50 protein-coding genes (2 of these 50 cut by a window edge) are annotated in these 56,881 nt (G+C 72.0%); 18 read left to right on the plus strand and 32 right to left on the minus strand.

Features of this window, described 5'->3' with window-relative positions; genetic code table 11:
• Positions 1–588, minus strand: partial view of a macrolide family glycosyltransferase gene (locus tag ACQEU6_RS09720; RefSeq protein WP_499330795.1) — the start only. 654 nt of this gene lie to the left of the window's left edge; only the first 588 of its 1,242 coding nucleotides appear in the window; it begins with the start codon at positions 586–588; its stop codon lies beyond the left edge, outside the window.
• 250 nt (positions 589–838) lie between these two features.
• Here ACQEU6_RS09720 and ACQEU6_RS09725 point away from each other — a divergent pair, with 250 nt between their 5' ends.
• Positions 839–1,900 carry an ATP-binding cassette domain-containing protein gene (locus ACQEU6_RS09725; RefSeq protein ID WP_499330797.1) on the plus strand — a complete coding sequence of 354 codons (1,062 nt, stop codon included), beginning with the start codon at positions 839–841 and terminating at the stop codon, positions 1,898–1,900.
• A gap of 13 nt (positions 1,901–1,913) precedes the next feature.
• A complete protein-coding gene (locus ACQEU6_RS09730; RefSeq protein WP_499330799.1) occupies positions 1,914–2,741 on the plus strand; it encodes an ABC transporter permease in 828 nt (275 codons plus the stop codon).
• 6 nt (positions 2,742–2,747) lie between these two features.
• Here the strand turns inward: ACQEU6_RS09730 and ACQEU6_RS09735 are convergent, their stop codons facing one another.
• Positions 2,748–4,175: an NDP-hexose 2,3-dehydratase family protein gene (locus tag ACQEU6_RS09735; RefSeq protein WP_499330801.1), complete on the minus strand. Its 1,428-nt coding sequence runs from the start codon at positions 4,173–4,175 to the stop codon at positions 2,748–2,750.
• A gap of 102 nt (positions 4,176–4,277) precedes the next feature.
• On the opposite strand from ACQEU6_RS09735, the gene ACQEU6_RS09740 reads away from it, so the two are divergent.
• On the plus strand, positions 4,278–5,015 hold the full coding sequence (locus ACQEU6_RS09740; RefSeq protein WP_499330804.1) for a class I SAM-dependent DNA methyltransferase: 738 nt from the start codon (positions 4,278–4,280) through the stop codon (positions 5,013–5,015).
• Positions 5,016–5,036: 21 nt separating this feature from the next.
• Here ACQEU6_RS09740 and ACQEU6_RS09745 read toward each other — a convergent pair whose 3' ends face one another.
• Positions 5,037–5,810, minus strand: coding sequence for a class I SAM-dependent methyltransferase (locus tag ACQEU6_RS09745; RefSeq protein ID WP_499330806.1), 774 nt, complete (start codon positions 5,808–5,810; stop codon positions 5,037–5,039).
• 41 nt (positions 5,811–5,851) lie between these two features.
• Complete coding sequence (locus tag ACQEU6_RS09750) at positions 5,852–6,853, minus strand: aldo/keto reductase (protein WP_499330808.1); 1,002 nt, start codon at positions 6,851–6,853, stop codon at positions 5,852–5,854.
• A 494-nt stretch (positions 6,854–7,347) separates the two neighbouring features.
• On the opposite strand from ACQEU6_RS09750, the gene ACQEU6_RS09755 reads away from it, so the two are divergent.
• Positions 7,348–8,688, plus strand: coding sequence for an acyltransferase family protein (locus ACQEU6_RS09755; protein ID WP_499330809.1), 1,341 nt, complete (start codon positions 7,348–7,350; stop codon positions 8,686–8,688).
• A gap of 90 nt (positions 8,689–8,778) precedes the next feature.
• The gene (rfbB, locus tag ACQEU6_RS09760) at positions 8,779–9,792 is read left to right on the plus strand and encodes a dTDP-glucose 4,6-dehydratase (protein WP_499330811.1); all 1,014 of its coding nucleotides are present in this window, start codon (positions 8,779–8,781) and stop codon (positions 9,790–9,792) included.
• Here the strand turns inward: rfbB and ACQEU6_RS09765 are convergent.
• Both ACQEU6_RS09765 and ACQEU6_RS09770 read right to left on the minus strand, forming a co-directional pair.
• Positions 9,776–11,131: a metallopeptidase TldD-related protein gene (locus ACQEU6_RS09765; protein WP_499330813.1), complete on the minus strand. Its 1,356-nt coding sequence runs from the start codon at positions 11,129–11,131 to the stop codon at positions 9,776–9,778. The genes rfbB and ACQEU6_RS09765 overlap by 17 nt on opposite strands.
• Positions 11,132–11,263: 132 nt before the next feature.
• Positions 11,264–12,772: a TldD/PmbA family protein gene (locus tag ACQEU6_RS09770; protein WP_499330815.1), complete on the minus strand. Its 1,509-nt coding sequence runs from the start codon at positions 12,770–12,772 to the stop codon at positions 11,264–11,266.
• Positions 12,773–13,000: 228 nt separating this feature from the next.
• Between ACQEU6_RS09770 and ACQEU6_RS09775 the strand changes: the two genes are divergently transcribed.
• The 3 genes from ACQEU6_RS09775 to ACQEU6_RS09785 all read left to right on the plus strand — a co-directional run bounded on the left by ACQEU6_RS09775 (position 13,001) and on the right by ACQEU6_RS09785 (position 17,004).
• Complete coding sequence (locus tag ACQEU6_RS09775; RefSeq protein WP_499330817.1) at positions 13,001–14,590, plus strand: CoA-transferase; 1,590 nt, start codon at positions 13,001–13,003, stop codon at positions 14,588–14,590.
• A gap of 19 nt (positions 14,591–14,609) precedes the next feature.
• On the plus strand, positions 14,610–15,695 hold the full coding sequence (locus tag ACQEU6_RS09780) for a methyltransferase (RefSeq protein ID WP_499330819.1): 1,086 nt from the start codon (positions 14,610–14,612) through the stop codon (positions 15,693–15,695).
• Between the two features lie 85 nt (positions 15,696–15,780).
• The gene (locus tag ACQEU6_RS09785) at positions 15,781–17,004 is read left to right on the plus strand and encodes a cytochrome P450 (protein ID WP_499330820.1); all 1,224 of its coding nucleotides are present in this window, start codon (positions 15,781–15,783) and stop codon (positions 17,002–17,004) included.
• A 36-nt stretch (positions 17,005–17,040) separates the two neighbouring features.
• Here ACQEU6_RS09785 and ACQEU6_RS09790 read toward each other — a convergent pair whose 3' ends face one another.
• The 13 genes from ACQEU6_RS09790 to ACQEU6_RS09850 all read right to left on the minus strand — a co-directional run bounded on the left by ACQEU6_RS09790 (position 17,041) and on the right by ACQEU6_RS09850 (position 34,811).
• A complete protein-coding gene (locus ACQEU6_RS09790; RefSeq protein WP_499330822.1) occupies positions 17,041–17,727 on the minus strand; it encodes an NADPH-dependent F420 reductase in 687 nt (228 codons plus the stop codon).
• Entirely contained in the window at positions 17,724–18,194 is a 471-nt protein-coding gene (locus ACQEU6_RS09795) for an acyl-CoA thioesterase (RefSeq protein ID WP_499330824.1), read from the minus strand. The genes ACQEU6_RS09790 and ACQEU6_RS09795 overlap by 4 nt, the downstream gene beginning before the upstream one ends.
• Positions 18,191–20,992 carry an SDR family NAD(P)-dependent oxidoreductase gene (locus tag ACQEU6_RS09800; protein ID WP_499330826.1) on the minus strand — a complete coding sequence of 934 codons (2,802 nt, stop codon included), beginning with the start codon at positions 20,990–20,992 and terminating at the stop codon, positions 18,191–18,193. Before ACQEU6_RS09800 ends, ACQEU6_RS09795 begins: the two co-directional genes overlap by 4 nt.
• On the minus strand, positions 20,935–23,838 hold the full coding sequence (locus tag ACQEU6_RS09805; protein ID WP_499330828.1) for a beta-ketoacyl synthase N-terminal-like domain-containing protein: 2,904 nt from the start codon (positions 23,836–23,838) through the stop codon (positions 20,935–20,937). Before ACQEU6_RS09805 ends, ACQEU6_RS09800 begins: the two co-directional genes overlap by 58 nt.
• Complete coding sequence (locus tag ACQEU6_RS09810) at positions 23,835–24,845, minus strand: enediyne biosynthesis protein UnbU (RefSeq protein ID WP_499330830.1); 1,011 nt, start codon at positions 24,843–24,845, stop codon at positions 23,835–23,837. The genes ACQEU6_RS09805 and ACQEU6_RS09810 overlap by 4 nt, the downstream gene beginning before the upstream one ends.
• A 20-nt stretch (positions 24,846–24,865) precedes the next feature.
• Positions 24,866–26,809 carry an FG-GAP repeat domain-containing protein gene (locus tag ACQEU6_RS09815; RefSeq protein ID WP_499330832.1) on the minus strand — a complete coding sequence of 648 codons (1,944 nt, stop codon included), beginning with the start codon at positions 26,807–26,809 and terminating at the stop codon, positions 24,866–24,868.
• 4 nt (positions 26,810–26,813) lie between these two features.
• Positions 26,814–27,770 (minus strand): DUF1702 family protein, encoded by a 957-nt coding sequence (locus tag ACQEU6_RS09820; RefSeq protein ID WP_499330833.1) that lies wholly within the window; start codon positions 27,768–27,770, stop codon positions 26,814–26,816.
• Between the two features lie 205 nt (positions 27,771–27,975).
• The gene (locus ACQEU6_RS09825) at positions 27,976–28,560 is read right to left on the minus strand and encodes an LmbU family transcriptional regulator (protein ID WP_499330835.1); all 585 of its coding nucleotides are present in this window, start codon (positions 28,558–28,560) and stop codon (positions 27,976–27,978) included.
• 580 nt (positions 28,561–29,140) lie between these two features.
• Positions 29,141–29,512 (minus strand): transposase, encoded by a 372-nt coding sequence (locus ACQEU6_RS09830; protein WP_499330837.1) that lies wholly within the window; start codon positions 29,510–29,512, stop codon positions 29,141–29,143.
• A gap of 602 nt (positions 29,513–30,114) precedes the next feature.
• On the minus strand, positions 30,115–31,341 hold the full coding sequence (locus ACQEU6_RS09835; RefSeq protein WP_499330839.1) for an ABC1 kinase family protein: 1,227 nt from the start codon (positions 31,339–31,341) through the stop codon (positions 30,115–30,117).
• Positions 31,342–31,399: 58 nt separating this feature from the next.
• Positions 31,400–32,131, minus strand: coding sequence for a hypothetical protein (locus ACQEU6_RS09840; protein WP_499330842.1), 732 nt, complete (start codon positions 32,129–32,131; stop codon positions 31,400–31,402).
• Positions 32,132–32,509: 378 nt separating this feature from the next.
• Positions 32,510–33,160, minus strand: coding sequence for a winged helix-turn-helix transcriptional regulator (locus ACQEU6_RS09845; protein ID WP_499330844.1), 651 nt, complete (start codon positions 33,158–33,160; stop codon positions 32,510–32,512).
• A gap of 148 nt (positions 33,161–33,308) precedes the next feature.
• On the minus strand, positions 33,309–34,811 hold the full coding sequence (locus tag ACQEU6_RS09850; RefSeq protein ID WP_499330846.1) for a B12-binding domain-containing radical SAM protein: 1,503 nt from the start codon (positions 34,809–34,811) through the stop codon (positions 33,309–33,311).
• Positions 34,812–34,996: 185 nt separating this feature from the next.
• Here ACQEU6_RS09850 and ACQEU6_RS09855 point away from each other — a divergent pair, with 185 nt between their 5' ends.
• From ACQEU6_RS09855 to ACQEU6_RS09865, 3 genes are read left to right on the plus strand one after another with little or no spacing between them, the layout of a single operon-like run.
• Entirely contained in the window at positions 34,997–35,731 is a 735-nt protein-coding gene (locus tag ACQEU6_RS09855) for an FkbM family methyltransferase (protein ID WP_499330848.1), read from the plus strand.
• A gap of 36 nt (positions 35,732–35,767) precedes the next feature.
• The gene (locus ACQEU6_RS09860) at positions 35,768–36,376 is read left to right on the plus strand and encodes a dTDP-4-dehydrorhamnose 3,5-epimerase family protein (protein ID WP_499330849.1); all 609 of its coding nucleotides are present in this window, start codon (positions 35,768–35,770) and stop codon (positions 36,374–36,376) included.
• Positions 36,373–37,428, plus strand: a complete 1,056-nt coding sequence (locus ACQEU6_RS09865) for a glucose-1-phosphate thymidylyltransferase (RefSeq protein ID WP_499330852.1) — start codon at positions 36,373–36,375, stop codon at positions 37,426–37,428. The genes ACQEU6_RS09860 and ACQEU6_RS09865 overlap by 4 nt, the downstream gene beginning before the upstream one ends.
• Before the next feature lie 30 nt (positions 37,429–37,458).
• On the opposite strand, the gene ACQEU6_RS09870 is transcribed toward ACQEU6_RS09865, so the two are convergent.
• From ACQEU6_RS09870 to ACQEU6_RS09890, 5 genes are all read right to left on the minus strand, one after another.
• Positions 37,459–38,358, minus strand: coding sequence for a transposase (locus ACQEU6_RS09870; protein WP_499328793.1), 900 nt, complete (start codon positions 38,356–38,358; stop codon positions 37,459–37,461).
• Positions 38,359–38,436: 78 nt separating this feature from the next.
• Positions 38,437–39,357 carry an arylamine N-acetyltransferase family protein gene (locus ACQEU6_RS09875; RefSeq protein ID WP_499330854.1) on the minus strand — a complete coding sequence of 307 codons (921 nt, stop codon included), beginning with the start codon at positions 39,355–39,357 and terminating at the stop codon, positions 38,437–38,439.
• A gap of 108 nt (positions 39,358–39,465) precedes the next feature.
• A complete protein-coding gene (locus ACQEU6_RS09880; protein WP_499330856.1) occupies positions 39,466–40,302 on the minus strand; it encodes an ABC transporter permease in 837 nt (278 codons plus the stop codon).
• 136 nt (positions 40,303–40,438) lie between these two features.
• Positions 40,439–40,918, minus strand: a complete 480-nt coding sequence (locus tag ACQEU6_RS09885; RefSeq protein WP_499330858.1) for an EF-hand domain-containing protein — start codon at positions 40,916–40,918, stop codon at positions 40,439–40,441.
• Positions 40,919–40,967: 49 nt separating this feature from the next.
• On the minus strand, positions 40,968–41,447 hold the full coding sequence (locus tag ACQEU6_RS09890) for an SRPBCC family protein (RefSeq protein WP_499330860.1): 480 nt from the start codon (positions 41,445–41,447) through the stop codon (positions 40,968–40,970).
• Positions 41,448–41,534: 87 nt separating this feature from the next.
• Between ACQEU6_RS09890 and ACQEU6_RS09895 the strand changes: the two genes are divergently transcribed.
• On the plus strand, positions 41,535–42,686 hold the full coding sequence (locus ACQEU6_RS09895; protein WP_499330861.1) for a nucleotide disphospho-sugar-binding domain-containing protein: 1,152 nt from the start codon (positions 41,535–41,537) through the stop codon (positions 42,684–42,686).
• A 51-nt stretch (positions 42,687–42,737) separates the two neighbouring features.
• Here ACQEU6_RS09895 and ACQEU6_RS09900 read toward each other — a convergent pair whose 3' ends face one another.
• From ACQEU6_RS09900 to ACQEU6_RS09920, 5 genes are all read right to left on the minus strand, one after another.
• Positions 42,738–43,100: an ArsR/SmtB family transcription factor gene (locus tag ACQEU6_RS09900; RefSeq protein ID WP_499330863.1), complete on the minus strand. Its 363-nt coding sequence runs from the start codon at positions 43,098–43,100 to the stop codon at positions 42,738–42,740.
• Between the two features lie 72 nt (positions 43,101–43,172).
• Positions 43,173–44,507 (minus strand): ABC1 kinase family protein, encoded by a 1,335-nt coding sequence (locus ACQEU6_RS09905; protein WP_499330865.1) that lies wholly within the window; start codon positions 44,505–44,507, stop codon positions 43,173–43,175.
• Positions 44,488–45,156 (minus strand): NHL repeat-containing protein, encoded by a 669-nt coding sequence (locus tag ACQEU6_RS09910; protein WP_499330867.1) that lies wholly within the window; start codon positions 45,154–45,156, stop codon positions 44,488–44,490. The genes ACQEU6_RS09905 and ACQEU6_RS09910 overlap by 20 nt, the downstream gene beginning before the upstream one ends.
• Positions 45,156–46,040 (minus strand): class I SAM-dependent methyltransferase, encoded by an 885-nt coding sequence (locus ACQEU6_RS09915; RefSeq protein ID WP_499330869.1) that lies wholly within the window; start codon positions 46,038–46,040, stop codon positions 45,156–45,158. Before ACQEU6_RS09915 ends, ACQEU6_RS09910 begins: the two co-directional genes overlap by 1 nt.
• 132 nt (positions 46,041–46,172) lie before the next feature.
• Positions 46,173–47,375 (minus strand): DUF6004 family protein, encoded by a 1,203-nt coding sequence (locus ACQEU6_RS09920; protein WP_499330872.1) that lies wholly within the window; start codon positions 47,373–47,375, stop codon positions 46,173–46,175.
• 291 nt (positions 47,376–47,666) lie between these two features.
• Between ACQEU6_RS09920 and ACQEU6_RS09925 the strand changes: the two genes are divergently transcribed.
• The 3 genes from ACQEU6_RS09925 (at position 47,667) to ACQEU6_RS09935 (ending at position 51,926) form a co-directional block, all read left to right on the plus strand.
• Positions 47,667–48,368, plus strand: coding sequence for an O-methyltransferase (locus ACQEU6_RS09925; RefSeq protein WP_499330874.1), 702 nt, complete (start codon positions 47,667–47,669; stop codon positions 48,366–48,368).
• A gap of 349 nt (positions 48,369–48,717) precedes the next feature.
• A complete protein-coding gene (locus ACQEU6_RS09930; RefSeq protein WP_499330877.1) occupies positions 48,718–51,237 on the plus strand; it encodes an ATP-dependent Clp protease ATP-binding subunit in 2,520 nt (839 codons plus the stop codon).
• Between the two features lie 8 nt (positions 51,238–51,245).
• A complete protein-coding gene (locus tag ACQEU6_RS09935) occupies positions 51,246–51,926 on the plus strand; it encodes an SDR family NAD(P)-dependent oxidoreductase (RefSeq protein ID WP_499330878.1) in 681 nt (226 codons plus the stop codon).
• Between the two features lie 13 nt (positions 51,927–51,939).
• Here ACQEU6_RS09935 and ACQEU6_RS09940 read toward each other — a convergent pair whose 3' ends face one another.
• Entirely contained in the window at positions 51,940–53,214 is a 1,275-nt protein-coding gene (locus ACQEU6_RS09940) for an RNA-guided endonuclease InsQ/TnpB family protein (protein ID WP_499330879.1), read from the minus strand.
• Between ACQEU6_RS09940 and tnpA the strand changes: the two genes are divergently transcribed.
• Entirely contained in the window at positions 53,195–53,611 is a 417-nt protein-coding gene (gene tnpA, locus ACQEU6_RS09945) for an IS200/IS605 family transposase (protein ID WP_499330881.1), read from the plus strand. The two genes, ACQEU6_RS09940 and tnpA, sit on opposite strands and share 20 nt — an antisense overlap.
• Positions 53,612–53,699: 88 nt before the next feature.
• Here the strand turns inward: tnpA and ACQEU6_RS09950 are convergent, their stop codons facing one another.
• Positions 53,700–54,011 carry an ArsR/SmtB family transcription factor gene (locus ACQEU6_RS09950; RefSeq protein WP_499330883.1) on the minus strand — a complete coding sequence of 104 codons (312 nt, stop codon included), beginning with the start codon at positions 54,009–54,011 and terminating at the stop codon, positions 53,700–53,702.
• Between the two features lie 281 nt (positions 54,012–54,292).
• Here ACQEU6_RS09950 and ACQEU6_RS09955 point away from each other — a divergent pair, with 281 nt between their 5' ends.
• A complete protein-coding gene (locus ACQEU6_RS09955; RefSeq protein WP_499330885.1) occupies positions 54,293–55,918 on the plus strand; it encodes an AMP-binding protein in 1,626 nt (541 codons plus the stop codon).
• 110 nt (positions 55,919–56,028) lie between these two features.
• A complete protein-coding gene (locus tag ACQEU6_RS09960; RefSeq protein ID WP_499330887.1) occupies positions 56,029–56,355 on the plus strand; it encodes a hypothetical protein in 327 nt (108 codons plus the stop codon).
• A 64-nt stretch (positions 56,356–56,419) separates the two neighbouring features.
• On the opposite strand, the gene ACQEU6_RS09965 is transcribed toward ACQEU6_RS09960, so the two are convergent.
• A protein-coding gene (locus ACQEU6_RS09965; RefSeq protein ID WP_499330889.1) for an ATP-binding cassette domain-containing protein crosses the window boundary here: on the minus strand, positions 56,420–56,881 show its 3' portion. Its footprint extends 285 nt past the window's final position; only the last 462 of its 747 coding nucleotides appear in the window; its start codon lies beyond the right edge, outside the window; its stop codon occupies positions 56,420–56,422.

Raw genomic sequence — 56,881 nt, forward strand, 5'->3', positions numbered from 1 at the left:
TGACCGCGGCAGGAAGATGACGTTCAGATCCTCGATCGCGTTCCAGAACTCCGTCGGGGAACGGTCGACGCGGTACGCGGGGAGAAGCTCGGACATCATCCGCTGGAACGTCTCGGTCTCGACTATCGGCCGGTGCCCGTGCACCGCGCTGAGCGCCTCCCACACCGAGTAGTGCTCGTTCGAGGCGAAGCCTCCGTTGATGCACACGGCCGGCCGCCCCCACCTCGCGGCCAGCAGCCGCCCGGCGATCATGGGGAAGATGTCGTAGACGACCAGGTCCGGCGGGTTCTCGTCCAGAGCGCTCTCCGCCGCCCTGAGCATCGCGAGGTTCTCGTTGACGAACGCGCTCACCGTCAGCGCCTCGGCGTCCTCCTGCTCGACGATCTCCGGCAGGTCGACGCCGTCCTCGAAGATCGAGCGGTGGCGGATCTGCCGGGCCCCGACCTCCGCGAGGTCGTCGACGTAGTCGCCGGAAGTCACGAAGCTGATCTCGTATCCCCGGGCGGACAGTTCGTCGAGGACGCCGAACGTCGGGCGGATGTGACCCGTCCCGCCGGTGACGGCGAAAAGAATGTGGCGTGGTCGCATCACGATTCCCCGAATCGAGCGAGATGAGCCATGAAAACGGACACTACTATGGTTTTTTCAAGTTAGCAAGAGTGATCACCGTCCACACCCGCCGCCTCCGGCATGTGCCGGAACCGCCTCGATCCGGAGAACCCCGCGGCCTCGACGACCCGGCGGGGACGCCCGCCGACACGCCTTCTTAGACGTTGACTTATATAAGCTGCTACTTTAGGATGAGCTTGATCTTCTGATGGCGACGGGAGGCACAACCGTGGGATCGAATTCGACCCTCGCTGTCGAGACGTCCGGGCTGGTGAGGACCTTCGGCGAGACCCGGGCGGTGGACGGCGTCGACCTGGCCGTCCCCGCCGGAATCGTCCACAGCCTGCTCGGGCCGAACGGCGCCGGCAAGACCACGTTCCTCCGGATCCTGACGACACTGCTGCGCCCGACCGAGGGCACGGCCAGGGTCCTCGGTCACGACGTGGTGCGGGAGGCCGACGCGGTGCGCTCCCGCGTGAGCGTCACGGGGCAGTCCACCTCGATCGACGAGGACCTCACCGGCAGGGAGAACCTCGCGATGGTGGGGCGGCTGCTCGGTCACCGGGGGGCGGCCGCGAAGGGGCGGGCCGACGAACTGGTGGACGCCTTCGACCTGAGTGAGGTGGCGGACCGGCCGGTGAAGACGTGCTCCGGCGGCGAGCGGCGCCGGATCGACATCGCCGCCAGCATCATCGTCACCCCGGACCTGCTCTTCCTGGACGAGCCGACCACCGGCCTCGACCCGCGGGCCCGCAACCAGGTGTGGGACATCATCCGCGCCCTGGTCGCCGGGGGCACGACCGTGCTGCTCACGACGCAGTACCTCGACGAGGCCGACCGGCTCTCCGACCGGGTCGCGGTCCTGGACCGCGGCAAGGTCATAGCGGAGGACTCGCCCGGGAGGCTGAAGTCCCAGATCGGCACCGGCGCGCTGAAGCTGCGCCTCCAGGATCCCGGGCAGCGCGCCCAGGCGGAGGAGATGCTCTCCCGCGATCTGACCGTGGAGCCCGGCGCGGACTCCGATCCCCACCGGCTGTCGGTGCGGGTCTCCGACACCCAGCAGGCGGCGCGGGCGGTCACCGCGCTGGCCGACGCCGGGATCGCCCTCGACGACTTCTCGATGGCCCAGTCGAGCCTGGACGACGTCTTCCTCGCCCTGACCGGCCGTCCGGTCGCGGACGACGCGGAGGCGGAGACGGCCGGGACCGAGGCCGGGACCAAGAGCGAGACCAAGGCCGAGGCCGAGACCGAGGTCGAGGTCGAGGCCGTCGACACGCAGACGGCGCAGTGAGGAGGCGGACGAGATGACGACGTCCCAGCCCGTGACGCGTCCCCGGGGGCCGCTGGCGCAGCCCGGGGAGCGCCCGCCGAGGGCGGGCGCCCTGTCGGCGTCGATGACGTTCGGGTGGCGCGCGCTGCTGAAGATCAAGCACTCGCCGAACCAGCTGGTGGACGCCCTCATGCTCCCGGTCATCTTCACGCTCTCGTTCACCTACCTGGTGGGCGGCGCGATCTCCGGGACGCCCGGCCGCTACCTGCAGTTCTTCCTGCCCGGTGTCATGGTCATGGCGGTGGCCCTGACGACGGCCTACACCGGCATCGTGCTGAACCAGGACGTCGACCAGGGGGTGTTCGACCGGGTGCGGTCGTTGCCGGTGTGGCAGTCGTCGGTGCTGGTCGGGGCGATGCTGGGGGACGTGGTCCGGTACGCGGTGGCGTCGGTGGTGCCGTTGCTGCTGGGGCTGGCGCTGGGGTTCCGGCCGGGCGGCGGCGTGGCCGGCGTGGTGCTGGCGCTGCTGTTCCTCCAGGTGTTCGCCTTCAGCCTCGCCTGGCTCGGGACCTTCGTCGGGGTCAGCGTCCGGACGCCGACCGCGGCGCAGACGCTGAGCTGGACGCTCCTGTTCGTGCTCGTCGTCGCCAGCAACGTCATGGTGCCGCAGCAGACGATGCCGGGCTGGCTGGAGGCGATGATCAAGGTCAATCCGATCAGCGTCGTGACGACCGCCATGCGCGGGCTGATGGCCGGCACCGCGACCGCGGGCCAGATGGGCTGGGCCTTCCTGGCCTGCGCGGTCCTCGTCGTGGTCTTCGCTCCGCTGACCGTCCACCGGTACGGCCGCACCCGTCACTGAGCTCGCTCACAGTGCGTGCAGGCAGAGCAGGAGGCTCCGGGCCTCGATGTTGACCTGGTAGCTCTGGCGGGTCAGCGCCATCGCCTGGGGCACGGTGAGCCAGCAGAAGTCCGGCGGCGTCCGCATGGGGAAGCCGCCGCCGACCTCGACCACGAGGTGGCGGGTCAGGGCCTGCTGGAACCGGCCGCCCTCCTCCGACTGCACCACGTCGTACCGCACCTGGACCGCCCGGGAGAGGACGAGGTCGAGGTACCGGGGGCGCAGGTCGCCCGCCGCCCCCTCGTAGTTCTCGGGAGTGCACTGCACGGTGGGGCCGAGCTCCACGGTGTCGCGGCATCCCGGACGCAGGTCGGCGCGGGCCAGGATGTGCCGGATCCCGTTGATGCGGCGGACGACGAGGGCGGCCAGCCCGACGCCGCTGGGCGCGAGCAGCGGCTGGCACCAGTCGGACACCTCCCGGTTGCCGGCGTGGACCTCCACCCCGACCACGCTGAAGTACCTGCCGTCGGGACGGCTGATCGCCTCGGCGCCCCGCTCCCATCCGTCCACGGAGTCGAGGGGGACGGCGCGCGTCGCGAGCGTGTACGCGGACTTGCGCTCGGTGAGCCAGCTCCTCACCTGCACCTGGGACAGGAACGCGTTGTCGCTGGAGGCGTTCGGCGTCTCTCCGGAGGCGGCCAGCCCATGGCCCGGCCGCGCGCCCATGGCCGGGGCCGAGGACAGCAGGCAGGCCAGGACGGTCCTGGAGTCCATGTTCACGACGTTGGGGTGGTGCAGGAGGTCGAGGATCTGGCCGAGCGTCAGCCAGGCGAAGTCGTCGTGCGGCTCCACCTCGCCGGTGACCTCCATGACCACGTTCCGGTTGCGCTTGGCGCTGAACCACGCCCCCTGCTCGGACTGCAGGACGTCGACCAGCACCCGGGCCCGCCCGGGTTCGGTGAAGTACTCGACGAACCGGGACCGGGCGCCGCGGTGCGTCCGCAGGTAGTTGCTCGACGTGGACTGGACGGTCGGCGACAGCTGGACCGTGTTCACGTTGCCGGGCTCGATCTTGGCCTGCATCAGGAAGTGCAGGACGCCGTCGATCTCCTTGGCGAGGATGCCCACGATCGCGACGTCCTGCTGGTAGATGATCGGCTGGCGCCATTCGGGGACGGCGCCGTAGTCGGTGCGGGCGTGGACGCCGCCCACGGTGAAGTAGCGGCCGCTCTCGTGGACGAGGTCGCCCGACTCCGGGGCGAACGACCATCCGGCCATGCGCTCGAACGGGATGCGCGTCACCTGGACCGGGACGCGGCGGCGGCGTTCGGCCAGCCATTCGACGATGTCCGCGGCCGGGCGGGGCCGGTGCTCGGCCGACGCGGCGAGCCGCCGGTCCAGCTCGGACTCCCCGCCCGGCGCCCTCACCCGAGAGCCCGCGTTCGCACCCGCCATGCCCGCCTCCGTCCACGGCCGCCGAAGCTGGCCGCCGTCCGCGCTCGGCTGTACCATTTACTTAAGTTACATATAGCATCTTGCGGTGAGAAGGGAGACCCCGTGTCCACCTCGGAGCGCGACGCCGCCTTCGGCCCGGAGCACGCCGAGGTGTACGAGCTGACGTACCGCCACCGCGGCAAGGACTGGGGCGAGGAGGCGGCGGAGGTCACGCGGCGCATCCGGGCGCACCGTCCCCGCGCGCGGTCCCTCCTGGACGTCGCCTGCGGCACGGGGGCCCACCTGGAGGCGTTCCGGTCGGGCTTCGACCATGTCGAGGGGCTGGAGATCTCGGGCGCGATGCGGGAGCGGGCCGTGCGGCGGCTGCCGGGGGTGGCCGTCCACGACGGCGACATGCGGGACTTCGACCTCGGCCGCGCCTTCGACGCGGTGACGTGCCTCTACACCGCGATCGCCTATCTGCCGACCGTCGCCGCCATGCGCGCGGCGGTCGGAGCGATGGCCGGCCACCTCGTCCCCGGAGGGGTGCTCGTCATCGAGCCCTGGTGGCCGCCGGAGAGGTTCATCGAGGGTTTCGTCGGAGCCGACCTGGCGCGGGAGGGCGACACGGTCGTCGCGCGGGTCTCCCACTCGACCCGGCGGGACCGGGCCGCGCACATGGACGTGCGCTGGACGGTGGGCCGTCCGACGGGCATCCGCGAGTTCCGCACCCTGGAGGCCTTCACCATGTTCACCGCGGAGGAGTTCCTGGCGGCGTTCGAGGACTCCGGATGCGACGTCGAGCACGAGGAGCCGGGTCTGAACGGCTACGGCCTGTTCGTCGGGGTCCGCCGCGGGTGAGCCGGAGCGGCCGCCGGGGCACTACTCGCCCCAGCGCAGGTACGTGACCGGGGGCTCCCGCCCGGGGAGGGTGCGCAGCCTCACCCCGTCGAGGCCGACGGCCTCGCGCAGCGCGGCCGTCTCCCCGGGCCACTTGGAGTAGGCGATCTCGTCGAAGGCGAGCACGCTGCCCTTGGTCAGATAGGGCCGGATCGCTTCCAGCGCGGCGCGCGTCGGCGCGTGGAGGTCGAGGTCGAAGTAGGCCAGCGCGATGACGGTCTCCGGGTTGTCGGCGAGATAGCGCGGCAGGGTCTCGCGGACGTCGCCCTGCACCACCGCGGTCCGCCGGACGTGCGCGAAGGGCTCCCCGGACTCGTGCGCGTCGAGCACCTCGCGCAGGTGGTCGGGGTACCCCTCGCTCACGGCGAACCGGCCGGCCACCGCGTTCGGCCCGGCCCGGTCGACGTCGGCGACGTCGGGGAAGCCGGTGAAGGTGTCGAAGCCGATGACCCGCCGCACCGAGGTGTAGGGCTCGTAGCACCCGCGGAGCGCGGTCAGCGTGGCCAGGTGCCGCCCGTGGAGCACCCCGAACTCCATGATCACGCCGGGGACGTCGAGGATCATCCGGTACAGGGCGTCCATGCACAGCAGGTCGGTCAGCTGGTGGCGCCGCAGGTAGAGGGCCAGGTTGTCGATCAGGTACTCGGGCGGGATCGGGGTGTCGCGCAGCAGCCGGGCGAGCCGCTCGCGCACGTCGCGCTCCTGGTCCGACTCGCGCGCCAGCGAGCGCGGGTCCCGGTGGTTCGTCGAGGTCACCTGTCTCGTCCTCCCTGCGGCGGAGATCGCGTAAGACGGGGTCAGCTCATCCATGCGGCGGGGGCCGGTCCGCCCCGGCCGACGGGCGGGAAGAGGGCGTCCAGCCTGACGAGCTCCTCCTCGGTCAGAGGCTTGTCCAGCGCCCTGACCGCGCCGTCGACGTGCCCGGGGGTGCGCGGGCCGATGAGCACTCCGGTCACTCCCGGCCTGGACAGCGTCCAGGCGAGGCCGACCTCCGCGGGGTCCCGCCCGATGTCCGCGCAGAACCGCTCGTATTCGGCGATGGCCGCCTCGTGCTCTCTCAGCGCGTCGACCGCGCGCCCCTGCGCGGACTTGACCGCGGTTCCCTCCGCCTTCTTGCGCAGCACGCCGCCGAGCAGGCCGCCGTGCAGGGGCGACCAGACCAGCACCCCGACCCCGAGGGCCGTCGCCGCGGGAATCACCTCCAGCTCCGCGTGCCGGGTGACGAGGTTGTAGACGCACTGCTCCGAGGCGAGCCCGGGGACGCGGCGGCGGGCGGCGGTCTCCTGGGCCAGGGCGATGTCCCAGCCGGCGAAGTTGGACGAGCCGACATGGCGGACCTTGCCCTGGCGGACCAGCAGCTCCATGGCCAGCCAGATCTCGTCCCAGGAGACCGACCGGTCCACCTGGTGCATCTGGTACAGGTCGATCCGGTCGGTGCCCAGCCGGCGCAGCGAGGCCTCGCACGCCGCGACGATGCGCCGCGCCGACAGGCCGCGGTCGCCCGGGTCGTCGCTCGTCGGGCTCCCGACCTTGGTGGCCAGGACGACCTCGTCCCGGCGGCCGGGACGGGCCGCGAGCCAGCTCCCGATCACCTCTTCGGTGTGGCCCTTGTAGACGCGCCAGCCGTAGATGTCCGCGGTGTCCACGAGATCGACGCCGTTCGCCAGCGCGTGGTCCAGGAGGCGGTGCGCGTCCGCCCCGTCGACGCGGCCGCCGAAGTTCACGGTGCCGAGGCCGAGGCGGCCGATCTCCAGATCGGTGGAACCCAGCGACGCGCGGCACTCTCCGGGATCGGGCATCGACCGCCTCCTCAGCTTCTCGATCGACTTTCACGATACTAGTTATTCAAGTCAGATTCCCCTATGTCCCCTACTATCGCGTCCTGCGACGCCGATGCTATCGTTTTATCAAGTGTAGGACCTTTGGCGGGTAAAGGTGGTCCACATGGCCCCGAGGGCGGTGCCGCATCGGTGCGGGACGGCGATCCGGTCCACGGCGGACGGCCCGCCGACCGTGTCCGGCGACAGATCCTCGGCGACCCCGCCGAGGACATCGGGGGGTGGGGATCGTCAATGACTCCGACGGCATCCCACGCGTGAACACAGCACGGTGACGGGGAGCGCGCGGCCTCTCCGGCGGCGCCGGCCTGCCGGCCGTCCCCGCCCGCCGTCGTCGGCACGCGGCCGGCATCTGCCGGGGTGAGGCCGCGGCCGACCTCGACGGACCGTCTGAACCGATCCGCTCTTCGCCTCGACCCCTCGATCCAGGGTCGCGCGAGATGGGAGAAACGCCCATGGTAACGAAGGCATCCGGCGGGGATGCTGTGGGAGCCGCCGCCGCCCCCGATCCAGCATCGGACCGGCCTCGGAAGTTCATCCCGGAACTCGAGGGACTGCGCGGCGCCGTCGTGCTGCTCGTCGTCCTCGGCCACACCGGAGTGGCGACCAGCGTGCAGGGCTGGAGCTACATGCACTCGACGGGCAACGGCATCTGGGCCATCATGCTGAACCGGGTGGCGGTCGCCTTCCCGATCTGGTTCGTGATGACCGGCTACCTGCTGTACCGCGCGTTCGCGCTGTACACGCTCACCGGCGAGCGGAAGCCGAACGTCAGGCGCTACTTCTGGCGCCGGGCGCTGAGGATCCTGCCCGCCTACTGGGTACTGACGATCACCGCTCTCCTGGTGCTCAACCGGGACAGCATCCACGGGGCCTGGGAAGTCATCCGCCCGCTGCTCCTCCTGCAGATCTGGGAGCACGGCGCCATCCCCATGGGGATGATGCACACCTGGAGCAACGCCAACGACTTCCTGTTCTACCTGGCCATGCCGGTGTTCGCATGGCTCCTGCACCGCTACGCGCGGCGCGCCGAGACCCACGAGGCCCGGATACGGCGACTGCTCGTGCCGCTGGCCGTCCCGGTGTTCGTCGGCTTCGGCTTCTTCACCTGGCTCCACTTCCCGCAGTTCAGGGACGACCCGATGAAGCTGTGGCCGACGCAGTACTTCTGGCCGATGAGCTACATGGGCTGGCTCTCCGTCGGCATGATGCTGGCCGTGCTCTCCGCCGCCGCGGAGACGCGCCCCGACGCGGTGCCGCGGCTGTACCGCCTGATCGGCCGGCATCCGGGCAAGCTCTGGCTCGGGGCACTCCTGATCTTCGTCCTGGCCTGCCTCTCCCCGCTCGCCGACTACCGCCTGGTGGACTACGTCCCGGCGCCGGCGGCGGCGGCCGACTACTGGCTCTTCCTCGCGTTCTCCGTGGCGGTCTTCGCGCCGCTGACCGTGCCGGGCGTCCGCTTCAAGGTGGCGGGCGCGATGCTGGACAACTCGCTGCTGCGGTTCTTCGGCCGCATCTCCTACAGCGTCTACCTCTGGCACATCTTCGTGTACGCCAAGTTCGTCGGTCCGCTCTTCGCACCCGAGATCGGCGGCTACTGGGAAGTCCTGGGCGTCGAACTGGCGCTGTGCGTGATGGTCGGCTACGCGAGCTACATCGTCGTGGAGAAGCCGTTCCACATGCTCCGGCCGCGCCTGGGCAAGGCGCCGGTCGAGTTGAGCGTCGCCGTCAGCACGCCCGCCGAGGCGCCCGCCAGGGCGGACGCGGTGGGCGCCCCCCGGGACGCGCAGGCCTGACCAACGCCCGCGGCGGGCGAGACGATGCCCCGGCACGTCTCGCCCGCCGCGGGCGTGGAGACCACCAGGGAACGCCGAGGAGGCGGGGCGATGAGACTCCTGGTCACCGGGGGCGCCGGTTTCATCGGCTCGGAGTTCGTCCGGGCGACGCTGCGCGGCGAGCTGCCGGGCACGGCGGGGGCGCACGTCACCGTGCTGGACGCGCTCACCTACTCGGGGAACCTGCGCAACCTCGCCGCGGTCTCCGGGCATCCCCGCTACCGGTTCGTGCACGGCGACACCTGCGATCCGGACGCGGTCGACGCGGCCGTGGCCGGGCAGGACGCGATCGTCCACCTCGCCGCCGAGTCGCACGTGGACCGCTCGATCGACACCGCCACGCCCTTCGTGCGGACCAACGTGCTGGGCACGCAGAACATGCTGGAGGCGGCCCAGCGGCACGGCGTCGGCAGGTTCGTGCACGTGTCGACCGACGAGGTCTACGGGTCGATCGCGCACGGGTCGTGGGCGGAGGACGCTCCGCTGCTGCCCAACGGGCCCTACGCGTCGGCGAAGGCCGGATCGGACCTGCTGGCGCTCGCCTGGCACCGGACCCGCGGCCTGGAGGTCATGGTCACGCGGTGCACCAACAACTACGGCCACTACCAGTTCCCGGAGAAGGTGATCCCGCTGTTCGTGACCAACCTGCTCGACGGCCGGCGGGTGCCGCTCTACGGCGACGGCCGCCACCGGCGGGGCTGGCTGCACGTGTCGGACCACTGCCGCGCGCTCGACCTCGTGCTGCGGTCCGGCCGTCCGGGCGAGGTGTACCACGTCGGCGGCGGGACGGAGCTGTCCAACGAGGACCTGACGTCCCTGCTGCTGGAGGCGTGCGGCGCCGGCTGGGAGATGGTCGACCACGTCCCCGACCGCCAGGGGCACGACCGCCGGTACGCCCTCGACACCACCAAGATCGAGGAACGGCTCGGCTTCGTCCCGCGCGTGCGCTTCGAGGACGGGCTGGAGGCGACCGTCGAGTGGTACCGCGCGAACCGCGCCTGGTGGGAGCCGCTGAAGGCCGGCCTCCGGGCGGGGCCGGGGCCGATGCTCAGATCGCCTCGCTGACCGCCGACATCGTGTAGCCGTCCACCCGGAGCGCGGGCATGGCCGTCCTGGGCGTGGAGTCGTCCCGCTCCCTGGGCAGGGCCGGTTCGGTGCGGCCGATCTCCGTCACCCGGCCCAGCAGGTCCACCGGGCTCTCGTTGAAGCGGAAGTTGTTCGCCTCCCCCACCACCTCGCCGTCCTCCACCAGGTAGACGCCGTCGCGGGTGAGCCCGGTGAGCAGCAGCGCGCGGGGGTCGACGTCGCGGACGTACCACAGCGAGGTGACCAGGAGCCCGCGCCTCGTGGCCGCGACCATCTCGGCCAGCGACCGGCCCTCGCCCCGGCCCTCCAGAACCAGGTTGCCGACCTGCGGCGTGACCGGCCGCCCGGTGAGCTCGGCGGAGTGGCGGGTCTGGACCAGGCCGGTGAGGACGCCGTCGCGTATCCAGTCCGTCGGCGAGAGCGGCAACCCGTTGTCGAACACCGAAACGGTGTCCGCGAACACCTGCGCGACGTCCGCGGAGCCCCGGGCGGCGACGAACGGCGCGCACCGCAGGCCCGGCTCGTGCGGATCGCTCCGCAGCGTGAGCGGTGCGCCGGTCAGGCGCTCGCCGAGCCGGGTCCCGCCGTCCGGGCCGCGGAACGGGGTGCGCCCGCCCGCGGCGTCCTTCGCGCCCGCCGCGCGGTACAGCCGCAGCATGAGGTCGGCGACGCACGACGGGGACAGCAGCACCTCGTACCGCCCGGCGGGGAGCTCGACACGCCTGCGCGCCCAGTCGAGGCGCTCGCTCAGCCCCGCGTACACGGCGAGCGGATCGGCATCGCCGAGGTCGGCCGCCCCGGTGCCGCTCCAGGTCGAGGCGGCGCCGTCCTCGGACCTGGCGGTCAGGTCCAGGACGCCCGCGGCCTGGACGTGGCGCAGCCGCAGGCCGGTGGAGGAGGCCAGCCAGACCGTGTGCTGCCGCTGCTCCGCGTAGCCGTACAGCAGGCGGCGCTCCGCGCGGGCCCGCTCGAACGTCGCGGCGAGGCCGGCGGCGAACCCGGCGAGGACGCCGCCCGACACCGCGGGCGCCGACTCGGCCCAGTCCGGCGAGGCGGGCGCGGCGCCGCCCGCTAGCAGGGGACGGGCGTCGGCGGCGGGCGTCGCCGTGCGCGCCGCGCGTTCGGCCGCCGCCACGACGGTGCGCACCGCGTCCTCGTTGACCGCGCCGCGGTGCGAGACGACGCCGGCCGCGGTGCCGTGCGCGTCCGTGGTCACGGCGACCACCGTCAGCCTCGTGTCGGCGGTGAGCCCGCTCGACGTCAGAGCGTTGCCCGCCCACCGCGCGTGCGCCGTGGCGGCCTCGTCGACGATCGCCACGTAGGCGTCGGCGTCCTTGCCCGCCCGGGCGGCCAGCTCCGCGAGCCGTGGTGCGCTACCGATCTCCGCTGCCCTCCTCGACCGTGTCCCGCGGACCGCGAGCCGTCCGCCGGCGGGACGCCGTCCGGGAGGTCACGACAGCCCCTCCGAACCGGTGTCGATGACCTGGATCCCCCTGAACACGGCCGCGGGGCAGCCGTGGCTGGCCGCGGCCACCTGCATCGGCTGGCCCTTGCCGCACAGGTCGGCGCCGAAGAGCCGGTAGGTGTCCTCGCCGCCGAGGGCGGTCAGCGCGGACCAGAACTCCGTCGTGGACGCCTGGTAGGCGACCCCGCTCAGCTGGCCGTCCAGCCTGCCGTTGCGGATCCGATGGCACCGCTGGGCGGTCATCTGGAAGTTCTGGCGCCGCATGTCGATGGACCAGCTGTCGGAGCCGACGAGGTAGATCCCATCCTCGACCCCCGCGATGAGGTCGCCGGTGGACGGGCCGCCGGGCGCGGGCCGCAGCCCGACGTTGGGCATCCGCGGCAGCGGCACGTGCGTCGCGGACTCGGCGAACGAGCAGCCGTTGGAGCGGCCGAGGCCCGCCAGGCCCGCCGTGCGACGGTCGTGCTGGAAGCCGGTCAGCACCCCGTCCCGCACCAGGCTCCAGGACTGCGCCGCCACGCCCTCGTCGTCGAAGCCGACCGTCGCGAGGCCGTGCTCGGCGGTGCGGTCCGCGGTGACGTTCATCAGGGGCGAGCCGTACCGGTGCGAGCCGAGCCCGCCCGGGGTGAGGAACGTCGTGCCGGTCGAGGACGCCTCGTGGCCCAGCGCCCGGTCCATCTCCGTGGTGTGCCCGACCGACTCGTGGACGGTCAGCCAGAGGTTCGACGGATCGACGACCAGGTCGTAGCGGCCCGGCCGCACCGGGCGGGCGCGGAGCTTGGCGGCGAGGTGCCCGGGCAGCTCGGCCAGCTCGCGCTCCCAGTCCCAGCCGTCGCCGGAGAGGTACTCCCAGCCCCGGGCGGCCGGGGGCCCGAGGGTGCGCAGCGTCGCCGTCGCGCCGCCGCGCGGGTCCGCTCCCTGGACGAAGAGCAGCGGGTGGACCCGAACCCGCTGCTGGGCGGTCACCGTGCCCGCGAGATCGGCGTAGTACTTGTTCTCCTGCACGAGGGTGAGGAAGGCCAGCACGTGCTCGACCTCCGGCGCGGCGAGCAGCCGCCGGCTCCAGCCGGCCAGGAGCGCGATGCGCTGCTCCTCGGGCACCGCGAACGGATCGACCCGGTACGACGAGATCCACGTCGCGTCGCGGTGGACCGGCTCGCCGACCGGCTCACCGGAGCCGCCGCCGAGGGCCGAGCACGCGCGGGCGACGGCGACCGCCTGCTCGGCGGCGCCGGCGGCGGCGCGCGGCGTCAGCTCGGGCGCGGCGGAGAAGCCGGGGACGCCCCGATGCCACAGGCGCACGGCCAGCCCGGTGTCCGTGGTGTCCTGCCCGCCGCCGAGGACGCCGTCGCGCAGCAGCAGCCGCGCCGTGCGGACGCGGTCGAGGCGGAAGGACGCGTGCTCGGCCCCGAGCTCGGCCGCGCGGCCGAGCGCCGCGCCGGCCAGGGAGTCCAGCGGGAGGGCGGAGAACGAGGCGTCCAGACCACGTCGCACGCTGCCTCGCTTTCCACGCCTCGAACACGTCCTACTAGAAAAACATATTGCCTCGCACTGGAAAAGGGCCGCCGGTGAACGCTGGAAGCTGGAACGGACAGGGAACCCGATCCGTTGATCTGGGTGATAACTATACTTTTTGATAGCATCAACATTTGACACCGTCCGGGCGAGGGAGTCAGGTCCGCGCCGGGACGACCGGGACCGGTGCGACGCCGAGGGGGCGCGATGGACGATGTCGCGGCTGCGGCCGCGGGGGGCAAGGTCTGCGACGCGGCGACCGCGGCGGCCCTCGTCGGGGACGGGCAGGCCGTCGCGAGCACCGGCGTCATCGGCTGGATCACGCCCGACGCCGTGCTGCGCGCCATCGGCGAGCGCTTCGCGCGGTGCGGCGCCCCCCGGGACCTGACCTTCTTCTTCCCCTGCGCCACCGGCGACGCCATGGACATCGCCGGCATGGACGGCGTGGCCCGCGAGGGCCTGATGCGCCGGATCGTCGCCGGTTCCTACATCAATCCGCGGCATCCGCGCACCGGCACCCGCCCGGCGCTCACCGGGCTGATCCAGAACGATCTCGTCGAGGCCTACAGCTGGCCGATCGGCGCCGCCATGCACTGGCTGCGGGAGGTCGCGCGGCGGAGCCCGGGGTACCTCACCCGCGTCGGCCTCGGCACCTTCGCCGACCCGCGGCACGGCGGCGGCCGCCTCACCGGGCGGGCCAAGGACGACCTGGTGGAGGTGGTCGAGCTCCGCGGCGAGGAGCTGCTGCTCTACCCCACCTGGCCGCTGGACGTGGGGATCATCCGGGCCAGCAGCTCCGACTCCGAGGGCAACCTGTCCTTCGAGGACCTGCCCCTCACCTCCGCCGCCCTCGCCCTCGCGCTCGCCGTCAAGGCCGGCGGCGGCACCGTGATCGCGCAGGTGTCGCGGATCGTGCCGCGCGGGTCCCGGCCCGCGCGCGAGGTGCAGGTCCCCGGCGTGCTCGTCGACCGCGTCGTCGTCGCGGCGGGCGAGCTGATCGGGACCGAGGTCCGCAACGATCCCGGCTACCTGCGGCCGGTGCCGCACCCGGTCGGGCGCCTGCCGCGCCTGCGGCCCGGTCCGGGGAAGGTCATCGCGCGCCGCGTCGCGCGGGAGATCCGCCCGGGTGAGACCACGATCCTCGGGTTCGGCGCGGCGTCGAGCGCGATCCTCGCCATGGCGGAGGACGGCGCGTTCCAGGACGACCGGCTGGGCGACTACACCTTCACCACCGAGCACGGCTCCTTCGGCGGCGTCGTCATGGGCGGCTGGCAGTTCTCGGCCAACTACTCCCCCGAGGCGCTGGTCGACGGCGCCTACCAGTTCGACTTCATCGACGGCGGCGGCTGCGCGCTCGCCGCGCTCTCCTTCGCCCAGCTCGACGCCGCCGGCAACGTCAACGTCAGCCGCTTCGCGGGCACGAGCCCGGGCGGCGGCGGATTCGTCGACATCGCGCACAACGCGCGGCGGATCGTCCTCGGCGGCACCCTCACCACCAAGGGCCTCGACGTCTCCTGCGACGGCGGAAGGCTCACCATCCTGCGGGAGGGCGAGATCCAGAAGCTCGTGCCCGAGGTCGACCACATCACCTACGGGGTCCGCGCCGGCCTGGAGCGCGGCCAGCGGGCCCTCGTCGTCACCGAGCGCGCCGTGTTCGAGGTGACCGCCGAAGGGCTCGTGCTGACGGAGGTGGCGCCCGGCGTCGACGTCCGCCGGGACGTCCTCGGGCGGATCGGCTTCCCCGTCCGTCCCGCCGCCGGCATGACCACCATGCCCGCCGACCTGTTCCGTCCGTAGCCGCGCACCGGGGAGATCGATGAACCGCATGGCCAGTCCTGACGAGCCGCACGGCCGCCGGCCCGGGGGCCCCTCGCGACCGCGCCACGACGGGGGGCTCGTGTCGGCGGCGGCGGACGAGGCCGTCCCCGCCCTGTGGGCGATGGCCCAGCTCGCGACGCCGATGGCGGTGCGGGCGGCGGCGACGCTGCGCATCGCCGACCACATCGCGTCCGGGATGCGGACCGTGCCCGAACTCGCGGAGGCCACCGGGACCGACGCCGGCGGGCTCGCCCGCCTGATGCGCTACCTCGCGGTGCGCGGGGTGCTGAGCCGCGACGGCTCCGGCCGGTACGGCCTGACCGCGCTGGGCGAGGCGCTGCGCGACGACCACCCCGGCGGCCTGCGCGCCACCCTCGACGTCGAGGAGGGCGGCCGGGCCGAGCTGTGCTACGTCGAGCTGCTGCACAGCGTGCGCACGGGCGAGCCCGCCTACCCGCGCCGCTTCGGCCGCTCCTTCTGGGACGACCTGGCCGCCGAGCCCCGTCACGAGGCCGCCTTCCGCGCCATGCTGCGTCCGGGCGGCGTCGAGCGGGCCCGCCGGATCGTGTCGGCGTACGACTGGGCGTCCCTCGGCCGCGTGGTGGACGTCGGCGGCGGGGACGGCACGCTCCTGGCCGCGCTGCTCACGGCGCACCCGGGGCTCCGGGCCGTGCTCGTCGAACGGCCCCCCGCCACCGACGCGGCGCGCAAGGCGCTGGCCGCGGCGGGCGTCGCCGACCGCGCCGACGTCGAGACGGGCGACATGTTCGGCCCGCTCCCGGCCGGGGCGGGGGGCTACGTGCTCTCCCTGATCCTCCACAACTGGCCCGACGACCCGGCGCGCGCCGTCCTGGCCCGCTGCGCGGAGGCCGCGGGCAGGGACGGCTCGGTGTTCGTCGTGGAGAACGTCGGCGCGGACGGCACCGGGCCCACCGGGTTGGACCTGCGGATGCTCGCCTACTGCGGAGGGAAGGTGCGGTCGCTGCCGGAGCTGTCCGCGCTCGCCGGGGAGGCCGGGCTCGGCGTCGCCTCCGTCCATCCCGCCGGAGCGGTCTCGATCGTCGAGCTCCGCCCCGGCGGATGACCGCCGCCGGAACGCGGCGGGCCGCGGCGGGCCGAGGAACCCCGCGCAGCGGCGGCACGAGGAATCTCGCGGAAGGGACGAGGCGATGGCCACGGGGACGATGCAGCCGCGCGAGGCGCTCGCGGCACTGGTGGGCGAGGGCCTCCGGGACCCGTACCCCCTGTACGAGGAGATACGGGCGCACGGCGACCTGGTGGACGTCAAACCGGGGGTGATGGCCGCCGTCGGGTACGACGAGTGCGACCGGGTGCTCCGGGATCCGCGGCTGCGCGTCCAGGACGCGGAGAGCTTCGACCTGTTCTACCCGGAATGGCGGGCGCACTCCTCGCTGCGCGCCTACACCGACTCCGCGCTCTACAGCAATCCGCCGGCGCACACCCGCCTGCGGCGGCTGCTGCGGGGGGAGTTCACGCCCCGGCGGGTGGCGGGCTACGAGACGGCGATCGAGCAGATCACCGACCGGCTCCTGGACTCGCTGGCGGAGGCGGGCGCGGGCGGAACGGCGGTCGACTTCATCGCCGAGTTCGCCTCACGGCTCCCGATCGCGGTGATCAGCGGGCTGCTCGGGGTGCCCGAGCGCGACCAGGCGTGGTTCCGCGCCATCGCGGCCGACGTCACGACCGCCCTGGAGGGGATCACGAACGCCTCCCGGCTCGCCCCGGCGGACGCGGCCATGGACGACCTGGCCGTGTACTTCGACGAGCTGATCGGGCGGCGCCGCCGCTGCCCCGAGGCGGACCTCGTCACCTCCCTGGTGCGGGAGCACGACGACGGCGGCGGGCTCGGCCGCGACGAGCTGGTCGGCAACATGATGCTGCTCCTGACGGCCGGGTTCGAGACGACGAACTTCTTCATGGCGCACGCGCTGCTCCTGTCGTTCGAGCACCCCGGCCTCGCCGACCGCCTCCGCGCCGACCCCGGCTTCGCCCCCGCCTACGCCGAGGAGGTGCTGCGGTTCGAGCCGCCGGTGCAGGCGACCAGCCGCTGGGCCGGGACCGACGTGGAGACGCTGGGGACGACGATCCCCGCGGGCACGAAGGTGGTGGCCATCCTGGCCGCCGGCAACCGGGACCCCCGCCGCTACCGCCGGCCCGACCGCTTCGACCCGGACCGCCCCTACACCGCGCCGCTCACCTTCGGCGCCGGAGGCCACTTCTGCCTCGGGGCGCCGCTGTCGCGGCTGGAGGCGCGGATCGCGCTTCCCCGCCTGCTGCGCCGCTTCCCCCGCATCCGGCCCGCCGGAGAGCCCGTCCGCCGCGACTCGTGGGTGGGCCGCGGCATCGACCACTTCCCGATCGCGCTCGACTAGACGCTCTTAAGAAGGCTTCCGTTCGCCTTTCCGAGGCTAGGACCTCGTCCAGGTGGCCTCGCATGCGGAGAGTCGAAGCAATCGGAAGCCTACGGCGTCGCCGAGCCCGGGCTGCTTCTCCAGGCGCATGAGCAGCTGCGCCAGGGCTTCGATCCAGCGGCTGCCGGGCAGGTCGCCCGCGTCGGCGACGTCGAGCCCGGCGGGCTCGATGATCGACCGGACCGCCTGTTTGGCGCGGGGGCTGTTCCCGGCGATCGGCACCGTCAGCGTGACGCCGCCGGTCGCGACACCGGCGAGCTGCCGCGCGGAGAGGCAGTTGAACGCCTTGACGACGGCGCCGCCGGGAAGCAGGCAGGCGATCAGCTCGGCGGCGGAGCCGTGGCCGCGGAGGTCGTGCCCGCACGGGTTGGACATGTCGATGATCGGCTTGCCGGTCACGTGGGCGCGGATGCGCGGGGCTATCTCGGCGTGGATGGCGTCCAGGGGGCTGGCCAGGGCCACGATGTCGGCCTCGCGGGCCACCCGCTCCAGGCTGCCGGCGCGGGCGCCCGGCAGCCGCTGGGCGAGGCCGGCGGCGGAGCGGCCGCCGCGGCTGGCCAGCAGCACCGTCCGCCGCTGCGCCGCGAACGTCTCCGCGAGCGCCGTGCCCATCCGTCCGCAGCCGACGATGCCGATGACCGGCGCGCGGACCCGTGCGCCGGCGGCGGGTTCGGAGAACCTCATCGCGGCGGCGTCTCCGCTCGCGGCCGGAGGGCCCCGTGCGGGTCCGGCGCGTAGGCGTCCAGCGCCGTCCGGAGCTCGTCCGGGACCTCGACGGGGGTCAGGCCGTCGTCCGCCCGCAGCGTGCAGGAGACGGTCTGCTCGCCGCGCGCCACCAGCCGCGCCGGCCCGTCGGTGACCCGGTAGTACTCGAAGCCCATGGTGATCTGGTGGAAGTCGATCCCGACGAGGGACATCCGCACGGAGACGGTGTCGAGCGCGAAGAGCTCGGAGAAGAACTCGCACGAGCACGACGAGGTGACGAGCGCGAGGTCGCCGTTCATGCGGGCCACGGTCTTCGGCGCCTTCTCCGCGAGGAACCGCTCCCGGCACGCCCCCTGCCAGGACAGGTAGTTCGTGAAGTAGACGTTCCCCACGAGATTGGTGTCGGCGAACGTGACGAGGTGCCGGTACTCGAAGTACGCCCTCACGACGCCCCCTTGACGGGGATCGCCAGCGCCACGGGCCCGGCTTCGCCCTCGACGGAAAGGACCACGGAGACGATGTCCGCTCCCCCGGCGTGGAGGACCACCCATCCGTTCTCGTAAACGCCCTGGACGGCGAGTCCCGGCGGGCCAGGCGGGCCGGACAGGCATGCGCCGACCGTCTGCAGGCGGGTCCGGACGTGCCGTTCCGGCTCACCGACGAGGCGGCCGAGCCGGTCGGCGAGACCGGTCCAGTGGGTGGGAGGTTCCGGCGCGGGGTCGGAGGTCCGCGCGCAGGCGACGGGCTCCCCCTCCACCAGGACGGCCCAGGGCCCCCCGTTCTCTCGGCGGCCGGAGGTGAGGTCGCGGTCCGGCCCGCCGGCCTCGACGGCCAACCGGATGTCGCGGTCCGGGAGCAGGGCGGTGAGGGTGCGCTGGAGGTAGGGCCCGACGAGCACCGGGTGCAGGGTCGTCACCGGCAGCGGGCCGACGTCGCGGAGACGGAGCCCGCTCCAGCTCACGACCGGCCGGCCGGAGTCGTCGCGCACGACGACGTCGTAGGTGTAGTCGGCGCCGGAGTGCTCCCGCTCGACGGCGGCGAGCGTCAGCTCGCCCTCCACCTCGCCGCCGCGGTGGACGGCGAACCGCGCGCACCCGACCGGCAGCAGCCGCCGGTGGGGGACGCACGCCTGGAGGACGTGGATCGAGGCGTCGTTGCGGGCGGGGTCACCGAACCGGAGCGCGGCCGGGAGGCCCTCCCCGAACCGCCAGGGCCTGTCGCCGTCCAGCACCGCCGTGCACGCGGTGGCCTCCAGGTGCGCGTAGCGGCGGAGCCTGCGGAAGCGCCCGCCGTGGAAGAACAGCGGCCCGTACATGTCGCCACCGGTGTGCGCCGGTATCCGCGCCGTCCCGGCCGGGTGGTCCGGAGGCTCCGCCTCCGCCGAGGTGACCGTCCCGGTGAAGTGATCGACGGCGAAGCCCGTCTCGTCGCTGCGCACCGCGATGTCCACGTCCCCGTCCTCGCGGACGAGCGCGCAGACCCGGACGGTGCGGGTCCCGTGCTCGGGGACGACCACGGGGCGGTCGAAGCGGGAGTCCACCACCCCCGCCGCGGGCCGGCCGGTCAGCGCGGCCGCCGCCTGGGCCATCGCCTCCAGCACGCACACCGCGGGCAGCACGGCCACGCCGTCGATGCGGTGGTCGTCGAGGTACGGGTCGTCCGCCAGGCTCAGCTCGGCCTCGGCCACCAGCTCGACGCCGGGGGTCCACGCGCGCACCCGCCGCAGGAAGCGGTGCCCGTCCGGGGCCGCCTCCCCCTCGCGGCCGAGCTGCGGCAGCCGCCCGCTGACCACCAGGGAGTGCGACGGCGGCGACGACTCGGCCGCCTGGGCGAGGAGCCCGGTCCCGCGGCCCGGGGGCACGGGCGCCACTCCGGCGCGGGCCAGGTCGTCCAGCACCTTGAGGCGCTCGCCCATGCCGACGCCCGACCAGACCGTCCAGTCGAGGTTGGCGACCCGGCAGTCCGGCAGGTCCCGGGCGAGGGTCCGGGCCAGCTCCCGCATGCGGCCGTTGGCCAGGGCGTAGTGCGCCTCCCCGGCAAGGCCGAAGCGGCCGATCACGGAGCCGAAGGTGAGGAGCAGCCGCAGGCCCTCCGCGTCGACGGCGTCCAGAAGCGCGCGGAGCCCGTGGTGCTTGGGCGCGGCGTGCTCGGCGTAGCCGGCGCCGATGTCGGCGAAGCGCGCCGGGCGGTTCAGGCCGCTGGCGTGGACCACTCCCCTGACCGGCCCGAACCGGTCGGCGATCGCGGCGACGCCGCGGCGGAGCGACTCCGCGTCGGTGACGTCCGCGGCCTGGTAGCAGAAGTCGACGCCGTCCTCCCGGAGCCGGGACAGGTTGGCGCGCAGCTCGGCGTCGGCGTCCGGCCCGCTGCGCCCGACCAGTCCCAGCCGCACCCCCCAGCGCCGCGCCAGGAAGTGCGCGCTCGCGAAGCCGATGCCCTTCCCGCCTCCGGTCACCAGGAGCACCTCTCCCGCGGACAGCGGGGGCGCGGCGGCGTCCGCCCTCCGTCCGGCGGGCGCGCCGGCGGCCCGGTACGCAGGGACGCCGGTGCGGCCCTCCTCGTCCACGACGATCTCGGCGTGGCCCCGCCACGACGCGGTGAGCAGGGCGCCGACCGCGTCCGCGGGAGCGCCGGCCGCGGCGCGGACCCAGCGGACCGGCAGGGAGGGGTACTCGGCGGCGATCGTGCCCACGAAGCCCGACGCCGTGTCCCCCGAGTCCACGACGGTGAAGGGCGCCTCGGCGTCCACCGCGAGACGCGCGGCTTCGATCATCGCGTCGACCGCGCGGTCGTCCGGGTTCTCGGGAAGGAACGCGACGACCGCGGGGCCCGCGTCCGCGGAGGAACCGGCCAGCCGGGGCTCGACGAGCGCGCGGAGCCGTCCGCCGCCGAAGACCTGCCAGGTGTGGGACGCGTGTCCGGCGTCCGGCTCGACCGGGCGGGTGAACTCGACCAGGACGCGATGCCATTCGCGGACGCCCTCCGGCGGTCCCTGCGAACCGGCCCCGCCCTCGGCCGCGGGCAGCTCCTCGATCGCCTGGACGAACGCGCCGACCGTGGCCTCGGCGAACAGCGGCGGGGCGGCCGGCACCGCCCGCCGGGTCCGCTCGGCGGCCTCGGCGGCGAGCTGGACGACGCGGAGGGAGTTGAGGTGGAGGTCGCCGAGGAGCCGGTCCCCGTCGCCGATCACATCGGGCGGCAGCTCCAGCGCGTCGGCGATGAGCCCGCGCACCACGGAGGGCACGTCGACGTCCGCTCCGGGCGGCGACTCCGCCGCGGGCGCCGCGGCGCCGCCCGTCGCGACGGGGGTCGCGACGGGGTCGCGACGGGCGGCGCGGCGCGGCCGGCCCGCCGGCCGCGGTCCTCGGCCGGGGCGCTCTCGCAGGGGTTGGCGAGGAACTCCGGCTCCCGCCAGAGGTCGAAGGGGCGGTGGAAGCGCTCCGCGAAGAGCACCGTGAGGTCGCGGACGGCGCCGACGGCGAACAGCGCGGCGGTGGCGTCCCCGAGGGCGGCGGCCGACCCGGCGCCCGCGTCGAGGGTGCGGACCGGAACGTCCGTGATCGACTGGGCCATCGCCGTGAGGGTGTGGCCGGGCCCGGCCTCGACGAGCAGGTCGCAGCCGGCGGCGAGGAGCTCCAGCGCCTGGCGGAACCGCACGGGCGCGGTGAGCTGCCGGGTGAGCAGCGCGCGGATGTCGTCGGCGGAGGTCAGCTCCCGGCCGGTGACCGTGGAGTACACGCGGTCGGAGAGGCCGGCCACCGCCAGGCCGGCGAGGTGGCGCGCGAGCACCGGCTCGGCGGCGGCGACCGCCGGGGAGTGGAAGGCGTGGCTGACCCGCAGCCGGCCGGCGGTGATCCCCTTCGCCCGGGCCCGCTTGACGACGCGGTCGACCTCGGTGAGGGGGCCGGCGACGACCTGGACCGCGCCGTTGTCGGCGGCGATCACCAGGTCGGCGTCGTCGATGAGCCCGGTGACCGTGCCGGCAGGCGCGGCGAGGGAGGCCATCCCGGTTCCCGCCTGGGAGGTGTCGGCCATGATGCGGCCCCGCCGGGTCACCAGGCGCAGGGCGTCCGGGCCGCCCAGCGCGCCGGCCCAGTGCAGCGCGGTGATCTCGCCGAGGCTGTGCCCGACCGCCGCGGCCGCCGCGACCCCGAGCCGGTCGAGCCAGCGCAGCGCCGCGGTGGAGGCGCGGAAGACGGCGGGCTGGGCCACGGCGGTGTCGATCGTGTCGATCGTGTCGTCGGCGAGCCCTTCCTCGAAGCACTCCCCCGCCTCGGGGAGGACCGCGCCGAGGGCTCCGGCGCGGTTCCGCACGGGCGCGCCCTGCCCCGGGAACAGCAGCCCGACGCGGCCCGGAGCGCCGCGGCCGACGTACACGCCGGGCCGGGCGGCGAACCCCTGGGCGCCGAGCCCGGCGAGCAGCTCGCCGGCCCGTCCCGCCCGCGCGGAGAACTCGGCGGGATCGCGCGCGACGATGGCCGCCCGCACCGGCGCGTCACCGTGCGCGCGTTCCGCGAGGGCGGCGGCCAGATCGGTGTGCTCGGCGAGCGACATCGTCCCCGCCCGCACCGCCACGCGGTCCAGGACGGCGGAGAGACCGGAGACCGTGTCGGCGGAGAGGGCGAAGACCTCGCAGTCGAGCGGCTCCCGCCCCGCCCGGCGGTCCCGGGCCGCCAGCCGCGGCGCGGCGCGGCGGACGCCGGCGGCCTCCAGGACGACGTGGGTGTTGATGCCGCCGAATCCCATCGCGCTGACGCCGGCCCGGAGCGGGGCGTCCGGCCAGGGCTCGGCCTCCCTGACGACCCGCAGCGGCGCGCCGGGCTCGCGCAGCAGCGGGTGCGGCTCGTCGCAGCCGGTGGTCGGCGGGATGACCTGGCGCCGCAGCGCCAGCACCGCCTTGATCAGCCCGGCGGCGCCGGCGGCGGCCTTCGTGTGCCCGATGTTGGCCTTGACGGATCCGAGCGCCGCCGGCCGCGGCCTCCGCAGCCCGTCGTGGATCTCGGTGAGGGCGTGCAGTTCGGTGCGGTCGCCGACCTCGGTCCCGGTGCCGTGGCCCTCGAACAGCGCCACGGTCTCCGGCCCGAAGCCCGCGCGCGCGTAGGCGCGCTCCAGGGCGAGCCGCTGGCCGGAGACGTCCGGCCGGGTCAGCCCGCCGTTCCCATCCGAGGACATCCCCCAGCCCCTGATCAGAGCGATCGGCCGCTGCCCCGCGGCGACCGCGTCCCCGGCGCGCATGAGGGCGACCATCGAGCAGCCCTCGCCGGGCAGGAAGCCGGTGGGCCGGGCGTCGTACACCCGCATCGCCGAGCCGGCCAGCGCGCCGAGCCGGGAGAACCCGACCAGCTCGAACGGGTCGAGGCTGAGGTCGACGCCGCCCGCGAGCGCGAAGTCGAGATCGCCGTCGCGCAGGTAGGTGCAGGCCGTGATGACGGCGAGCAGGGACGACGAGCAGGCGCCGTCGACCGTGTAGCCCGCGCCGCGGAAGTCGAGGTGGTTGCACACCCGGCCCGCGATGGCGTTGGCCAGTCCGCCGACGAGGCTCTCGTCGTTGGGTTCGGCGAACGGCTCCTTGTAGGTCTCCTCGACCTCCCGCAGGAGGTCGCCCAGCTCCTCGCCCTGCCAGCCGCGCGCGGCGAGGGCGGACACCAGGTTCCTGCGGACGTAGGGCCAGCGCAGCCGCATGAGCGCGGCGCGGCTGAACTCGCCCGTCAGGGTGTTCCCGAGGATCACCCCGGCGCGCCGCCGGTCCAGCCCGCGTCCCTCGGGGAAGCCGGCGGCGGCCAGCGTGTCGCCGGCGACGTCCAGGGCGAGCCAGTGCGCGAGGTCGGTCACCCGGTACGCCGGTCCGGGCACCCGGTAGCGCGAGCGGTCGAACGACCAGCCGTCGAGCACCGCCGCGTACCGCAGGTCGGTCGTGTCGGGCCCCCCTGCCGGGTCGCCGTAGTCGTCGAGGTCGAGGCGCTCGCGCGGGAGCGGCCGGAAGGCGCGCCGCCGCGCCAGCACCGTCTCCCACAACTGGTCCGGGGTGGAGGCGTCGGGGTGGCGGCATCCGAGGCCGACGACGGCGATCGCGTCGTTCGGGACGGTCACTTCGCCTCCTCACCGGTCGCCAGCATTCCCCCGCGGGCGGGGGCCGGCCGCGGTGCGGTCTTGCGCTCCGACCTGGGCTCGGTCTTGGGCTCCGCCACGGGCGCCGGCGGCGCGGTGGAGCGCTGCCGCACGTCCATGACCGCGAGAGCCGCGCCGCGCAGCACGCACACGATGACGAGCGCGAAGAACAGGCCGTACACCACGTGGATGTGCACCAGGAGCGCGTACACGACGGCGGTCGACGCGCCGAAGAGGAACTGGTTGCGCGGCCGCACCGGCGTGGTCCCCGGGTCAGTGATCATGTAGTTGGTGAACAGGACGAACGCCACGCCGCTCATCGCCAGCAGCGCGCTGAGCGTCGCCGTGCCCTCGATGGGGGTCCGGATCAGCGCCTGGAGCGCGAAGACGCCGACCCAGCCGAGGATCAGGGGCATCTTCTTGGTGAGCATCGCGTTCAGCATCGTCCCCGCGGCGAGGATGAGCGCCGGGATCGCCAGGTCGAGCGGTGTGCCGACCCACTCGGTGAACTGGTACGGAGGCGCGATCCCGACCCACGGGAACAGGACGAGGACGACCGCGATGCCGAGGTTGGAGGGGTTCAGCACGTGCCGCGGCCGTCCGTTGATCCGGACCCTGATCAGGTACTTCGAGGCGACGCCCACGATGACCGCGAAGACGACCGGGCCCAGCCGCGCGTTGGCGTAGAGGAGCATCGCGCAGGCCAGCGCGGTGATGTGGGCGGGCATCAGGAAGTTCATGAAGGCGACGGGCCCGCCCGCGTACTTGACCGGCCGCCGCGTCGCCCAGGCGTCCAGCGTCTCCAGCCCCAGCTCCAGCACGTACGCGACGGCCATCGCGGCGAGCGGGGTCGCCCAGGACGGCTCGAACCCGAGGACCGTGTGCCCGAGGATGTTGAAGACCGTGATCGAGATCGCGAACCGGCGCAGCGCGATGATCCGCGGATCCTTGGCGGGCCGCTCCGGGGCGGCGGGCGCCGGGCTGCTCATGGATTCCGTGTTCGCCGAGTTCACGAGGCCATCTCCCTGATCGAGCCGTCGGGGCCGAGCAGCATGCCGTGCCAGCCCGGAGTCGCCTGGACCTTGCCGGTGTGCCGGGTGCCGCAGGAGTCGCGCCAGGTGATCGTGACGGGGACGGGCGCCGCGGCCCCCTCCAGCGCGAACAGCAGTTCCGGCGAGGAGACGCCGGCATGGCCGTTGGCCGGATAGACCTGGCCCGTCCGCTGGCCCCTGGCTCCGGAGTCCAGGACGACCTTCGCGCCGATCGCCGGCACTCCGCCGGGGGCCGGCCCGGCCGCGGTGGAACCGCCCGGCCGCGCCCCGCATGCCCCGGGCGGGCGGAGGAGCCTCAGCCCGAGATAGGGCCGCTGCGCATTGCGGACGTTGCGATAGAAGTGCGACTGACCCCACTGGTTCGCCACGGCGAAGTCGAGCCGCCCGTCGTGGTCGACGTCGGAGAGCGCGATGCCCCGCGAGACTCCGCGGTCCCCGACGCCGAGCCGGCCGGCGACGTCGTGGTACCGGCCGTCCGAGCCGCGCACGAAGAACCGGTTGGGGTTGTTGCCGGAGATGTCATCGTTCTTCTGCACGTTGGGCCACAGGCGCGGGTGCGCCAGGACCTCGTCGTTGGACATCGCCAGCTCCTGCAGCTGGGCCCAGCGGTTGTCCTTCCCCTCGACGAATCCGGTGGCCTGGATGATCTGGTCGCGCCCTTCGCCCGCGAAGTCGCCGGCCTTGATGTCCCAGCCCCAGCCCGAGCGGGACAGCCCCAGCCGCTCGCTGTGATCGTCGTAGTACGCGCGCCCGTCGGACCCCACGACCTTCTTGCGGGTGCTCACCCAGGCGAAGTTGCTCTCCAGCAGCCCGTACTCCTGGGTGATGTTGCTGACCACGATGTCGGGCACGCCGTCGGCGTTGATGTCGGTGAACCCGACGCCCATGCCCTTGAAGGAGTCCCTGCCGAGCTGCATCGACTTGGGCGTGGTGAGGTGGCGCACGCCCTTGAGGAGGCGGAACTCGATCTTCCCCGGGCGCGACTCGTTGCGCAGCAGGCGGTCGGGGCCGAAGTCGTTGGCGAAGTACAGCTCCGGCAGGCCGTCGCCGTCGAGGTCCTGGGCGCCGGTCGCCAGCGTCCAGCCCTTGGCGACCTGGTCGGAGAACGGCCGGCGCTCCTCGTCGTAGACCGCCGAGGGACGGGCGCCGCCCACCGCGGACCGGAAGCGCAGGACCCGGTTGACGCCGCCGTTGTAGCCCGCCGACATCGAGCTCTGCATCTGCAGCTCGCTCTGGCTCGCCGTCGGGTCGAGGACCCGCGCCCGGTCCGGGAAGTAGTTCCCGACCACGATGTCGGTGTGGCCGTCACCGTCCAGGTCGGCGAGCGACACGGCGTTGGTGTTCCACACCTTGTACGGGCGCAGCAGCTCCTGCGGGGCGAACGCGTCGCTCCTGCCGAGCGCCGCCGGAGTGCGCAGGAAGATCACCGGCGAACGGCCCCAGTAGTAGACGAGGACGTCCATGCGGCCGTCCTCGTTGAAGTCGCCCGGCACGCAGCCCATCGGCGCCATCGTCCTGTCGTAGGGCAGGCCGTTCGGGAGCAGCCGCGTCGCCGGGAAGCGCGCCCCGGTGCCCGGCACGGGGCTCAGCGTGACGCTGTCGTCGCGCGGGTCGACCAGGCAGACGTCGTCGGCGCGGCCGCCGCCGTCGATGTCGGCGAGGGCCACCGCGGCGCCGACCGACGAGATCCAGTGGTCGATCCCCTTGTAGGCAGGGGCGACCACGCGTATGTCGCGCGGCGAGGCCGTGCCGTTCAGCGGCTGGTTCTGGAAGGCGAACCGGCTCGCCAGGCGGTCGTTCTCCGCCTGCGCGACCGACGGGAGCCGGGCGTTGTACCAGCCCGCCACGATGAGCAGCGCCGCGCAGATCGGGGCCAGCCACACCCGAATCCTTCTGGTCATGCCCTCACCCTTCATTGTGCTTCCGCCACGCCTGGCGCACCCTGGCGCGCCACACCTCGTAGCCCTCCGGGCCGCTGCCGCAGCGCTCGGCGGTCACCGCCGCCTCGTCCGTCCACGCCGCGGCGACCGCGGGAGCGGCTCCGGTCAGCGTCTCGATCGCGGCCGCCGACCGCTCCGGCACCTCCTGCGACACCACGTGCGCCTTCGCGGCGAACGCGGCGCCCTGGGCGATGTGCTCCTCGAAACCCGCGGCCCGGTCCAGCAGCTCGCCCAGCCGGTCCGGGGGCAGCGCGCCGGTGTACGCGGCGGCCAGCCCGATGCCCGCCCACACGTCCGACCGGCGTGCGGCCGGGAAGGCGCCGATCGTCTCGGCCACCCCGACCGGATCGCCGCCGGCGTAGAACCACAGCGCCCGGCCGACGCCCTGGTCACGAATTGTCCGCATATTTCCGCGTGCCGGTCTCTCGACCCAGTGCCGGACCAGCACCCGCTGGGACTTGAAGAAGGCCTGGTGGAACCCCCAGCCGTCCCACACCAGCCAGCGCAGCAGCGGCCGTCCGAAGCGAATGCCCGTCCACGGGTGCAGATGCGTGCGCGCGTACGCCCACCCGACTCCGACATGGATCAGGTGGATGTACCGCGCGCCCGGCCCTTCGGCCAGCGCGCGCACCCTGCGGCCTCCCGAGAGCGTGCCCAGGTCGACCAGGGCGACGCCCATGGCCGCGCCCTCGAAGGCGAACCCGCGCAGGTCGTGCGGCAGCGCCCCGAAGTCCAGGCTCGCCGGATCCGCGCCGAGAGCGGTATTGAAACCAGTAGCGAAGCTCTGCACCACGTCCGCCAGCCGGGCGCGAGCCAGCGGATCACCCGGCGGAAAGCCCAGGCGCTCGACGTCGAGGGTCTTGGGATCGATTTCCAGAAAGCCGCGCAACGGCGGCGTCAGCAGATTCCCTACAGCGGCCATTCCAACCCCACAGAGGCATTACCGACCGGTGGCGTTCAGCCAATGAGTTTCTTGCCGTTCTGGCGAGGACCGCCATGCCCTCGGGCCGATGCGGTCCACGGCGCCGCGCGGCCGAAAGATGGCCGACTGGCGCCCCATCGCCTACTGCGCAGTGCGCATGAGTGGCCTTACGCCCTTCTACTCATACACGCGCCCCGGCGAAAAGTCACGCCTCTTCTTCGTTCCCCGCAACCGCCCCGCCGGCCTGGCCCGCGGCCTGGTCGAGAATGACCACGATCCATTCCGCCAGGCTGAGCTCCATCGCTTCGGCGGCCTCCTGCCAGCGATGTTGCCGCTCAGCGAGCACATCGATGCGGACGGTAGCCTCATCGGGCTTCTTGTCCGCACCGCCGTTGCGGATTGCCCGCAGGCGCTTTCTGAGTTCTCTTCTCGTCCATCCGAGCTCTGCCGCCTGCTGCAGCCAGTGCTCCTGATCGGACGGCGGAAGCGCGGCCACCTCGGCGTGGTGCTGGAGGCTGAGTTGGTCCCGCCGGCGGGACCTCGGAATGCGGCGCGCGATCCAAGCGTAGTTCTTGAGGGTCTGGTAGTCGAGGGACGTGGCCTCGATGGCCATCCGGTACCGGTTCGGGTAATGCCGCTCCCCGTAGATGAGCCAGTCGCCGAGCCACCAGCGCGAGCAGTCCGAAATAAGGGATATCTGGCGTCCGATGCGCTGCCATGTCTCGAAGGGAAGCCGAGGGGGCAACTCCAAACCGCTTCGCCTCGGCCTCGCCGACTGGTCGAGCACCATTCTGGCCGCAGAGACACGGTTTGCCTCCTCAAGGGGGGATCGATGAGGCGATGTAAATTGATGCCCATTCTCGGAGCCGGACACGAATATCCTCCCGAACAGTCGCGAGACGCTGCGTTCTGCCGAATCAAGTCAAAGGCTGGAGAATAATCTGCCGAACGCGGCTTCTGCAGATCCCCTCGGCCGCGACGCATTTGAATTCCCCGGCAGACTTGATTTCGGCCCCCTCCGGTCGCCCACCACCGTCGGTCGCCCCCTTCGATCGCGCCTAACGCCCGTCGGCCGCCCACCTCCGATCGTCTCCAGCCGTCGGCGTGAGCAGCAATGATGGTCATCGTCAAGCTATTTCAGCACGTTGTCAATAGGGCGAATCGGTTATTAACGCGTTGCCGAGGTGATCTCATCGAGATGCATCTGGGACATTGACCTTTCAAGCGTGTCTCACGTGGAAGAGGTGAATTTCCTGTGGCGGCAGATGGCGGCACCACCGCCCGGCCACGCGGGCAGGTCGGTTCGCAGAAGAATCGGAGGTCTCGGCTCGGGAGGTTCGCCCCGCCCGCACGGCCGGTGCGGCCGCCGCTCAGACGGCCGTCCGCTCCGCGCGGACGGCGGCGGCCTCCACGATCGCCGACGCCCAGTCGAGCTGCCCGCGCGTCCCGGGCTCGGCCGGCACGGCGCGGTGCAGGCGCGCCCACAGCCCCGCCCTGGTCCACGCGGTGAAGCGCCGGTGGGCGGTCGGCACGCTCACCCCGAACTCTGCCGGCAGGTGCCGCCAGGCGCACCCGCTGGTCAGCACGTAGACGATCGCGGTGAAGACCATCCGGTCGTCCACCGGCGCCGTCCCACCGCCCTGCCGCCTCGGCGCGAACTCCGGGATCAGCGGGCCGACGGTCTCCCACAGCTCGTCCGGCACCAGCCGGGTCGCAAGGTCCGACATCACGGAACCGATCATGCCCTATCCGTCGAGACGATCCACATGAGACATGCTCTTAGTAATCTCCGACAGGCACGCCCGGGAAGCCCCGCTGACGCTTCGCGTCGGCCCGAACTGCGCGAAGCCACGCTATGAAGTTGTCCCACCACAAAAGATCAGCTCAATGGCGTTGGGCGCTGCGTGATCTCGCCCGTCGCGCCCATGCGCGAACTTTTCGGGGAGGACCTGCGGTTCGGGGCCCGGATCCCGCGCGGCCGGCGTCGGCGACGCGGCCCGCGCGGCGTCGAACGGGGCGCGGACCTGCCCCGGCACGCGGCGCCGGCGTCGGGCGGGACCGGGACGGCGGTGGGCCGCCGGCCCGCGGGGCGCCCCTCGAATTCTTCCTCGACCGGTGGTGAGGCCCGCCGGCGAGCCTCATACCGGCAGATATCCCACCGCATCACCAGAAGCGTGCCTCACCGGTTATCCTGTGACCCGCATAACCGCCGCGCATAAACTCGCCGAGATCACGTCGCGAGGCTTCTCTGCACGGCCGGGCACGGTCCCGCACGGCGGGCGCCGGGAGCCCTGCCGCGCGCCGTCGCGGGTGTTCGCCTCGCGTCCCCGCCGAGGCGAAAGACTCAGCCGGGCGTGCCGCTCGCCGCGAGGAGACCGTGCATCACGAAAGGCGCGGCCTCCAATTGGAAGTCCATCATCGGATGGTAGCGCTTGACCACACCCTGCAATGTGAGCAGGCAGAGCATGGGGAAGACGAATTCCGGCTCGGCGTAGAGGCGGTGTCTCCGCTGCAGATCGAACAGATCCAGGCAGAACGCGGGAAGATCGAAGTCTCGCGCGACCATACCGACATTTCGCTCTACAAGGTCTGCTATATCGGCACGAAATGCCGCGATGTCCGTCCCCGGTTCCGTGCGCCGCACCGTGGTCAGCAGGATGTCGGCGCACACCTCTCCGTCTCCCCGGATCATGCCGGCGAAGAACCCGGTGAACCTCTCCCTGGCCCCGGCGCTCATACGGAAGACCAGACCGGCGTCCAGGAGCACGACGGTGCCGTCGGGCTTGAAATAGGTGTTGCCCTGGTGCAGATCGATGTGGATGAAGCCCTCGACGAACAGCATCCGGTAGACGGCGTGCACCAGCGAGGTGATCTGCGCCTCGCGGACCCGCGCCGGGACGTCCTCGATCGAGCCGCGGTCGAGGCCCTCGATGAACTCCATCGTAATGACCCCGTCCCCGCTCAGCTCGGGGACGGTCCTCGGGACGACGACGCCCGGCACCTCGGCGAGGTCCTCGCGCAGCCGCCGCAGGTTCGCCGCCTCCGCGCCGAAGTCGAGCTGGGCCATGACGCAGTCGCCGACCTGCTCGACGATCTCCATGAACGGCACCCGCCGGAACGCCGGAAGCCGTGCGGCGACACCGGCGACGGCCCGCAGCACGGCCATGTCCGCCGCGATCGCGGCGCCCGCGCCGGGGCGGCGCACCTTCACCGCGACCACCCCGTCCCCGCGCTCCGCGCGGTACACGCAGGCGATCGAGCCGCCGGCCACCGACGGCCCGCCGACCGCCCGCACGAACTCGGGCGGTATCGGACCGAGCCCGGCGCGGATCGTCCGCAGCGCCTCCGCGGGGGCCATCGGCTCCACGCTGTCGTGCAGCCTGCCGAGCGCGGCCGCGACCGTCTCCCCCACGAGGTCCACCCGGGTTCCGAGAATCTGCCCCGCTTTCACGAAGGCCCCGCCGAGCCGTTCCATCAGACGCGCGAGCTCGGCGGCCAGCCGCGTTCCGCGCGTGCTCCCGGGCGAGGTCGCGGCGATGGCCGCCATGCGGACCGCGGCCGCTCCGCCCAACGCGCCTATCCGGAGCGTTCGCGTCGCCAGGGCGCGGGCACTGGCACGATCCACCATTTCAGGCCGCCTTTCCGGAAAGGCCGTGCTCCAGTGCCTCCCGGAGTCGTGCGGGTCCGGCGTCGAAGGCCTCCTGGGGGACGGGGACCGGCTCCCCGACGCGGCGGAAGTCCGTCCAGCCGCCGGTCCGCGTGCGCGAGGCCCTGACCCGCCGGGGCAGCCCGCCCACCTCCGGTCCGCCCATCTCCACGACCTCCCAGCGGCGGAACGGTTCCCGGAGGCGCTCGACGGCGCGCGCGACGACCATGCCGGTCTCCTGGTCGATCGCCTCCGTGACGGTGAGGCCCGGCGTGGTGACCGGCCCCAGATAGCAGCGGGGCTCGGCCCCCGGCCACCGGCTCCAGGACATGTCGACTTCGACGTTCTCGGGGGTGGAGCCCAATCGGGGATAACGCCAGGCCATGAGATCCAGATATCCGATGTCGGTCAGGGGAAGGCAGTCGAACAGGTAACGTTCGACCAGTCGCACCGAATTCTTCATCGTCGGTATATGCGTTTCCACTTCGCATTCACCGTGAGCGGAATTCTCGGTTATCCACACATGGCTTCCGGCGAGGATCTGCGGGAGAAGAACGAAAAGAGCGGTCACCGCCGACTGGTCGGCGAAACGGCGGCCGATCAGATAGCGCATGGGCCTTCGACCGATCGCCGCCTCGATGGCGAAGCCGTAGGATGTCAGGCCACCGGCGCTGAGGTTCGGACGGGCCGGCCTGGCCATGCGCGCATACTCCACTGACGGCACCTTCCCGATGACGACCGCGAAGAGCTCTTCGCATTTCGTCCTATCGGCGATCAGAATCGGCTTACGGTCTCATGTCGATGGCGATCACGTAGTGGGCTCATTACTCTGCGCCGAGTGCAACGTCTTCGTCATGTCGTCACGGAAATAGAGGCGCTCGCCGCCAGTAAAAGCTATCGCCGCGACGGCGTCAAGATAGGATGACCAAGTCCGGTGAGCGCGCCGGAGGGAGGCGACGGGAGATCCGCCGTAGAAGGCCACTCCGATGACCACGCCAGGGGCGTACGCGGTTTTACCGGCATGCGTGCGCGGCTATCGAGATCTGCCTTAGAAGGCCGGGAGCCGGCCGCCGGCGCCCGGGGGCGGGGGCCTTCAGGCCACCAGGCCGAGCAGGCGCGAGCAGCGGATGATCGCGTCCTCCTCGCCCTCCATGACGATGCGCTTGGTGAGCGTCGCCTCCAGCGGGTCCAGCCGCCCGGCGCCGATGTCGACGAAGGTCACCGCGTCCGTGTGGACGACGAGCGCCGGTTCGGTGGTGGCCTTCCCATGGGCGACCGCCACCTTGCCCTCGAACACGGTGATGTGGAACACGTCGTCGTCGATGCGGAACTCGTACTGCTCGTCGGGGCCGTCGACGGTCGGAGCCGCCATCGCCTCCACCGCGAGGACCGCCCACCGGGGACGCACGATGTACTCGGCCTTCGGCTCCGTGAGCACGCCGAGCCCCCAGCGCGCGAGCACGAGCACCGCCTCGCGCAGGCCCTCGCCCTGCTCCGTGAGCTCGTACACCCGGACCTTCGAGCCTTCGCGGGGCCGCTGCCGGATGATCCCGACCTCGGTGAGGAACTTCAACCGGTCGGCCAGCAGGTTGGTCCCGAGACCGGGCAGGTTGGCCAGCAGCTCGTTGTAGCGGCAGGGTCCGGTGAGCAGTTCCCGGATGATCAGCAGCGTCCAGCGCTCGCCGACGATGTCCAGCGCGCCGGCGAGGCCGCAGTACTGTCCGTAGTTCCGACGCTGATTCACGTGCCCGTACCGCCTCCCAGGTTCACTTTAGAAGTGTATACCCGGTTGGCCGCGCATCGCGGAACCTCGGCGATGCGGGCCGGCGCCCTGTCCGCCGCGGCGCCGGCCGTCGCGGGACCGCCGCCGGCCGGGCGCCGCGCGGGGGCCGTCAGCTCTCCGTCGCGGCCCAGGCCTTCTTCGCGTTCTTCCACGTCGGGGAGTTGACCTCCTCCCACGCGCGGCTGCGCAGCTCCTCGAGGACATGCGACGGGACGACCGTTCCCGACATGTTCGCCCGGTAGATGTTCATCGTGTCCGGATCGAAGTCGCTCCGGAGGTGCCCCTCCGCGATCGCCGTGTCGAACAGGGGCGATCCCGGAAGCGGGACCACGATGAAGAAGTTCGCCGCGTCGAGACCGAACGACACGTGGTCGCGGGCCATGTCTATCGTGGTCTGGATCTCCTCCAGGGTCTCGTCCGGGTACCCCATCATGTAGTTGCCGAAGATCTTGAAGCCGTAGTCCTTCAACGCCACGATCAGCGATTCGATGTCGGCCATCTCGATGTTCAGCTTGTTGCTCGCGTACTTGCGCAGGATCCGGAGGTTGCCCGACTCGAACGGAAGGTTGAGCTGGGTGAACCCGGCCTCGGCCAGGGCCTCCAGCACCTCGTGATCGGGTTTCCACCGCTTGAGGAGGTGGATGATGTTGATGCCGTTCAGATCGCAGATGTCGACCCCGGCGCCCCGGATCTTCCTCAGCAGCCGCAGGGCGCGCTTCTTGTTCCCGAGGAGCGAGTCGTCCTCGATCATCACGTGCTCCACGCCCAGGCCTTTCAGGACGTCCAGCTCGCGCAGCACGCGATCGTCCGACTTGGCGCGGTACCGCCCGATGGGGCCGCTCATGCTCCCCTCCTGCTCCCCCGCGATGTGGCAGTACGCGCAGTGGAAGGGGCAGCCGAGAGAGGTCATCATGTCCGCGTAGCGCAGCTCCGTGCCGGACTCCCACACCCCCGAGTGCGGCCGCGCGATGGTCCAGTACCGGTCGTTCGGCAGCAGGTCCCAGGCCGGCACGGGGAGGGTGTCCAGATCCCACACCACGTCGTCCGGACGCGCGGGGTTGACGCGGATCCCGCCGGCGTCCCGGAAGGCGATGCCGCTGATCCCCGCGAAGTCCGGACGGGCCGACCCGCGCACCTCGTCGACGATCTTCGTGATCGTGCCCTCGGCCTCGGAGAGGCAGACGACGTCGAAGCCGGCCCGGAAGAACTGCGGCAGCCGCGACCGGGCGTTGACCCCGCCGGAGACGAGGATCTTCTCCGGGAACGCGGCCCGGATGAGCCGCGCGCAGTGCAGGACCATCGTCTCCTGGTCCGTGAAGATCGAGGTGATCCCCACGATGTCGTACGCCGCCGCCTCCTCCAGGATCCGCTCGTCGCCGACGCCCGTCCGCAGAAGGCCGCTCGGCAGCTGGACGGGCTTGTCGAAGATGCCGTGGAGGTCGTCGGAGTCGCCGCCGACGCACGCGTCGAACACGCGCACGTCGACGCCGTGGTCGCGCAGGGCGCCGCCGAGGTTGGGGTACGCGAGCGATCCGTTCGGCTTGCACACCGTCCCCGGGGCGGTCTGGTTCGGCGGGTACAGAAGCAGGACACGTACGTCACGCAAGGCCATGTAGGACTCCTCACCGGCGGCGTCCCGGTCCGTCCCGCGTTCCGCCGGCCGGCGGGCTCACCGCTGCCGCCCGCCGCGGACGCGATCCTGGGGAGACCGCCCGGGCCCGCCGTGCCAACTGACTGTACTATATACTTCTAAAGTTAACACCGCGGGTGGTGTCCGTCTTCTCTGGAGGTACGTCGATGTCCCACGGGTCCTCCCCCGGTTCGCAGGGCCGCGCCCTGACCGAGGTCGACCGGTCCGCCGCCCCGGTGTACGTCCGATGGGAGCGGCAACTCCCGGGGCTGATGGACCGGCTCGGTGTGGCGCCGGTGGGGGTGGTGCAGGTCGGCGCGCATGTCGGACAGGAGGTGCCGGCGCTCGTCCGCTGCGGTTTCCGGCGGCTCGTCATGGTGGAGCCCAACCGCGACCACTCGGCGGCGCTCGCCCGCGAACTCGGGCGCCATCTGGCCGGCCGGCCGGAACCGGAGGGGGGCCGGCCCGCCCAGGAGGTCGTCATGGCCGCGGCGGGGCGGGAGCGCGGAACGGCCACCCTGCACGTCACGGAGTACGACCAGCAGGCCAGCCTGCTCGCGCCGCTGCCGCCGATGACCGTGACCCGGCTGGACACCACCGAGGTCGTCCCGGTGAGCGAGGTCCAGCACGGCTGCAACGTGCTCGTGGTGGACGCCCAGGGCGCGGAGCTGGACGTGCTGGCGGGCGCCGACCTGGACCGGCTGGACCTCGCGGTGATCGAGGGCAGCGCGGAGGCCCGCTACCACTTCGGGGCGACCCGGCAGGCCGTCGCGGCCTACATGCAGGCCCGCGGCTGGCGGCTCGTGGCGAACTGGACCCACGCGCGCGCCAACGTCGCCGACATGGCCTGGCTCGCCCCCTCGACGACCCTGCGCGCGACGTACCGCTCCGAGCGGAGCTGAGGCGGCCCGCGATGCGACTGCCACGATCGGCGCACCATGCACGTCAGTGAGACGGCCGTCCCCGGGGCCTACCTCTTCACCTCCGACCGGAACGCGGACCGGCGGGGCGACTTCTACGAGGTCATGCGCGCCGACGTGGTCGAGGCCGTGCTGGGGCGCCCCTTCGTGCCGCGTCAGATCAACTGCTCGACGTCGCGGCGCAACACGCTCCGCGGCATCCGCGGCGTGACCGTCCCGCCCGGGCAGGTCAAGTACGTGACCTGTGTCAGGGGCGCGGTGCGCGACATCGTCGTCGACCTGCGGGTCGGATCCCCGGCCTTCGGGCGGCACGCCGTCAACGAGCTGCACGCCGGGTCGGGCCGCAGCGTCTACATCCCGGAAGGCGCCGGCCACGCCTTCCTGGCGCTCACCGACGACGCCTGCGTCTGCTACGCGCTGTCCGGCACCTACGCGCCCGGGGCCCAGATCTCGATCGACCCGCTGGATCCCGACCTCGCCCTTCCCTGGGGGGTCACGGAGCCGCCGCTGCTGTCGGACAAGGACGCGGCGGCGCCCAGCATGGCCGAGGCCCTCTCCGCCGGCCTCCTGCCCCTCTGGCGGGAGACCGACGCTCCTTCTACGCGCCTGCGAGGAAGCAACCGATGAAAGCCCTGGTGCTGTCAGGTGGGTCGGGGATGCGGCTGCGTCCTTTCAGCCACTCCATGGCCAAGCAGCTGATGCCGATCGCGAACCGGCCGGTCCTGGAGTACGTCCTTCTCAACATCCGCGCCCTCGGCGTCACGGAGATCGGCGTCGTCGTCGGCGACCGGGCCGAGGAGATCGTCGACTTCGCGGGCGACGGCTCCCGTTTCGGCGCGCGGGTGACCTACATCCACCAGGACAGGCCGCTCGGCCTCGCGCACTGCGTGATCCTGGCCCGCTCCTTCCTGGCCGACGACGACTTCGTGATGTACCTGGGCGACAACATGCTCCCCCACGGAGTCGCCGACGTCGCCGCGGACTTCACCGCGCGGCGGCCGGACGCCCAGGTGCTGGTGCACAAGGTGGCGGACCCCCGCGCCTTCGGGGTGGTCGAGCTGGACGTGGAGGGCCGGGTCGAGCGGCTGGTGGAGAAGCCGGAGGAGCCCCGGAGCGACCTGGGGCTGATCGGGGTGTACTTCTTCACCCCGGCCATCCATGAGGCGGTGGCCTCGATCGGACCGAGCGCGCGCGGCGAACTGGAGATCACCGACGCCGTGCAGTGGCTGGTGGCCCGGGGCGCGGACGTGCGGGCCAGCGAGTACGGCGGCTACTGGAAGGACACCGGCCGCGCGGAGGACGTCCTGGAGTGCAACCGCAGGCTCCTGGAGTCGCTGCAGCCCGGCATCGCGGGCGAGGTCGACGCGCACTCCTCGCTCGACGGCGCGGTCGTCGTCGAGGCCGGAGCGCGGGTCGTGCGCTCCCGCATCGACGGACCCGTCATCGTCGGGGCGGGCTCGGTCGTCGAGGACAGCCGCATCGGTCCCCGCACGTCGATCGGACGGGGCTGCGTCCTGCGGCGCGCCGGGTTGGCCGGGTCCATCGTCCTCGACAACGCGTCGGTCTCCGGCCTCGCCGGGCTGCACGACTCGATCATCGGCCGCAACGCCCGCGTGACCGCCGCGGCCCGGCCGCGGCTGGTCGTCGGCGACGACGCGTGCGTCGAGATGCCGGCCTAGATCGTTGATGGGGGTTGTTGAGTGCTCTGGTTAGTGGTCGTAGGCGGTAAGTGATCGCTTGGTTGGGGCGTCGATGAGCCAGTTGTGCCAGATCGCGGCGTTGAGGGCGCAGATGCGCTGGCACAGGCGCGTCCACAGGCCTTCGGTGGTGCGGGCGGCGTGGCGTTCCAGCCCGAGTTGGTTCTTCAGTGTCCAGATCACCGCCTCGATACGCTGGCGCAGCCAGCTGGGGAACACCTTCACGGCGGGTTCGGGCTCGTCGTCGCGGACGGGGCGGATCAGGATATGGCCCAGGTCGGCGGCGGCCTTTTCCACCCCGGCTCCGGCGAATCCCTTGTCGCACACGATCGGGCACGGTCCCGGCGCGGCCTGCTGGACGTGCAGCAGGTGCACGGCCTGTTTGCGTTCGTCCAGCTCTTTGGGGTGGGCCAGGCTGAAGGAGCACACCGCGCCTTCGGCGGTGGTGATCAGCATCAGTTTGGCGCCCCAGTAGAAGGCGTGGTGGGACTTGTCCATGCCGTAGCCGGCGATCTCGCCCAGGGCCGAGCGGTGCACGGTGGTGCGTGAGGCGCCGCAGCGCAGCGGAGTGCCGTCCATCAGCCGCAGCCGCTCCTGCCAGGAGGGCGTCTGGCGGACCAGCCACATCGAAGCGGCGAACAGAGCGGGCGCGGCATCGCGCAGGTGCCGGTTGTACTCGGACTGACCGGGCAGCCGCGGGAACAGGTGCCCGATCCTGCCGGGCGCGGTCCGCAGCCACCGCCGCTCGGAATCGCAGCCGAGCAGGACCTGGGCCACAGCGACGCACACCAGTTCAGCGTCGTTGAGGGTGCGGTCGGGGCCGCGTCTGCGGGTGCGGTCGGCCGACCGCAGGACGTGATCGTCCAGATGGACGTAGAGTGCGGTCAGAAGGGCGTCCAGGTTTGTCTTCACACACTGATCATGGGCGCCCTTCGTCATGCCCGCAGCGGTTCAGCAAACCCCCATCAACGATCTAGCCGGCCGGGGTTCTCAGGCCCGCGCCGCGGATCGCCGGGCCCTCGCGTCGAGCCAGGCCTCGTGGGCGCCGCGGACCTTCGTCCACAGGCCGTCCCGCTCCCGCGGGCCCACGTCCGCCAGCGGGAGGCCGAAGACCTCGGCGAGCGCCCCGTACCACTCCGCGGAGGTGCCGAGCTCCCTGGTCGTCCTGCCCGAGTCGTCGGTGTGCCGCAGCACGCAACCCGTCAGGCTGTCGGCGCTCGTCGCGTCGCGCCGCATCACCGCGACCGTCCGCACCAGGCGCGACTCGGGATCGGTCGCCAGGTAGGGGTGCCATTCGGCGAAGTCCGCCGGGCCGGCGGGCGCCATCGAGAAGTCGAGCCCGGCGATCGCGCCGCCGCGGTCGTGATCGAAGCGCCAGCCGGCGGCCTCGAACCGCGAGGGGCCGAGAACGAAGGTGAAGGGTCCTTGCCGGTACGTCCCGGAACGCAGCGGCAGGGGCTCGTGCAGCCCGTCGCCGAGGCCGACGTCCACCATCCAGGCCTCGCCCTCGACGTTCACGGTGAGCACCAGGTGCGGAGCCGGTTCGGCCGGCCCGACCGGCGGCAGCCTGCGGCTCGCGTGAACGCCGGCCCGATGCCACGTGACGTCGTATCCGAGCGCCGCCAGCAGGGTGGAGAACGCGCCGTTGAGCTGCACGCAGTACCCGCCGCGCCCGTTCAGCACCCGACCGGCCGCGTCGTCCGGGTCCGCGGTGGTCGGCCGCCCCAGCTGGATCTCCAGCACCTCGTACGGCACCCGCTCCACGTGGGCCCGGTGCAGCGCGAAGAGCCCGGAGAGGGACGGCTCGCCCGGGTGGCCGACGCCGAGCCGCTCGAGATAACGGGCGACGTACCGGGGGCCGCCGGGCTCCCCGGGGGCGGGCGCGGGGCCCGATGTGTCCTGGCCAGGCATGACCCTCCGTTCGGGGGACGGGATGCGGTCGCGCCACCGCTCCGCCGAGCTCACTTTAAATTAAAGTAGCACGATCCGCCTCCGCCACCCGGGAGGGCGCCCCGGCCGCTAGCCGCGCCCGCGCCGCGCGTACGCGTACGCCGTGAGCGGCGCGAAGACCGCGACGAGGACCGCGCAGGCCAGGAACGCCCGGCCCATCTGCCCCGCGGTCTCGGTGCCCTGCATCAGCCCGCGGACGGCCGTCGCCGCGTGCGTGATCGGGTTGACCCCGATGACGGTCTGCAGCCACGACGGCATGGTCTCGCGCGGCGCGATGATGTTGCTGCCGAACAGCAGGACCGAGTCCAGCGTGATGATGAGCATCTGCGCCGACGCCGCCGTGCGCACGGCGACGCCGACCAGGGCCCAGACCCAGGCGAGGCTGAAGGCGAACACCTGGAGGAACAGCAGCGCCAGCACCACGCCGGCCACGCCGCCGCCCGGCCGGAACCCCAGCGCCAGCCCCAGCAGCAACGGCACCACCGACGCCACCGCGTACCGGACCACGTCCCCCAGCATCGCCCCGACCAGCACCGACGACTGCCACACCGGCAACGACCGCACCCGGTCGAACACCCCCTGGTCGATGTCCACGTTCAGCACGAACCCGGTGTTCATGCTCGCGAGGACGATCGCGATGACCGACACGCCGGGGAGGAAGAAGTCCAGGTACCTGCCGGGAGACCCCGCGATCGCACCGCCGAAGAGGTAGGTGAAGAGCAGGGTGAACATGACCGCCTGCAGCAGTGCCCCGAACAGTCCCTCCGGCGCCCGCCTGATCTTCAGGAGCGAGCGGAGCGCGAAGGTCGCCGACGCCGAGAGCGCGCCCGCCCTCGGCGGGCGCTCGCGGGGCGTCAGCAGTGGTCCGCGCACGTTCTCGCCCACCACCGGCTGGGACGTCGTCATCTCGCCGCCTCCCTCACTCCGCGATCGAGCCTTCCAGGGCCCAAATAATAAATCTGGAGCTTATATAAGGCAAGTCTAATGACCCTGCCCCGTGGACCGGGAGGTCGGCGCGCGCCCCGGGGACCGGCCAGGGGCGCTACCGGTGGTAGAAGGCTTCGATGTACTTCACGAAGGGGTCCCTGTCGAGGTACCCGTCCCCGTCCTCGTCGAGGTTCTGGAACCCGGCCAGACTCTCCAGCTGCGGATAGCCCGTCGCCGAATGCGTCGTCATCCACACCTGGAGGGACACTCGGCTCTCGGCGTCCGCGCCCATGTCGAACACGGCGACGCCCCAGGGAATGGCGACGTCCTCGATGAAGCCGGGCTGCTCATGCGAGGCGACCCACTCCCGCCTGCTGACCGTCTTGTCCCCGGCCTCGTCGAGGCTCCCCTCCAACCGCTGCCACAGCCTGTTGGACGGTCTCGTTATCGCCAGCCACTGCGGAGAGCCGGGCGCCACGTGCAGCGCGCGGCACCACCGCTGCACGAGCAGGTCGACGTCGGCCTGCTGGATGACGCCGTCGCCGTCGTGGTCGAAAGCCTTGAAGAGCGCTTCGTACTCTTCGGCAGTGGCCATGCGGAACACTCCTCGGATCGGGAACGCGCGGCGCGCGCGGCGCCGGCGGTCAGGCCTCCGTCTCCCGCAGCACGGGATCGAGGCGGTTCAGGAGGATCGACTTCCACGCGGCCTCGTGCTCTTCCCTCACCTTGTCGTCCGGGAAGCCCGCGTGGGTCAGGCGCAGCAGGGAGCCGCCCGGACGGGGTGACATCTCGGCGGTCAGCACCGTCTCGACCCCGCCGGTCCCCGCCTCGTTGAGCCATGTGAACTCGACCAGCCGGTCGGGCTCGACCCGGAGGAACCGGCCGTAGTGCGGATGCCGCCGCCCCTCGTGGAACGTCTGGAAGAAGTAGGGCGCGTTGACCTCGGCCTTCATCACGATCTCACCCGGCTGGGCGAACCACCGGTCGAACCGCTCCGTCCACGCGCGGTACACCGCGCCGGCCGGCGCGTCCGCGGGGTGCGTCACGATCGCGCGGTACGGCCTGGCCGACAGGTCGGGCGGGCAGATCGGCAGCGTCACGGACTCCTCCGGCTCGCTAGACACTTGAACTATATATAGTAATCTCCGGGAAGAGTAGCCCCGGAGATTCGCTCGTCGGCGCTCGTTCCATGCCCCAGGGAGGACCCCACCATGCGCGTGCTGTTCATCTCCGTCCCCGCGGCCGGCCACGTCTTCACCCTCGTGCCGCTGGCATGGGCGTTCCGCTCCGCGGGCCACGAGGTGCTCGTGGCGCTCGCGGAGCGCCCCGAGTGGGCGGCCGGCGCCGGGCTCCCGGTGGTCGACGTCGCGCCCGGCTACGACGCGGTGGCGATCGCGCAGCGGGTCCTCGAGGAGGATCCCGAGTTCGCGAAGACGTGGTTCCAGAGTGTCGGCCCGGACAGGGACATCTCTCCCCGGGCGCCCATGTTCGCCGGATTCAACCGGCCGCTGGTCCCCGGGACGATGGAGCTGGTCGACCGGTGGCGCCCGGACCTCGTCGTCTACGAGCAGACGACCACCGTCGGGGCGATGGCGGCGGCCAGGCTCGGCGTCCCCGCCGTCCAGCGGAACCTGGGCCCCTTCACCACCGGGAGGACCCACCAGCTGACGGCCGGCCTGCTGTCGGACCTGTGCGGCGAGTACGGGGTCCCGGCCATCCCCCGGCCCGCGATGATTTTGGAGCGGCTGCCGCCGAGCATGCTGCACGCCAGGCCCGAGGGCGGCTTCATGGGCGGGCACTCCTACGACGGCGGCGGCGTCCTCGGAAGGCCGTGGCCGTCGCCGCCGGAGCGGCCGCGCGTCGTGCTCTCGCTCGGTGGGGGCTTCTCGGCCAGGTTCTTCGGCCTCGGCACCCTGCCGCCGGTCATCGAGGCCGCGGCGAAGGTGGACGCCGACTTCGTGCTCGCCCTCGGCAACGTCGACACCTCCGCCCTGGGCACGCTGCCGGCGAACGTCCGGCCCGCCGACGGCTGGGTCCCCTTCGGCGAGCTGTTCCGGACGTGCTCGGCGGTCGTGCACCACGGCGGCGCCAACACGGTCCTGACGGCGGTCGAGGCCGGCATCCCGCAGATGGTCGCCCTCGACCCGCAGGACGTGGCCTCCGAGGCCATCGGCCAGGACGTGCGCGACCGCGGGATCGGGCTGACGGCGCCCGCCGACGAGATCACCGCGGCGATGCTGGAGCGCCTGCTCGGCGACGAGACGCTGCGGACGGCGACCGCCGAGGTGCACACGGAGGTCGCGGGCCTGCCGTCCCCCACGGCCGTCGCCGCCGGGCTCGCCGACCTCGTCGCTCGCCTGTAGCCCGTCCGCCCTCCGCCGCGAGCCGGCCCCAGGGCGAGCGGTGGGGGCGGGTCACGCCTTCTTTCGCGGCGCCCGGTCCGCGCCCGGTCCGTGGTTCTCGCGCCGGCCCCGGGCGACCTCCGTGGCGAGCGCGTCGAGGGGCTGGGACCAGAACCGCCGGAACTGCTCCAGCCACAGGTCGACCTCGCGCAGGGGCGCGGGGTCGATCGCGTACAGCCGCCGCGTCCCCTCGGGCCGGACGGAGGCGAACCCGTTGTCGCGCAGCACCTTCAGGTGCTGCGACACCGCCGGCTGGGAGATGCCGAACTCCTCCTGGATGACGGCGCAGATCTCCCCGGAGGAGTGGCCGCCTCCGGACAGCAGCTCCAGGATGCGGCGGCGGACCGGATCGCCGAGAACATCGAACGCGTGCACGGGATAATAATAGCAAACTTATATAACTCGGCCCCGAACGCGGGCCCGGGGACCGGCGGGCGCCGGGACCCGCTACCGGGCGCCGAAGAGCCCCCGGTTCAGGACGGGCTTCGCGGTCTCCTGGAAGTCGATCCCCGGGTCGAGCTCGCGGATGGTGCCCTCGATGACGAGCAGGGACAGCAGCGGGAAGATCAGCTCGGGCGCGGCGTGGATGCCGAACCGGCGCTGCAGGTCGAACATCTCCGTCGCGAAGGCGATCAGGCTGAACTCCTTGGCCGGCAGGCCGTGGCTGCGCTCGACCAGGTCGGCCATCCGCACGATGAAGCCCTCGAGGTCGGCGCCGTCGCGCACGCCCGCCGAGCTCTCGATGACGATCTCGGCGCAGCGGCGGCCCCGGCCGGTGGACATGTTCATGAAGAACTCGGCGAACAGCCGGCGCAGGCGCTCGGTCAGCTGGACGCTGAAGCCGGCGTCCAGCACGACGACCTGCCCCTGGCGGGTGAAGTAGAGGTTCCCGGGGTGCATGTCGCAGTGCACGAAGCCGTCGACGAACAGCATCTGGTAGATCGCGGTGAGCGCCGACACCGCGAACCGCTTGCGCATCGCCGGCGGGCACTTCGCCGCCGCGCCCACGTCGAGGTCCGGTATGAACTCCATGACGATGCAGCGCGGCCGGGACTCGGCCCGGTGCACCTGCGGGACCCACACCCGGGGCACGGGCGCGAGGTTGTCGCGCAGCCGCGTCAGGCTCTCGGCCTCGCGGCCGAAGTCGAGCTGCCCGAGGACGGCGGCGCACATGTTGTCCACCACGTCGGTGACCGGAACGCCGCGGAACACGGGCAGGCGGGCGGCCAGCCCGGAGCCCGCCCTCATCAGCGCGAGGTCCTGCCTCATCACCCGGTCGATGCCGGGGCGGCGCAGCTTGATCGCGACCTGGCCGCCGGACGCGAGCGTGCCCCGGTAGACGGAGGCGACGCTCCCGCTGGCGACCGGCCGCCGCTCGACCTGCGCGAAGCGCTCGTCGAGGGCCCGCGCCCCGTAGGCCTCCGCGAAGGCGCGGCGGGTCTCGGCGCGGTTCAGCGGGGCCACCGAGTCCTGGAGGACGGACAGCTCGTCGCACAGCGCCGCGGGAAGCACGTCCCGCCGGGTGCCGAGGACCTGGCCGGCCTTGATGAAGGTGGGCCCGAGCCTCATCAGCAGGACGGCCGTCCGCCGGTAGAGGTACCGGCGGCCCGCCGCGCGGCCGCGCAGCGCCGTCCGGACGAGTCCGGCGATCCCGGCCGGCACCAGGGTGACGGCGACGATCGCCAGCACGCGCGCGCCGCGGCAGGCGAGCGCGAGCCGTGCGGGGGCCTCTCGTGCGGCGGGGACCGCCGCCGCTCGCCGCTCAGCGCCGGTCGTCGTCATGGGCCTGCCTGCCTCCGGTGATTCCCGGCACCTCGATCGCCCGCAGCTGGAGGGTCGCGTGGTCGCAGTACCAGATCAGCCTGCCGTCCCACGCGATCCCGGTGGGACTGCCGTTGACCGTGATCGACGCCACCTCGCGCCCCTGGTTCAGGTCGATCAGGTTGATGGAGCATCCGCGGTAGTCGGCGTACGCCAGGTAGTCGTCGGAGACGGTGACCCCGGCGACCGGGCGGCGCACCGGGTAGCTGGCGATCAGCCGCAGGTCCTCGACGCTGCGCAGGTCGATGACCTGGAGGTCCTCGTATCCCGTCCACACGCCCTGGCTCGTGGCCTCCAGGCCGCACAGCAGCCGCCCCGGCCGCGGGTTGGGCAGCTCGCCCACGACGTCCCCCGACTCGGGGTCGATGACGCGCAGGGTCCGCTGCTCGCCCACCACCTGGACGAGGCTGCCGCCGAGCGTGGTGAGGTCCGTGCGGACGCCGGGGCACGGGATCCTCCGCACCACCTCGCCGGTCCGGGGGTCCATCGCCGCGATCTGGTTCTGCACCGCTTCCGAGTACCAGAGGTACTGCCCGGTCCAGGTCAGCCCGCACAGTCTGAGGCCGCCGCGAACCGGGATGTCGCGCACCGAACCCGCCGCGTAAGGCATCAGCCCCCTCCTTTCTTGCTGAGGCCGCACTCAAGCCGCCAGTCGGTCGCCACCCGTACGTCTTCGGGCCGGTGCATCCGGACGTGCAGGACGTCCCCGGCCGACACCGCGGTGTGCCGGAGCGGCCAGATCCAGACCGCCCAGTTGCAGCCGGGATACGAGGGGAGGTTGGACAGCGTCACGCCCGGCGCGAGGGTGGCGGTGAAGTATCCGGCGATGGCGTGCAGCCGGCCGGCCCGGTTGATGGTCAGCTTCCGGCTCGGCCGCTGCCGTCCCCCCTTGCCGCCGTGCTGGTCGGCGATGGCCGCCGGTTCGCTGAGCATCGCCGGCGGGCGCTGGAAGAAGTGCAGCTGGGCGGCCGGTGCTACACAATCCTGAACCGCGTCCAGCCGGTAGCCGAGGAAGTCCTCGTCCCACAGGCCCCAGCCCTCGCCGTCGAACTCGATGGCCGCCAGCCGGGTGACCAGGCGCTCCGGCACGACCCGGCCGCCGGGGGCGAGGTTGCGCCGCGCGAAGGAGCCGAGGACCTCCATCATCTGCTCCTCCGGCCCGAGGTTGCCCATCATCTCCGAGACCACGACGTCCGCCCTGACCGGCAGCCGCACGCGGCGCGCGTCCCCCTGGACGAGGGTGAGCCGGCCCTTGAGGTCGTTCTGCTCGGCGATCATGGCCGCAACCCGGGCCGTCTCAGGGTCGGCCTCGACGGCGTAGACGTGCTCGGCGCCGCACCGCAGCGCGAGCATGGACAGCGCCAGCGCGCCGGCCCCGACGTCGGCGACGACGCCGCCGGGCGGTATCGCGTCTTCGAGCGCCCGCTCGTAGGCCTCCAGCCGGGGCCGGTCGGCGAGCATCGCCTGGTGCATCAGCAGCAGTCGCTGGTCCACGACGCCTCCCCTTCGCAGGTACCCGGAACGGCCGGCGGGGCGGGCCGCACAAACGTCCCGGCGAGACTGGAACTATTGGAATTTCCATCAGATCCAGTCCCGCCGGAGACGTCAAGAGGCTCGCGGGAAACCTCAGATGTTGACCGCCGCCGTCTCGCCGACGTGGGCGTCGCGCATCGCCAGCCGGACGCCGGTCAGCCGTGCCTTGACCGTGCCGTCGGTGGTGACGAGCGGCGCGTCCGCGCCGACCATGCTCAGCTCGCTGCCGGTGGCCTCGAGGTCCCTGAGCTTGCCGGCCACGTGGGCGGGCCTGGCCGCGTACAGGTTGCCGTGCGGCGTCACGAGCTCGAGCTCGGCGTCGATGTGCAGCTCGCTCGGGAACCTGACCCGGCTGAGGCTGTCCTCGGTGCCGTCGCCCAGCGTGCCGCCCGACGGCCGCGGCCAGCTCGCCCGCAGCATCACGCGGCCACCGAGGGCCTCGTTGTGGCCGACCATGGCGACCCGGGCCATCTGGGCGAGGACGCCCTGACCCTCGTCGTGCTTGTCGGGGCCGAACAGGAGGATCTCCGTGCCGGCCGCCTTGCGGTAGTCACCCTCCAGCTCGATGACCTCGGTCTTGCCGTTGACCTCGACCTCGATCTGCCCCTCCAGGGAGACCTGCATGATCATGGAGGGGTCGACCAGCATCGACATGCACGGGCCGGCGCTCGCGGCGAAGAACACCGTGGGCGTCAGGCCGACCGGCTCGTTCTGGTCGTTGGCCGGGTACCAGGCCTCGGGCAGGGTGGTGCCGCGCACCACGTTGGGCGCCTGCACGACGTCGAACGGGCCGTCGCCGCGCGGGCTGCCCAGGTACGGGCCGGTCAGCGGCTTCTTGTACGGCGGGATGCTGTCGACCACGCCGAAGATGTCGATGACGTTGCGGTGGGCCAGCCGCAGGGTGCTGGTCTCCAGGATGCCGAAGCGCCGGATGTAGAACTCGGCCGGGAAGTTCTTGCCCGGGACGATCTGGCGCACGTGGCCGGAGTTGGGGAGGAACGGGTTGGACAGGACCTGGATGCGGTCGTCCAGCTCGTAGCTGTACCCCTTGATGCCGACCTCGGGCGCGCTGATCAGTTCGGTCTCCAGCTCGGCGTGGCCCTTCTCGTCCACCCGGTGCTCGAAGCCCGGCATCGGCCACTTGTTCAGCTGGACGAAGCCGGACAGGTTGATGGTCTCCCGCCGGCCGGCGTAGTAGTCGTCACCGAAGACGACGGTGGCCGCGGCGAGGATGTGCGGACGAATCGGCTTGGGTTCGAGGTTGAGGGACTCGTACGTCTCACGGAGAGAGCTCAAACCAGACACCTCCAGCGTCTGTCGAGAACGGGTGGTGGGCCACTGCCTGGTCCGCGGATCGATGACGGGGCCCTGTTGCTGAAGTTTTATATAGCGCTTCCCCCTCGTCAACCCCTCCTCCGAGCGGTCCCCGCAGGGCCCCGCGCCGCCGAGGATTTCAGTGGCCACTTAACTGACCAGCTCAAAGTGAACATGAAGGGCCGAGGGAGACGATGCGAGCGCCTTGGAAATGAGAAGGATGTTGCTACAATTTATTAAAGTTTCTGGGAGAACCGCGGAGGGGCCGGGGCCATGTGCGCGCTGAAGACCACGCCGGTGACGGCGGAACTGTACGACTACCTCACCGCGCGCAGCCTCCCGGTGGACGACGCGCAGCGACTCCTCATGGAGCGGACCGCCCGCCTCGGGCCGGTGGCGCGGATGCAGATCGGCCCCGACGAGGGGGCGTTCCTGACCCTGCTGGCCCGGCTCATGGGGGCCCGGCAGGCGATCGAGATCGGCACGTTCACCGGCTACTCGGCGCTGTGCATCGCCCGGGGGCTCGCCCCCGACGGCCGCCTGCTGTGCTGCGACGTCGACGAGGAATGGGGCCGGATCGCCCGCGAGGCGTGGGAGCAGGCCGGCGTGGCGGACCGGATCCGGCTGCGCCTCGGGCCCGCGCTGGAGACGCTGCGGGCGCTCGCCCCGGATCCGGTCGTCGATCTCGCCTTCATCGACGCCGACAAGGAGAACTACGTCGCCTACTACGAGGAACTGCTCCCGCGCATGCGGCCGGGCGGCGCCGTTCTGGCCGACAACGTCCTGTGGCGCGGCCACGTCGTCGACCCCGTCGCCGACACTCCGCCCGCGGAGCTCACCGCGGCCAGGCGCGCGCGAGACGCCGACACCCGGGCGATCCGCGCGTTCAACGACCACGTCGCCGCGGACGGCCGGGTCGAGGCGGTCATCCTCTCGATCGGGGACGGCGTCACGCTGATCCGCAAACGGGACTGATCGCGCTCGGCACGCTCATGCCCGACGCCCACCCGGCGCGCCGGGAGGACGGCCCCGCGCGGCGGTCCTGCTCGCGGGACGACCGCGGCGCCGCGGGGCGGGGCCCCGGCCGGCGGCGCGGGCGCCCGTGCGGGTCGTCGGATCGATCGGCGCGGCCCGGGACCAGCGCGTCGACCATGGGATGGCGTTCGAGAGACATGAGTCCCCTCCAGGTCGGGGCGGTCATCCGGACGACCGGCCGTCGGCGCGGCCCTTCCGGATTCTTACGCCCATTGCGAACAGCCGCCGATCCTCGCCAGATCACTTTAGAATCTGATAGTAACCGGCGAGCCCGGGGAGGAGCGAGGAGATGTTCGAGAGGTTCACCGACCGCGCGCGGCGGGTTGTCGTTCTGGCTCAGGAAGAGGCCAGGATGCTCAACCACAACTACATCGGCACCGAGCACATCCTCCTGGGTCTGATCCACGAGGGTGAGGGGGTTGCCGCGAAGGCTCTGGAGAGCCTGGGGATCAGTCTTGAGGCTGTGCGTCAGCAGGTCGAGGAGATCATCGGTCAGGGGCAGCAGGCTCCGTCGGGGCATATCCCGTTCACTCCTCGGGCCAAGAAGGTCTTGGAGTTGTCGCTGCGTGAGGCGTTGCAGCTGGGTCACAACTACATCGGGACCGAGCACATCCTGTTGGGGTTGATCCGTGAGGGTGAGGGTGTCGCGGCGCAGGTGCTGGTGAAGCTCGGTGCGGATCTGAACCGGGTGCGGCAGCAGGTGATCCAGTTGCTGCACGGGTATCAGGGCAAGGAGCCGGCGGCTTCGGGTGGTCCGTCGGAGGCGGCGCCGTCGACGTCGCTGGTGCTGGACCAGTTCGGTCGCAATCTCACGCAGGCCGCCCGTGAGGGCAAGCTCGACCCGGTGATCGGCCGGGACAAGGAGATCGAGCGGGTCATGCAGGTGCTGTCGCGGCGTACCAAGAACAATCCGGTGCTGGTGGGTGAGCCGGGTGTGGGTAAGACCGCGGTGGTGGAGGGTCTGGCGCAGAAGATCGTCAAGGGTGAGGTGCCCGAGACGCTGAAGGACAAGCAGCTGTACACCCTGGATCTGGGTGCGCTGGTGGCGGGGTCGCGGTATCGGGGTGATTTCGAGGAGCGTCTGAAGAAGGTGCTCAAGGAGATCCGGACCCGTGGTGACATCATTTTGTTCATCGATGAGCTGCACACGCTGGTGGGTGCGGGCGCGGCGGAGGGCGCGATCGATGCGGCGTCGATTCTGAAGCCGATGCTGGCGCGGGGTGAGCTGCAGACGATCGGTGCGACGACGCTGGATGAGTACCGCAAGCATCTGGAGAAGGACGCGGCGTTGGAGCGGCGGTTCCAGCCGATTCAGGTGGCCGAGCCGTCGTTGTCGCACACGATCGAGATCCTGAAGGGGTTGCGGGACCGGTACGAGGCGCATCACCGGGTGTCGATCACCGACAGTGCGCTGGTGGCGGCGGCGCAGCTGGCCGATCGTTACATCTCGGATCGGTTCTTGCCGGACAAGGCGATCGATCTGATCGATGAGGCGGGGTCGCGGATGCGGATCCGTCGGATGACCGCGCCGCCGGACCTGCGCGAGTACGACGAGAAGATCGCTGATGTGCGGCGTGACAAGGAGTCGGCGATCGATGCGCAGGACTTCGAGAAGGCCGCGGCGCTGCGTGATTCGGAGAAGCAGCTGCTGGGGCAGAAGGCGCAGCGGGAGAAGGAGTGGAAGGCCGGCGACATGGACGTGGTCGCCGAGGTCACCGATGAGTTGATCGCCGAGGTGCTGGCGACCGCGACGGGGATCCCGGTGTTCAAGCTGACCGAGGAGGAGTCGACGCGGCTGCTGCGGATGGAGGACGAGCTGCACAAGCGCGTGATCGGTCAGGAGGACGCGATCAGGGCGCTGTCGCAGTCGATCCGCCGCACCAGGGCGGGGTTGAAGGATCCCAAGCGTCCGGGCGGGTCGTTCATCTTCGCGGGGCCTTCGGGGGTGGGCAAGACCGAGTTGTCCAAGACGCTGGCGGAGTTCTTGTTCGGTGACGAGGACGCGCTGATCCAGCTGGACATGTCGGAGTTCATGGAGAAGCACACGGTGTCGCGGCTGTTCGGCTCCCCGCCCGGCTATGTCGGGTATGAGGAGGGCGGTCAGCTGACCGAGAAGGTGCGGCGCAAGCCGTTCTCGGTGGTGCTGTTCGATGAGATCGAGAAGGCGCACCAGGACATCTTCAACTCGCTGCTGCAGATCCTGGAGGACGGTCGGCTGACCGACGCCCAGGGGCGGGTGGTGGACTTCAAGAACACCGTGATCATCATGACGACCAACCTTGGGTCCAAGGACATCTCCAAGGGCGTGTCGATGGGCTTCGCCCGGCAGAACGACGAGCAGGGCTCGTACGAGCGGATGAAGGCCAAGGTGTCCGAGGAGCTCAAGCAGCACTTCCGGCCCGAGTTCCTCAACCGCGTCGATGACACGGTGGTGTTCCACCAGCTCACGCCCAAGGAGATCATCCAGATCGTGGATCTGATGATCGCCAAGGTCGACCAGCGGCTCCATGACCGCGACATGGGCATCGAGCTGCGTCAGGAGGCCAAGGACCTGCTGGCCATCCGCGGGTATGACCCGGTGCTGGGAGCGCGGCCGCTGCGCCGCACCATCCAGCGCGAGATCGAGGACAACCTGTCGGAGAAGATCCTTTACAACGAGCTCAAGCCCGGCCAGATCGTCATCGTCGGCACCGAGGGCTTCGACCCCGACAACACCGACACCGCCGAGAACGCCAAGTTCACCTTCAAGGGCGTGCCCAAGTCCACGTCGGTGCCCGACGCGCCGTCCCAGGGCGCGGTCGCGCGTTAGCCCGCACGGTGCGGGACCAGGAGGGGCGGACGCGGCGGGCGCTCGTGATCGGCGGGCTGGGCGCGATCGGCGGGGCCGTGGTCCGGCGGCTGAGGGACGCCGGCTGGGAGTGCCTGACGGCGTCCCGGTCGCCGCGCGCCGACATCGGCCTCGACATCGAGGACGAGGATTCGGTCGAGGCGGCGGCCGCGGCCTGCCCGCCGCTGAACGCGCTCGTCATCGCCACCAACCTGGAGCCGAGCGCTTCGCTCTCCGAGCTGACCGGCCGGCACGCGACGGCGATGTTCGCCACGCACGTGACCGGTCCGCTCCTGTTCATCCGCAGTGCGCGCCGCCTCCTGGTGGACGGGTCGAGCATCGTCTTCCTGTCGTCCCCGGCCGCCTACCGCGGGAGCTACGACCCGTGCTACGCCGCGGCGAAGGGGGCCACGATCGCTCTCGCCCGGACGCTGGCGAAGGAGCTCGCACCGGACGTGCGCGTGAACGTCCTGTCCCCCAGCATCGTCGAGGACTCGCCCGTGGCCCGGCGCATGACACCCGACTTCCGCGCCCGCCATCGGGAGGCCTCCCTTCTGGAGCGGACCCTCTCGATGGACGAGTGCGCCGAAGCCGTCGCCTTCCTCGTCGCCCACCCGCACGTGACGGGTGCGACGCTGCATCTGAACGGCGGCGAGTTCCTCGGTGCTTGACATCCTCTCCGCCCTAAAGGACGGAGATTCCCTCCACGCTGCGCGTGGAACGCGCGGCGTCCGGGTGGGTTCCCGCTTCGTTGCGCGCTGCCGGGACGAGTCCCGGTCTTACGTGCGCTCCACGGGCGTTGAGGTCCGCCTGTCCAGCGGCTCTGATATTCCTGGCGGCGTTGACGTCCCGGTCGTGGTGGCTGCCGCACGGGCAGTCCCACGTTCGGACGTTGAGCGCCATCTTCTCGTTGATCCGGCCGCAGTCGGAGCACATGCGGGTGGACGGGAAGAACCGGTCCGCCCGGCCGAAGGTGCGCCCGTACCGGGCGGCTTTGTACTCCAGCATGCCGGTGAAGCCGGCCCAGCCCGCATCGTGCACGGACTTCGCCAGCCGGGTCCGGCCGAGACCGTTCACGCACAGGTCCTCGACGTACACCGCTTGGTTCTCGCGGATGATCTGCGTCGAGAGCTTGTGCTGCCAGTCCCGCCGGGTGTCGGCCACCCGCGCATGGGCGCGGGCGACCCTGACGACGGCCTTCTTGCGGTTCTGACTCCCGCGCTGCTTGCGCGCGAGGGCTTGTTGCAGCCGATTGAGCTTGCGGGCGGCGCGCCGCAGGAACTTCGGCGCGGCCACCTTCGTGCCGTCCGACAGCACCGCGAAGTGCGTCAGACCCAGATCGATGCCCACCTCGGACGCCACCGGCGGCAACGGCTCGTCGGTCACCTGCACCACGAACGAGGCGAAATACCGCCCGGCCGCATCCTTGATGATCGCCACGCTCGACGGGGTCGAGGGCAGGGTGCGCGACCAGCGGACAGCGGGATCCCCGATCTTCGGCAACCGCAGGCGGCCGTTGTCGAGGACCTTGAAGCGGGAGTTCTTCGTCAACCTGATCGCCTGCCGGTTGTCCTTGCGCGAGCGGTACCGGGGCGGAGCCACTTTGCGGCCCTTGCGCTTGCCGGAGACCGACGCAAAGAAGTTCCGGTACGCGCTGTTGAGGTCGGCGAGTGCCTGTTGCAGCACGACCGACGACACCTCGCCCAGCCACGCCCGTTCCGGGGTCGCCTTGGCCAGGGTGATGATCCGCTTCGACAACTCGGCGTCCGACACGTACGGCAAGCCCTGCTCGCGGGCTTCCTGCCGCAGGCGCAGCCCGTCGTTGAACACCACCCGTGCGCACCCGAACGCTCTGGCCAGCTCGATCTGCTGGCCGGGCGTCGGATACACGCGGAAGTTGAACCGGAGCTGTACAAGAAGCACTGTACCGTATTGGTTTATGGCGGAGAGTGAAGACATTCGCACTGGCAGACACTGTGTTTTCACTATGCACGTCCACTTGGTTTTCGTGACGAAGTTTCGCCATAATGTGTTCGCCGACCGGCACCTGTCCCGCATGGAAGCGATCATGCGGGACGTGTGCCGTGACTTCGAGGCCGAGCTGGTCGAGTTCAACGGCGAGGACGACCACGTCCACCTACTCGTCAACTACCCGCCCAAGATGGCCGTGACCCGCCTGGTCAACAGCCTCAAGGGCGTCTCCTCACGGCGGCTGCGGCAGGAGTTCCCCGACCTCGTGCGGCACTACTACCGGGCCAACAAGCTGTGGTCGGGTTCGTACTTCGCGGGTTCCGCCGGCGGGGCACCGCTGAGCGTCGTGAAGCAGTACATCGAGCAGCAGAACCGTCCGGCTTAAGGCACTGCTCGGGCCTTGGCGGCCCTCCCAGCGCGGGCCTTCACCCCGGCCTGAAGGCCGGAGCACTGGCCCGCATTCCGGTAGCGGGCTACTTCTCCTCGAACTCGGCGCCGAGCGCGTCCAGGTGCTGGGTCCAGAACCTGCGGAAGCGATCCAGCCACGTGTCGATCTCCCGCAGGGTCGCGGAGTCCACGGCGTAGAGGCGGTGCGCGCCCCTCGCCCGGACCGTCGCGAGCCCGCTCTCCCGCAGCACGCGCAGGTGCTGGGACACCCCCGGCTGCGAGATCCCGAACTCCGCCTGGATGACCGCGGCGATCGCGCCGGAGGTCTGCTCGCCGTCGGCGAGCAGCTCCAGGATCCGGCGCCTCACCGGGTCCCCCAGGACATCGAACACGTGCATCACGCTATTATTTCGACGCGACTTATATAAGTCAATGGCTAAACAAGGTGCCGGACCGCGCCTCCCGGCCGGGGCCGGGGCCGGTAGCGGCCAGCGGCGCCGGCCCGGGGCGCCTCGGCCGGGGCGCCGGTCACTACCACGGCACGGCCAGCCCAGCTATATTTTTTTGCAGCGTACTCTCTGACCGCGTTCATCCCCGCGTTCATCCCCGCGTTCATCCCCGCGCGATGCCTCCGGCCCACCGCCGGAGCGCCCGCCCCCCTGGATGGAGAGGTGGCCCGATGGAGCCCAGCGCCTCCGCGCACGTCGACACGTTCTGCCGCGACAACCTGCCTCCCCGCGACGAATGGCCCGCATTCGACTTCACGCTCCCGGAGGTCGCCTACCCCGAGCGGCTCAACTGCGCGCACGTCCTGCTGGACGAGACGGCGCGGGCGGTGGGCGCCGACCGGCCCTGCCTGCGCACACCCGGCGGCGTCCTGTGGACCTACGGCGACGTGCTGCGGCGCGCGAACCAGGTGGCCGGCGTGCTGGTCGACGACCTCGGGCTGGTGCCGGGCAACCGCGTGCTGCTGCGCGGGCCGAACAACCCGTGGCTGGCCGCGGCCTGGCTCGGCGTGCTCAAGGCGGGCGGCGTCGTGATCGCGACGATGCCGATGCTGCGCGCCCGGGAGCTGACCGCCATCGCCGAAGCGGCGGGCCCGACCCTGGCGCTGTGCGACCACCGCTTCCTGGACGACCTGGCCGCGGCGGAGACCCCGGGCATGCGCACCGTGCCGTACGGCTCGGACGACGCCGGCGACCTGGTGTCCCGTGCGGCGGGCAAGGACGGCGCCTTCGCGGACGTCGACACCGCCGCCGACGACGTCGCCCTGCTGGCGTTCACCTCGGGCACCACCGGACGGCCCAAGGCCACCATGCACTTCCACCGCGACGTGCTGGCGATCGCCGACACCTTCTCCCGGCACCTCCTCAGGCCGGTGCCGGACGACGTCTTCGCCGCGTCGCCGCCCCTCGGGTTCACCTACGGGCTGGGCGGGCTGCTGGTGTTCCCGCTCCGGGCCGGCGCCTCCGCGCTGCTGATCGAGAAGGCGGCCCCGGCCGAGCTCGCCGAGATCGCGGCCCGCCACGGCGTGACCGTGCTGTCCACCGCGCCGACGACCTACCGGGCGATCCTGGCCGCCGGGCTGGCCGGGCGGCTGGCCGGGGTGCGGCGCTGCGTCTCGGCGGGCGAGCACCTTCCGGCCGCGGTGTGGAGGGCGTTCCACGAGCGGACGGGCGTGCGGATCATCGACGGGATCGGCTCGACGGAGATGCTGCACATCTTCGTCGCGGCCGCCGACGACGACATCAGGCCGGGCGCGACGGGCGTCCCGGTCCCCGGCTACCGGGCGGCCGTGGTCGACGCCGCCGGCCGGCCGGTGCCGGACGGGACCCCCGGGCAGCTCGCGGTCCGCGGCCCGACCGGCTGCCGGTACCTCGCCGACGCCCGCCAGAAGACCTACGTCCAGGACGGGTGGAACATCACCGGCGACACCTACGTCCGCGACGCCGACGGCTACTTCTGGTACCAGGCCCGCAGCGACGACATGATCATCTCGTCCGGCTACAACATCGCCGGGCCCGAGGTCGAGCAGGCGATGATCGAGCACCCGGACGTGCTCGAATGCGGAGTGGTCGGCGCGCCCGACCCCGATCGCGGCGCCGTGGTGACGGCGTTCGTGGTGCTGCGCGAGGGGGTCCGGGGGGACGCGGCCAAGGCCGCCGAGCTGCAGGCCTTCACCAAGCAGACGATCGCCCCGTACAAGTACCCGAGGTCGGTCCGGTTCGTCGACCGGCTCCCCCGCACCAACACCGGCAAGCTGCAGCGCTTCCCCCTGCGCGAGATCGTCGGAGGCGCCCGGTAGCGGCCCGGGCGGGCGGCGCCCGTGCCCACATCCGGTCATCTGCCCGGAGATCGAGCGGCCTTCGCCCGGGACGGGAATACCGTCGGTGTCACCCGGCGGAAGGCGGACTCATGCTTCTGGGCGCCCTCAGCGGCATCGCCGCCGCGATCTGCATCGTCCTCGTCCCCCACCGCGAGGGCATGGTCGAGGCCTTCCCTCCGCTCTGGGCGGCCGCCGTCTCACCGGGCCTGCTGATCAGCCTGCTGCTGGCGGCTTCCGCGATGCCCCGCCTGACCTTCGCGGCGAGCCTGCCGGCGATGGCGGGCGCGGTCATCGGCGCGGTCGGTGCGCTGTTCAGCGAGCATCCCGTCTACGGCCTGGTCTGGACGCTGTGGGCCGCGCTCTTCTTCGTCGGGCAGCAGAGGGCCTGGCTCAAGGCCCAGGCGGCGCCCGCCTGACCGGCCCCACGACGAAGCCGGGCCGCGCCTTCGGGCCGGGCCTGCGTGCCCGGCCCGAAGGGCGCTACAGCCCCCGGCCGCGCCGGTAGTCGGCGACGACCAGGTCGGTCAGCTCCCGCAGGGAGGTCTCGGACGTCGGCTTGTCGAAGGAGATCCGCCCGTGCTGGAGCAGGTTGACCCGGTCGCAGACGTCCAGGACCTGGGCGTAGTTGTGCGCGATGATGATGATCGACACTTCGCCGCGCGCCTTGAGGTCGCGGACGAGGTCGAGGATCATCGTGCCCTCCTTGGCGCCCATCGCGGCCAGCGGCTCGTCGAGCAGCAGGATGCGGGCGTCGGAGTAGACCGAGCGGGCGACCGCGATGGCCTGCCGCTGACCGCCGGACAGCTTGGCGACCTCGACGTCCACCGACGGGATCCGGACCCCCATGTCGGCGAGCTGCCGGGCGGCCCGCCGGCGCATCGCGCGGTTGCTGAGCAGCGGCCAGCGCACCAGCTCCCGGTTCAGGAACATGTTGTGGTAGAC

This window comes from Spirillospora sp. CA-108201, from assembly GCF_050936235.1.
Classification (GTDB): Bacteria; Actinomycetota; Actinomycetes; order Streptosporangiales; family Streptosporangiaceae; genus Spirillospora.

Coding starts and splice junctions, on each gene's coding strand:
- ACQEU6_RS09730 (WP_499330799.1), top strand. CDS start 1,914: ATGACGACGTCCCAGCCCGTGACGCGTCCCCGGGGGCCGCTGGCGCAG.
- ACQEU6_RS09735 (WP_499330801.1), bottom strand. CDS start 4,175: ATGGCGGGTGCGAACGCGGGCTCTCGGGTGAGGGCGCCGGGCGGGGAG.
- ACQEU6_RS09750 (WP_499330808.1), bottom strand. CDS start 6,853: ATGCCCGATCCCGGAGAGTGCCGCGCGTCGCTGGGTTCCACCGATCTG.
- ACQEU6_RS09755 (WP_499330809.1), top strand. CDS start 7,348: ATGGTAACGAAGGCATCCGGCGGGGATGCTGTGGGAGCCGCCGCCGCC.
- rfbB (WP_499330811.1), top strand. CDS start 8,779: ATGAGACTCCTGGTCACCGGGGGCGCCGGTTTCATCGGCTCGGAGTTC.
- ACQEU6_RS09775 (WP_499330817.1), top strand. CDS start 13,001: ATGGACGATGTCGCGGCTGCGGCCGCGGGGGGCAAGGTCTGCGACGCG.
- ACQEU6_RS09780 (WP_499330819.1), top strand. CDS start 14,610: ATGAACCGCATGGCCAGTCCTGACGAGCCGCACGGCCGCCGGCCCGGG.
- ACQEU6_RS09785 (WP_499330820.1), top strand. CDS start 15,781: ATGGCCACGGGGACGATGCAGCCGCGCGAGGCGCTCGCGGCACTGGTG.
- ACQEU6_RS09790 (WP_499330822.1), bottom strand. CDS start 17,727: ATGAGGTTCTCCGAACCCGCCGCCGGCGCACGGGTCCGCGCGCCGGTC.
- ACQEU6_RS09810 (WP_499330830.1), bottom strand. CDS start 24,845: ATGAGCAGCCCGGCGCCCGCCGCCCCGGAGCGGCCCGCCAAGGATCCG.
- ACQEU6_RS09815 (WP_499330832.1), bottom strand. CDS start 26,809: ATGACCAGAAGGATTCGGGTGTGGCTGGCCCCGATCTGCGCGGCGCTG.
- ACQEU6_RS09820 (WP_499330833.1), bottom strand. CDS start 27,770: ATGGCCGCTGTAGGGAATCTGCTGACGCCGCCGTTGCGCGGCTTTCTG.
- ACQEU6_RS09825 (WP_499330835.1), bottom strand. CDS start 28,560: ATGGTGCTCGACCAGTCGGCGAGGCCGAGGCGAAGCGGTTTGGAGTTG.
- ACQEU6_RS09830 (WP_499330837.1), bottom strand. CDS start 29,512: ATGATCGGTTCCGTGATGTCGGACCTTGCGACCCGGCTGGTGCCGGAC.
- ACQEU6_RS09850 (WP_499330846.1), bottom strand. CDS start 34,811: ATGGCCTTGCGTGACGTACGTGTCCTGCTTCTGTACCCGCCGAACCAG.
- ACQEU6_RS09855 (WP_499330848.1), top strand. CDS start 34,997: ATGTCCCACGGGTCCTCCCCCGGTTCGCAGGGCCGCGCCCTGACCGAG.
- ACQEU6_RS09860 (WP_499330849.1), top strand. CDS start 35,768: ATGCACGTCAGTGAGACGGCCGTCCCCGGGGCCTACCTCTTCACCTCC.
- ACQEU6_RS09865 (WP_499330852.1), top strand. CDS start 36,373: ATGAAAGCCCTGGTGCTGTCAGGTGGGTCGGGGATGCGGCTGCGTCCT.
- ACQEU6_RS09875 (WP_499330854.1), bottom strand. CDS start 39,357: ATGCCTGGCCAGGACACATCGGGCCCCGCGCCCGCCCCCGGGGAGCCC.
- ACQEU6_RS09880 (WP_499330856.1), bottom strand. CDS start 40,302: ATGACGACGTCCCAGCCGGTGGTGGGCGAGAACGTGCGCGGACCACTG.
- ACQEU6_RS09885 (WP_499330858.1), bottom strand. CDS start 40,918: ATGGCCACTGCCGAAGAGTACGAAGCGCTCTTCAAGGCTTTCGACCAC.
- ACQEU6_RS09895 (WP_499330861.1), top strand. CDS start 41,535: ATGCGCGTGCTGTTCATCTCCGTCCCCGCGGCCGGCCACGTCTTCACC.
- ACQEU6_RS09905 (WP_499330865.1), bottom strand. CDS start 44,507: ATGACGACGACCGGCGCTGAGCGGCGAGCGGCGGCGGTCCCCGCCGCA.
- ACQEU6_RS09910 (WP_499330867.1), bottom strand. CDS start 45,156: ATGCCTTACGCGGCGGGTTCGGTGCGCGACATCCCGGTTCGCGGCGGC.
- ACQEU6_RS09925 (WP_499330874.1), top strand. CDS start 47,667: ATGTGCGCGCTGAAGACCACGCCGGTGACGGCGGAACTGTACGACTAC.
- ACQEU6_RS09930 (WP_499330877.1), top strand. CDS start 48,718: ATGTTCGAGAGGTTCACCGACCGCGCGCGGCGGGTTGTCGTTCTGGCT.
- tnpA (WP_499330881.1), top strand. CDS start 53,195: ATGGCGGAGAGTGAAGACATTCGCACTGGCAGACACTGTGTTTTCACT.
- ACQEU6_RS09940 (WP_499330879.1), bottom strand. CDS start 53,214: ATGTCTTCACTCTCCGCCATAAACCAATACGGTACAGTGCTTCTTGTA.
- ACQEU6_RS09950 (WP_499330883.1), bottom strand. CDS start 54,011: ATGCACGTGTTCGATGTCCTGGGGGACCCGGTGAGGCGCCGGATCCTG.
- ACQEU6_RS09955 (WP_499330885.1), top strand. CDS start 54,293: ATGGAGCCCAGCGCCTCCGCGCACGTCGACACGTTCTGCCGCGACAAC.
- ACQEU6_RS09960 (WP_499330887.1), top strand. CDS start 56,029: ATGCTTCTGGGCGCCCTCAGCGGCATCGCCGCCGCGATCTGCATCGTC.